The sequence below is a fragment of the Massilia eburnea genome (assembly GCF_009720745.1).
In the GTDB taxonomy this organism is placed as follows: domain Bacteria; phylum Pseudomonadota; class Gammaproteobacteria; order Burkholderiales; family Burkholderiaceae_D; genus Rugamonas; species Rugamonas eburnea.
The window spans coordinates 170,290-225,598 of the sequence record NZ_WNKX01000004.1 but is presented as its reverse complement, the minus strand read 5'-3'; the positions used below and the strand labels follow the sequence as shown (position 1 = coordinate 225,598).

Sequence of the window (55,309 nt, the reverse complement as noted above, 5' to 3'; positions counted from 1 at the left end):
GCCGACAGGGCGATCAAGTTACGCATGTTAAATCCGGAGGAGAGACTGTTTCTCCGGTTAACGGTTGCGCAGGGGGAAAACTTGAGAGCGGCCTAACGCTTCAGCATGCGGCGGACGAGTTTCCATGCCCCGCCCAGCGCGATCGGCACCACTGCCACGCCCACACCGAACAGCACAATGGCGCTCAGGTGGTCGCGCACGAAAGGCGTATTGCCGAAGATATAACCAGCCACGCACAGCGACACCACCCAGGCCACGGCCCCGGTGACGTTGAACATCTGGAAGCGCGTATGGGTCATGTCCGACACGCCGGCCACGAACGGGGCGAAGGTACGCACCACCGGTACGAAACGCGCCAGGATGATGGTTTTGCCGCCATGCTTCTCGAAGAATTCGTGAGTGCGGCTGAGGGCTTCCTTGTTGATCCAGCGGTAGTCGTGGGTGAACACGCGCTGTCCGATCGCTTCGCCAATCCAGTAATTGGTGGTGTTGCCCAAGATTGCGGCAGTCGACAGCAGGAACATCAGCAGGCCGAGATTCATTTCGCCGGTAGCGCAGAATGCACCGCCGATGAACAGCAAGGTATCGCCGGGGAAGAAGAACAGTACTACCAGGCCGGTTTCGCAGAACACGATGGCAAACAGCAGTGCATAGACATACATACCGTACTGGGCAAGCAAAGTACCCATCGCACGGTCCACGTGGACCAACATGTCCAGCAATTGAACGAAATCCATTATTTATCCCAAAAGGTTGCGGCGGGAATCATACCAAACTGTCTATCTTACAGGCTAAAATTGCCCGGCAACTTAGAACCTGCTTAGAAACCCCACGAAGGAGACATCAGTGAAGTCCTATTTGCCCGCCGCACTTGCGCTGGCCCTACCCCTGGCCACCATGGCAGCGCCCCTCAAGGAATTGCCGCCCAAGCCCACCGTCAGCGACATCATCAAGTCGTCCAAGCCTGCCGAGTGGCGCCAGCTGGACCCGGCCAACACCCTCTACATGGACTTGCCTGCCGGCCGCGTGATCATCGAACTGGCGCCTGCCTTTGCGCCGAACCACATCGCCAATATCCGCACCATGGCCACGGAAGGCTACTGGGATGGCCTGTGGATCTACCGCTCGCAGGACAACTGGGTAGTGCAATGGGGCGATCCGAACGAGGAAAAGCCAAAATCGCTGGGCACCGCCAAGGCCAAGCTGGAACAGGAATTCACGGTGCCGATGAAGAACGACACCCAGTTCACCCGCATGCCGGACAAGGATGGCTATGCGCCGCAGGTTGGCCACTCGAATGGCTTCCCCGCCGCACGCGATCCCAAGACCGGCCAGACCTGGCTGGCGCACTGCTACGGCATGGTGGGCGTGGCACGCGGCAATGAGTCCGACAGCGGCAACGGCGGCACCCTGTACGCCGTGATTGGCAATTCGCCACGCCACCTGGACCGCAATATCACCGTCGTGGGACGCGTTGTGAGCGGCATGCCGCTGCTGTCCGTGCTGCCGCGCGGCCCCGCGCCGATGGGCATGTTCGAGAAGGAAGAGAACTGGGTGCCGATCAAGTCGGTCAAACTGGCCGCCGACGTGCCGGAAGCGGAACGCTCGAAATTTGAAGTGATGCGCACCGACTCGGCCAGCTTCAAGGCCGTGACCGAAGCCCAGCGCAACCGCGGCGGGCCATGGACCAAGTACGCCGCAGGCCATGTCGACCTGTGCAACGTGCCGATCCCGGTACGCGAAACTAAATAACTTATTGGGGTCAGCACCCGACATGCGACACGCGCAGCGTGTTGCGTGTTGGGGCCTGACACCACTGACTAACTGGGGTCAGTACCCGACATGTGACACGCGCAGCGTGTTGCGTGTTGGGGCCTGGCACCACTGGCTACCGTTATAATCCTGCCCATGAACGCGCCAAACCCGCCTCGCCCGATCAGGGCCCTCCCCGACCAACTGATTTCCCAGATCGCCGCCGGCGAGGTAGTGGAACGTCCATCCGCAGTCGTCAAGGAGCTGCTGGAAAACGCCCTGGACGCCGGTTCCACCCAGATCACCGTGCGGCTGGAAGAAGGCGGCGTCAAACGCATTTGCATTACTGACAACGGCCGCGGCATCCCGCCCGACCAGATGCCCCTGGCCCTGGCGCGCCACGCCACGTCCAAGATCGCCTCGCTGGACGACCTGGAAAACGTCGGCACCCTCGGCTTCCGCGGCGAAGCGCTGGCCTCGATCGCCTCCGTCGCCGCCGTCACCCTGACCTCGCGCACCGCCGACGGCGCCCACGCCTGGGAGCTGGAAGGCTCGCACGAAGGCACAGTCGTGCCCTCCTCCGGCGCCCCCGGCACCACCATCGACGTGCGCGACCTGTATTTCAACACCCCCGCGCGCCGCAAATTCCTGAAATCCGAACAGACCGAGTTCGGCCACTGCGCGGAAGTGGTGCGCCGCATCGCCCTGGCGCGTCCCGACGTATCGTTCACCCTGAGCCACAACGGCAAGACCGTCGACCACTGGATGGTCAGCGACATGGCCAAGCGCAGCGCCCAGATCCTGGGCAGCGCCTTCGAAGAAGCGCGCCTGGCGCTGGACGAAGGCTCGGGCGTGCTGCGCATCCACGGTTTTGCCGGCCTGCCGACCGCATCGAAGGGCCGCGCCGACAGCCAGTACTTCTACGTCAACGGCCGCTTCGTACGCGACAAGCTGCTGGTGCATGCTGTGCGCGCCGCGTATGAAGACGTATTGCATGGGGACCGTTATCCATCCTATGTGCTGGCGCTCGACCTCGACCCGGCGCTGGTGGACGTGAACGTGCACCCTTCGAAAATCGAAGTGCGTTTCCGCGACGGCCGCGCGGTGCACCAGTTCGTGTTCCATGCCGTGCAGCGCGCGCTGGCCGCCACATCGGCCACTTCACACGGCAGCGTGCCTTCGCCGCTGCCGGCGGCTGAAAGCCTGCAGGCTACCGGCCCGGTATGGCGCCCGCAGCAACAGACCAGCTTCGGCTCCATCCTGAACCCCGAATACCGCCCGACGTTTTCGCCATCGCCATTCGGCGGCGCCGGCAATGGCGGCGGTGTCGCCCAGAGCACGGAACGCTACGGCGCCCTGTGGTCCAACGACTCGCGCGACAGCTTGGTCCCCGGCGCCAATGCGGCGGAAGGCGGCAACGGTTTCCGCGCGACGTCCGACTACGCGCTGCCGCAAGCGGCGCCGATTGCCGCATCGTCAGCGCAAATGGCCGGTGAAGAATTCCCGCTCGGTTTCGCACTCGCGCAGCTGCATGGCATCTACATCCTGGCCCAGAACAGCAAAGGCCTGGTGCTGGTGGATATGCATGCCGCCCATGAGCGCATCCTGTATGAACAGTTGAAGAACGCGCTGGATGCCCAGATCGACGGCACCGAAATGTCGGTGCAGAACCTGCTGATCCCCGTCACTTTCTACGCCGACGCGGTGGAAGTGGGTACGGTGCAGGAACATGGCGATACGCTGAAAACCCTGGGCTTCGACATCGCCGTGATGTCGCCAACAACGCTTGCCGTGCGCGCCGTCCCGGCCTTGCTGAAGAACGCCGACGCCCAGACCCTCGCGCGCGACGTGATCCGCGACGTGCGTGAATACGGCGGTTCGCGCGTCTTGATCGAGCGCCGCAACGAGCTGCTCGGCACCCTGGCCTGCCACACCGCCGTGCGCGCCAACCGTATCCTGGCGGTGCCGGAAATGAATGCCCTGCTGCGCCATATGGAAGCGACCGAACGCGCCGACCAGTGCAACCACGGCCGCCCAACCTGGGTGCAGATCGACATCAACGCGCTGGATAAACTCTTCCTGCGCGGGCAGTAAGCGAATGAACGAGCAGTCCGACAAGCGCCCGCTGGCGGTCGCCATCATGGGGCCGACCGCGTCCGGCAAGACCGCCGCCGCTCTGGCCATCGCCCAGCAAGTACCTTGCGAAATCATCTCCGTCGATTCCGCCCTGGTTTATCGCGGGATGGATATCGGCACCGCCAAGCCTTCGAAAGAAGAGCTGGCCGCCGTACCGCACCACCTGATCGACATCATCGATCCGCTGGATTCGTATTCGGTGGCCCAGTTCCGCACCGATACGCTGCGCCTGGTCGCTGAGATCAGCGCGCGTGGCAAGGTCCCGCTGCTGGTCGGCGGCACCATGCTGTACTACAAGGGATTGTCCGACGGCCTGGACGACCTGCCGGGCGCCGACGCCGCCCTGCGCGCCCAGCTCGACCAAGAAGCATCGCGCATCGGCTGGCCCGCCATGCACGCGCGCCTGGCGCAGGTTGATCCCCAAACCGCCGCCCGCCTCAAGCCCGCGGACGCCCAACGCATCCAGCGTGCACTGGAAATTTACGCCCTGTCCGGCAAACCGATGTCCGAACTATTGGCCCAGCGCGAAAAGGAGGAGTTGCCGTTCGACCTGGCGTCCTTCGCCTTGGAACCATCCGACCGCGCCTGGCTGCACGAACGCATCGCGCGCCGCTTCGACATCATGCTCGATGCCGGCTTCCTGGACGAAGTGAAAACCCTGCGCGCGCGCGGCGACCTGCACCTTGGCTTGCCGTCGATCCGCTGCGTCGGATATCGCCAGGCCTGGGAATACCTGGATGGCACGATCGACTACACCGCCATGCGCGAAACCGGCATCATCGCCACCCGCCAACTATGTAAGCGCCAGCTAACCTGGCTGCGCGCCATGCCGGAAAGAATCGTGGTCGATTGCTGCGCCGCCGACGCTGCGCAACAATTGCAGGTCCAGGTGCTTGCAAAAATCGCTACAGCGTAATCAGTCCTTGACATACCGGCGGCCAGCACCGATAATGCTGGCCTTGCGGTGATATAGCTCAGTTGGTTAGAGCATAGCATTCATAATGCTAGGGTCGGTGGTTCAAGTCCACCTATCACCACCAAAGGATTCAGCGAAAACCCGCATTGCACACCATGGCACTGCGGGTTTTTCGTTTACAACCTGTCAGGAGAAGCCATGCTCCGTCTCGCAGCAACCGCCCTATTGACCCTGATTCTCGCCGAGCCAGCCTGCGCTGCGCCGGTGCAGTTCGACTTCCACAGCAACTTCCTGCTCAACCTGCACTCCTTCCTGTACAACGCGGCACAGCGGCCGGATGGTTTGCAGCGAAGCGCATGGGAGACCCAGCCTACGCCGCAGGAAATGCAGCAACTGCAATCCGCCGTGGAGTATTACCGCGCAACCTACGCCAAGCGCCATCCGGTTTTCGACGATGAATTGGGATATATCACCGATACATTGGCGGCTGACGACCAGCGGCGCGATGCGGAAGGCTTGGCCCTTCCACAAGCCTTGGCCCACACCCTGCACAGCGCCGCAGCCGCTTATGCACGCACGGCATGGCCGGCCCAGGACCAGATGAACCGCGAATGGATCGCCAAAGTCCGCGAATTGAACCTGCGCTACGGACCCGAGATCCAGGCCCGCGCCAGCGTATGGTTCGGCCAGGATTACCCGCCTTCGATCCGTGTCGACGTGGTACCGCAGACCGGAACGCGCCAGGGCGCCTACACCTTTGACCAGCCACCGCATTCCATCATCCCGAGCGGAAGCGCGGAATACCAGGGCTTTGCGGCCCTGGAGATGCTGTACCACGAAGCATCCCATGCAGGCGCCGTCCAGCCGCTAATGGATGCGCTGGACAAGGCAGCCCAGGCACAAGGGCGCGACGCGGGTGACCTGTGGCATGTGCTGCAGTTTTTCACCGTCGGTGAGGCCACGCGGCAGGTGCTGGCAGCGCACGGCATCGCCTACACGCCATACGCCGACAAGAAAAACCTGTACGCGATCGCCTGGCCCCAGTACGTGAAGCCAATCAACGCAATCTGGCAGCCTTACCTGGCCGGTAAAATGAAGTACGGTGAGGCCGTGGCCGAATTGGTCAAGCACCTTCCGCCAAGCGCCTCAGTCCAGCCCGGACCCCAGGAGAATCGCCAGTAACCACGGGCCGGCTGCAGCCATGGATTGCAAAATTGTCAATGGTTGACAGTATAGGCGAAGTACCGCATAATGCGTGGCTCTGGTGATATAGCTCAGTTGGTTAGAGCATAGCATTCATAATGCTAGGGTCGGTGGTTCAAGTCCACCTATCACCACCAAAGATTCACCAGGAATGGCCTGAACCGGCAACGGTCCAGGCCATTTTTGTTTTCAATCCGGTCCGGCAGCTGCAAATCCCTCACCAGGCCGAAGTGCTCCAGCACTCGCAACGCCCACCAGCCCGGATCCCATTCGCCGTCCGCCAGGCCAAGCCGTGCCGAATGCGGGAAAGCGTGGTGATTGTTGTGCCAGCTCTCGCCCATTGTCAGGAGCGACGTCCAGCGGATGTTGCGCCCCTGGACGGCGGCATCCTGGACTTCACATGCCAGCTCGCCATGGTTGTGTGCGAAATAGCCGATCAGCCAATGGCCAGTCACACCGGCTGCAATGCGGGCGCAGACGCCCCAGCAAACGAAGGCCCAACCGCCCCACAGGTAGAACAGTATCGCCAGCGGCAGTTGCTGAAGCATCCAGGTGCGCTCCAGGAATCGATAGAACGCGTCATCGGCAATTCGCCGCTCGATGCGGATTGCGGGCGGGTGCTCGAGCACCAGCTCGCAGTGCAGCTGCCACCATGCGTCGCCTAAAAATCCGGAGCCGTGCCTCAGGTAAGGATGGCAGTCGCGTTGGCGCTGCGCATAGTCGCGCAGCTCATGCTGGCGCAGCAAGCCGATCGGCCCGGCCAAGCCGACCTGCACACCCAGCCACACCAGCAAATACTCAAGCCATTTGGGGCAGGCAAAGCTGTTATGAATCAGCTTGCGGTGGCTGCCCAGGGAATGTCCGAACAACAGGACAACAGCCGTCGCCCCGGCAAACAACACCATCGCGGGAAGCAGCGGATACACAAGCACGCCATATGCGGCGCCTGCATACATCCCAAGCAGCCAAAGCGATTTCGCTGGCGCGTAACGCACCTGGCCAACGCATACCGATGCCAGGTCCTGGCTGTCGACGCGATGATTCCTGATGACATTACGAATCTTCTTCATGCCGGACTCCCTTCTTTTTTGCGGCCATCGCCCGCGACTCGCGTTTCAGGGGCCGCGATACCGGGCACACCTCGAACGCGTAGCCAGTCAAGGTGTTGACCAGGTTATCGCCGTTCAGTTTGTAGAACACAAACTGCCCTCGCCTTTCGCTGCTCACCAGGCCAGCGTTTTCCAGCACGGATAAGTGCCTGGAAATCGCGGGGGCGCTGATGCCGAATTTCTCTGCCAGGTCGGAGGTCGAAAGCTCCACCTCCGACAGGTAAGCGAGGATCAGGCGTCGTGGTTTGGACGCAAGTGCGTCAAAGACTTTATCGAGTTCCATCATTGCACAATTAACTAATTCGTTAATAGTTAAATCCTTTTGCGGGCGAAAGTCAAGCCTGAAAAAAAATGCCCGCTGATGCGGGCGTTCGACTTGGAACGGATTCAGTCCCTGGGCAGACCAGAAGCATTCCGCCGCAGGCTGGCCAGGCAGCCGGCCAGTCCAATCGCCAGCAGCGCGATGCTCGATGGCTCCGGAACATCCTCGGCCTGCCCCGGTTCCGCGTAGAGGAAATCATCCATCACCACCACGTCGTCGTTCGGATTGCCAAGCACGCCATTGGCCGTGATCGTATTCAAGCCTGATGTGATCCGGACCCGGGCGATCCTCTCGCCTGCATTGGCGAAGCCGCCCAGGAAACTCAGGCCCTGGTTGCCGGCGACCAGGACGTCATGGGAATAGATCAGCACATTATTCTCATCGAAGAACTGGATCCGCGACACGCCGGCAGCTTCAACGTCGACAAAGACCGCCCCGAAGGCGCTCGTGGTGGCTGCGGTATTCGTGCCCGGATTGAAGAAAGTCACATCCGTGGTATTGCTGTTGATGGCGGTGAACAGGCGCTGTGCGCTGAATGCCTGGAAGTCGGACGGGAAGCCGAATAAAGTGGGCGTGCTCCCTCCCGCGTTGGCGCTCACCATAAAACCGGTTCCGGGAGTGCTGAACACGACGCCGCGCGGCGAATTGACGTTGAAGAAGTTGGCCGGCAGGGCATTCGGGTCGGCGAAAGCATCGGGCACGCCGTCCCAGTTGATTTCGCGGCGCAGTCCACCGAAGGAGCCATTTGCACCGGCGACCGTCCCGCCACCGATCGCGCCACGGAAGGCATCGCGAGTTGCGGTAATTGCAGCGGCGTTTGGGCCTGCAGACTCGAACGTTATGAAGGCAGCCGAGGCCGCCTGAGACGCCAGTGCGCCAGCCAGGAATACGGATGCAATAGGCAGTTTCATGAACCCTCCACGCATGAGCAGGAAATCCCCTGTCCATGCGTGGCAGCATCAACTATGCCAGCGCTTAAAGGCCGCGATAAGAAGATGAATTTATTGCTGTTTTTTCAGAGTGCCGAGCAAACAGCAAGTCGAATGTAAAATTCTTCGACATCAATAGTTCACCGCATAGTCTTTGGGGAAGGGCTGGTTGCTGAAGGCTTTCTTCTGGGTCCAGTCCAGCGATGGGGTGGTCCAGAAGGTGTCCGTAGCGGGCAAGCCAAGCGCCAGCAGGCCATTGGAGGCGATGTACATGCTGCCGCTGTTCGAGTACACGTCCGCGATTTGCGGATTGTGGCCGGCGAAACCCAGCGTCAGGAAACCTTCCTTGGTGAAGTTGCTCGGGTTGGTCCAGATAGCCTTGTGCACGGCGTGCAGCGCTGCCCTCACCTGCCCTTCCGGCAGCGATTCCGGCAGCTTTTTGCGCCAGGCCAGCAAAGCCAAGGGCTGGAAGGCTGCGGTGCGGTAGGTCAGCGAGCGGCCAATGGCGGGATAGCTGCCTTCCGGCGACACCATGCGTTCCAGGTGTTCGCAATAGCGCTGCGTGCGTTTCAGCGTTTGCGCCAGCAGTCCTTCCGGCTTCTCATAGAACACGGCCACCGAGGCTTTTTCCGCCTGTTCCAGGATCTCCAGCAGCATCGGCCACATCACGTAGGAGTTGTAGTAGTCGTAGTGGAAGGCATCGCCGTCCTTGATCCAGCCGTCGCCCGCATACCATTCGTTCGCCTTGCGCACGCCCGCATTCAGGCGCAGGACGTCGCCCTGCTCGCCGATCGAGAACAGCCAGGCTTCATTCATCGCGGCGAACAACAGCCAATTGTTGTACGGCAGCGAGTAGCGGCGCACGCCCTTGATCTCTTCGATGATACGCTGCCGGGTCACGGCGTCGAGCGGTTCCCACAAGGCCTTGGGCGCGCGCATCAAGGCATTGGTGTAGTAGGCCGAATCGACCAGTGTCTGGTTGGTCGAGCGCCAAGCCAGGTAATCCGGACTGGCCGGATCGACGGAGTTGGCAAAGCTTTGCAGCGCCAGTTCGCGCACGTGCCGGCGCGCCTTGCCCTCCGCGCTGTCATCGTCCGGCAGCGCCAGCCAGGGCGCGATACCCGACATCAGGCGGCCGAAGCATTCGAGATAGCTGACGCGCGGGTCCAGCCCTTCGGCCCAGCGCGGGCTCAGTTCGAGCACGAAGGTTTTTTTGAGCTGGCCCTTGGACATCGCCTCCAGCACCGGCAGCGCCATCTTCAGCAGCAAATCGACCAGGTAGGCGCGCTGGCTGCCGTCCTGCTTGAACAGCGGCGCGGCCCGCACGGCGCCGCTGGCGCCCACCAGCCCTGCCACAGTGGCGATCACGCCCATGAAATCCCTACGTTTCATCTTCTTCTCCAAAATGAAAAAACCTGCCGCCCTCGTGAGGCGGCAGGAACCAAGCCCTACGGGTTTCAGGCTTAGAAATTAAAGTCGGCGCGCATCGCGACGTAGCGCTGGTAGTCACGCGCCGGAGTCCAGGTGGTCTGGTTCACAGCCAGCGGCGTATTCGGCGCTTTCACGCTCCAGACGCCAGCAACCGAGTTGCCCAGGCCTGCCGCATAGGATTTATTGAACACATTGTTCACGGTGATGGTGAACTTGAACTTGTCCTGCTTGTCCTTGATGCCCGCGCCGAGATTCAGGATGCCATAGCCGCCCTGGATCGTCATTGGATCCTGGTTCAGGCTGAACTGCGTCGCGCTCTGGTAGCGGTAGGCGCCGGTCACGAAGGCGTTGTACGAGTAGTCGGTTGGGATATCGTACTGGCCGCCCAGGTTCAGCTTGAACTTGGGCGCATTCGGCATGGTGGCGCCATCGAGGTTGGCGACAGGGTTGTTGCCGAATTTTGGATTCGGTGCGCAATTGCCACCATTCATGGCATCGGTACCAGCCGCATTAGGCACCTTGTAGCATGGGCCGTTTTCGAAGTCGGTGATCACGGCCTTGGTGTAGGCGAAAGCACCGTTCAGCGTCAGCTGGCGGGACACACGCCAGTTCAGGTCTGCTTCGAAGCCGCTGGTGCGCAGGCCGCCAACGGAATGCAGGATTGTGCGGAAGATACCGTCAGGATCGATCTGGCCAGCCGATTGCTGGAAGCCCGTGAAGTCGGTCTTGAAAGCAGCCAGGTCGAGAGACATTTTGCCATCCAACAGGCCCAGTTTCAGGCCGGCTTCCACGCTGTGCGCATTTTCGCCCGGCACCGGCTGGGTCTTGGCGATCGCGCCGTTGAAGCTGGAGGTCAGGTCATACGCCAGGCCTTTGTGGCCGGTCGAATAGGTCAGGTAAGCCATCGCGTCAGGATTCAGGCGATGCTCCAGGCCCAGGCGGCCGGTCTTGTCGGTGCTGCCGTTGTTACCTTCAAGGTACTCGGTCACGCTGCGAGGGTTGGCTGGCGGCGGGGTGTAGCGGGTGTAGGTATAACCCACGTCTTCCCGGTTCACGCGCAGGCCTGCCACCACGCTGGTGGCCGGGGTCAGCTCGTACGATGCCTGGCCAAAAATCGCATAGTTGGTGTTGTATGCAGTCGCCGCGTAATCGGTCACGTAGCTGGTGACCGGTGCGCGCGTCAGTGCACGCTCCAGGTCATTCTTCGCGTACCACAGGCCGCCCACGTATTTCAGGGCGCCCTTGTCCGGAGAAGTCAAACGCAGTTCGGCGGTGCGCGCGGTCACATCGAAAGTGCCGTACTGGTACAAGCCGCCATGGAAGCCGGTTGGCTGGCCGCCCACCAGCATGGATCCGAGGACGTCGTAGTCGGTAGCGTCGCCATCCTGCGCATCAGCCATGTGGTAGTTCGACCAGGACGTGATCAGGCTCAGCGTGTGCTTGGCCAGCAGGCCGCCGTCGTCGAAAGCATAGTTGACCTTCAGGCCGGCGCCCTTGTCACGGGCCACGCCGCCGATCGGATAATCCATGCGGACGCTGACATTGTCAGGGCTTGGATTGATACCCCTCAACAGGGTCGAAGCCGGCAATGCGGTGTTGTTCTGATACAGGCCGCCCGGCGTCATGCTGGTCAATGGCGAAACGCAGCAAGCCACATTGGAGCGGCTGGCGTGCGGGCTGAGGGTCACCTGCCAGTTATCGTCCGGCGCCCATTCGAACTTGCCCACGAAGTCGGTGCTGGTGCTGCCGTTCATGCGGTTGCCATCGGCCAGGTTCTTCACCACACCGTCAAAGGACGACTTGCTGACAGCCATGCGCATGCGCAGGGTATCGCTCAGCGGACCGGAGACCGAGCCCGAAGCGCGCCATTCGCCATCATTGGTCAGGTAGGTGCTGACGCGGTTTTTCCACACGCCGTCGATCGGCTTGGTGGTGATGTTGATCGCACCGGCGATGGAGCTCTTGCCCAGCAGGGTGCTCTGCGGGCCTTTCAACACTTCGATGCGGAAGGCATCGGCCAGGTCCTTGAAGGCATTCGCCTGGAGGGCGTAAGGAATATCGTCGACGATCACCGACACGTCCGATTCAACGCCGATGCCGAACGAGAAGGTGCCAATGCCACGCATATTGATGCTGTTATTGGCCTGCTGGGTCGATACCGAAACAGTCACCGCCGGCGACAGATTAGGCAGGTCGCCCACGTCGCGCACGTTGTTACGCTGCAGTACAGCGTCGTTCAGGACCGTGATCGCGGCCGGAACGTCTTGCAGGTTCTGGGCACGTTTGTTGGCGGTCACCACCACCTGCTCAAGCTTGGCGTTGTCGGCGGCAGGTGCTGCATCCGTTGCCTGCTGTGCGTGGGCCAGGCTAGACAGGGCGATAGCCACGGCTGCGGCCAGGGGGCGTGCGACCGGAACCGCGCGCGGGTTTTGCTGGGTACTCACTAACTTTTCTCCTCATTGTGCGAACGTTATCATGCCCGCTTTTAAAAAAATGCCGTTGTTTTCGGCTTTTTGTCTTTCTCAATGAGTTAACGTTATCAATATGGGAATACAAAAGCAACAAGTGCTTTCGATTATCTTGCAAGTGACGCGTGCGAGCAACAGCTTCGAAAGAAGGTCAGGCGCCCGCAATCTGGGCGAAGCCTTCACGCAGCTCGTCGGCGTCTTCCGGCCGGACCACGCGCGCTACTTCTTTGCCGTCTTTCAGGAAGATTACGGTGGGCCACAGCTTGACGCGGAAAGCACGGCCCAGCACGCGGCCAGGGCCATCTTCCACCTTGAAGTGAGGGATGTTGGCGTACTCGCTGTACGCCTCGGCGATGACAGGCTGGGCGCCGCGGCAGTAACCGCACCAGTTGGTGCCGAATTCCAGCACCGCCGGTCCGGTGAGCCCGTCGATGTCGGCGCGGGTGGGCTGCTCTTGCTGGTACACGGTTTCCATCATGCGGCCCACCTTATCACGTTGGCGAGGGCTTATGCGCCCGGCTGGATCTTGCCATCCACTACGCGCGGCACGTTCTGCGGGTTGGCGTTGGCCAGGGTCGACGGCAGCGCCCACTCCGGCGCGTCCTGGTAGCACACCGGACGCAGGAAGCGGTCGATCGCGGTCGCGCCAACCGACGTGCTGCGCGGGTCCGAGGTCGACGGGAACGGGCCGCCGTGCACCATGGCGTGCGCCACTTCGACGCCGGTCGGGAAACCGTTGAACAGGATGCGGCCAGCCTTGCGCTCCAGCGTTGGCAGCAGGCCGGAAGCGATCTCGCGGTCGTCGGCGTTGGCGTGCACGGTGGAGGTCAGTTGGCCTTCCAGATGCTCGGCGATGCGGCGCATATCGGCCGCGTCGCGGCAGCGCACCAGCACCGAGCTTGGGCCGAAGTTTTCGTCTTCCAGCGCAGGCGTGGAGAGGAAGGTCTCCACGTCCGTGCTGTACAGGTGCGGCTGCGCCGCGCAAGCGGTGCTGCCAGCGCCGCCTTGGGCCAGCAATTCCACTTTATCCAGCGCGGACAACTTTCCTACACCGGCTTCGTAGGACTTGTGGATGCCGGGAGTCAGCATCGTGGTCGATGGCTTGGCTTGCACCGCAGCCGCCGCAGCAGCCGCGAATTCATTCAGCTCAGGTCCTTCCAGCGCGATCAGCAGGCCCGGATTGGTGCAGAACTGGCCGGAGCCCATGGTCAGCGAATCGGCAAAGCCTTGCGCGATACGGGCAGCGCCAGCCTTCAGTGCGCCCGGCAGCAGGAATACGGGGTTGATGGACGCCATTTCGGCATACACGGGAATCGGCTCCTTGCGCGCCTGGGCGATGCGCACCAGGGCCAGGCCACCGCCACGCGAACCGGTGAAGCCAACCGCCTTGATGGCAGGATGCGCCACCAGGTCGCCGCCGATCTGCACGTCGCCGATCACCAGTGAGAACACGCCTTCATGCAGGCCGCAGTCGGCCACGGCTTTCTGGATCGCCTTGCCCACCAGTTCGGAAGTGCCGGGGTGCGCCGGGTGCGCCTTCACCACCACCGGGCAGCCGGCGGCCAGTGCGGAAGCGGTATCGCCGCCAGCCACTGAGAACGCCAGCGGGAAGTTGGAAGCGCCAAACACGGCGACAGGGCCGACGCCGATCTTGCGCATGCGCAGGTCTGAGCGCGGCGGCACGCGTTCCGGCAACGCGGAATCCAGTGTCGCGCCCAGGAACAGGCCATCGCGCACCACTTTGGCGAACAGGCGCAATTGGTTCACGGTGCGGCCGCGCTCACCTTCCAGGCGGGCTTGCGGCAGGCCGGATTCCTGCATGGCGCGCTCGATCAGCTGCGGACCGATATCGATGATGTTCTGCGCAATCTGCTCCAGGAACTGGGCGCGCTTTTCCAACGTGGTTTCGCGGTAGGAGTCGAATGCCTGCGCTGCGAGTTCGCAAGCGCGCTGCAGGTCGGCCGGCGTCGCCATGCCAAACGCTGGCTCGATTTCGATATTGCGGGCCGGGTCGGTGGCCTTCATCTGGCCTGCACTGCCCTTAAAGGCGGCTTGTCCGATCAGCATTTCACCTGCGATGTGCATTCTTTACTCCTTGAATTGGGGAACGGCAGGGCCGAAAGTTTACTTTAAATTGCGACAAGGGTCTGTGCGCTTTTGCACCGGAACCTTGCGGATTTCGTCATAGCTGCCCACCACGCCATCGGGCTCGATAAAACCTATGGTGCGGACATTCAGCCGGGGTTCAATAGCATTCAGCCATCGCGGCACGCCGATATCCTTGCGCACATGGCCATTGCCAGCGATGAGCACTACGTCGCGCGGCTGCTGTTCGCGAATCAGCTTGGCCATCCAGATGTCACGCGCCACCTGGGCATTGACCATGCCGGGCAACATGATTTCGGAGACCATATTGCAGTGGCCTTCCTGGATGGCTTTTTCCTGGCCGCGCCGCAGGTCGGGTGGCAGCGGGTCTTTCAGTTTGTAGGCTGCTACGGTGGCGGCGTCGAAACTCATGGTCAGGCCATCGCGCACCACTTTCGACGCATCGGCGCGCGACAGGTTGGCCGCGACAATCGGCAGCTTGTTGGACAGCGCCAGGTCGATCACCGGGTAGTAGAGCTGCCAATCCCAGCCCTTCTTGTCCATCGCCTTGATCAGGCAGTAGGCATCCAGGCAGCCCTTTTGGGCTTCATCCAGCATGGCCTGCGAGTCGCGGTCGAACTGCTCCATGGCGATGACGGGGCGCCAGCCGGCTTCCACGCGCTGGCGCAGGTCGTCATAGCGCAGCTTATGGCCTTCCTTGTTGTCATGGACTTCCCCAAGCAGCAACACTTGCGGGTTGGAGATGGTGGCAGCGGGTGCCGTGTAGGTGATGGGTTGTTTGCTGCTGCAGCCGGCCAGCGCCAGGCTGGCCAGCAGCAATGCGACGGTGTGTAGCTTCATCGATGCTCTGTCAGGCTATCCTCGAAAGCGTCTAGTCTAACAGGGCGTGGATGGCTTTGCCGATCTCCTCTGCATGGGTTTCCAGCGCAAAGTGACCGGTATCGAGCAGTTGCACGATCGCTTTCGGGTTGTCGCGGCGATAGGCCTCGGCGCCCGGCGGCGTGAAGAATGGATCGTTTTTGCCCCAGATGGCCAAGGTCGGCACCCGCGCTTTGCGGAAGAACTCCTGGAATACCGGATACAGCTCGAGGTTTTTGCGGTAGTCGTAGAACAGCTCCAGCTGGATGTCGATATTGCCCGGGCGCGCCATCAGGGCCGAATCCAGCGTGTAGGACTCCGGATCGACTTGCGACGGATCGGCCACGCCATGCGTGTATTGCCATTTGGTCGCCTCGGGCGTCAGGAAGCCGCGCATCACATTGGTGTTTTCTTCGTTGGGATCGGCCCAGTGTTTGCGCATCGGGCTCCAGCCGTCGCTCAGGCCTTCCAGGTAGGCATTGCCGTTTTGCGAGACCAGCGCTGTGATGCGTTCCGGTTTGGCAGCGGCCAGGCGCAGGCCGACCGGGGCGCCGTAATCAAACACGTACATGGCGAATTTATCCAGCTTGATCGCCTGCAGGAAGGCTTCCATGGTGCGCGCCAGGTTGTCGAAGGTGTATTCGTAGTTGCGTTCCGCTGGTACTTCTGTGAAGCCGAAACCTGGCAGGTCCGGTGCGATCACGCGGTACTTGGTCGCCAGCAGCGGAATCAGTTTGCGGAACATGTGGGAACTGGTGGGGAAACCATGCATCAGGAGGATGGCCGGTGCGTCCGGAGCGCCTGCTTCGCGGTAGAAGATGTTGACGCCGTCTGCCTGGATCGTGCGATTCATGACTAACTCCATAAAGTTTGTTTTGATGGTTACAGGATCACCCGAGCCGAGTAACTTGTCAAGCATTATTTTGATGGTTACAATGAAAAACAGGAGGACAACGAGATGACCGAGTTTTATGGCGACCACCCGGCGCTTGATCTGATGAATACTGTAGTGCAGGGTGAAGAAACGTGGCATACGGATGCCGATGTGATGGCCTGGCTGGCCGAGGCCGGCGAGCGCGGCGCCGCCACCGCCCCGGGAAAACCAGGCGAGCTGCTGGCGGCTGCGCGCGCGCTGCGCGAAACCATCCGCGCGGCGGTATCGGCACGCAAGGCGGGCACAAAAATCGACGTGAAGGCGCTGAACGCGGCGCTGGAGCATGCCCGCAGGCATATGGTACTGGTGGAAGAAAGTGGGGACGGCCTATCGCTGCAAGCACAATACGCAGCCGATACGCCGCAGCAGCTGCTCGCGCCGCTGGCCGAAGCAGCCGCCCACTTGCTCGCGACCGCCGACTTCACTTTGGTGCGCAAGTGCGAAGACCACGCTTGCACCCTGTGGTTCCTGGACCGCACCAAGTCGCACCGCCGCCGCTGGTGCAGCATGGCCTTGTGCGGCAACCGCAACAAGGTGGCGGCCTTCCGCCAGCGCCAGCAGGACGCTTAAGGCAGCAGGAAATCCACCAGGCTGCGCACCCGCAGCGGCAGATGGCGCGCGTGCGGGTAAATCAGGAAGAACGGCCGCGTGCAGCCGCCGTACTGCGGCAGCAGCTCGACCAACTCCCCGCTGGCCAGTTCGCGCTCCACGCTGAAACGATAGGTATGTGCAATGCCACCGCCATGCAGCGCCATCGTATTAATGCCCAGGAAGTCTTCCGCGCAAACCACGGCATCGCTGCCTGCCAGTTCCACCTTCTCGCCATCGCGCATGAAGGTCCAGGGCACCATGCGGCCCGTACTTGGCAGCACGAACTGAATGCAGTCATGCCCCGCCAGGTCTTCCAGCGACTTCGGTTTGCCGCGCCGTTTCAGGTAGGCGGGCGAAGCCACCAGCACCAGTGCAGCATCTTCCAGCTTGCGCGCGACCAGAGTTGAATCCTGCGGTAAGCGGCCGCGCACGGCCAGGTCATAGCCCTCATCCGCGAAATCGATATTGCGGTTGCTGATGTGGACTTCGACCTGCACTTCCGGATACAGCAGGCGGAATGCCGCCAGCCGTTCCAGCAGGCGGGAGTGCGCATACGGCGTCGGTGCACTGATACGCAGCTTGCCGGCCGGCGCGGCCTGCTGCCCTGTCACTTCGCGCTCGGCCTCTACCAGTTGCGACAAGGCTTCACGGCACTGCTCGAAGTACGCCTGGCCGCCATCGGTGAGCCGGATCTGGCGCGTGGTGCGCACGAACAGCCGCACGCCCAAGCGCTCTTCCAGCCGTGAAATTGAACGGCTCACCGCCGCCGGCGTCACGCCTGCGACCGCCGCCGCCGCAGTGAAACTGCCCTGCTCACCCGCCAGCACGAACAGCTCGATGCTGCCCAGCTGCACATCGTCGAAATTACGCTGCATTCATTACTCCATGTATCAAGTTATTTGCACGGAACCATATTTATCACCATCTGCGTCATAAGTATAGTGGACTCACCTTAACCCAACCATGGAGTATCAAATGACTAAAACTGCAATCGTCACCGGCGCCTCGAGCGGCCTCGGCTTTGCCATCGCCAAGGCTTACCTGGCACGCGGCTACAACGTGGTCGGCAATGCCCGCACCATGGATCGCCTGCAAACCGCAGCGGCCCAGCTGGGCAACCCGGCCAACTTCCTGCCAGTTGCAGGTGACATCGCCGCACCGGAAACGGCCAAGGCCCTGTTCGAGCAGGCAGCCGCCCGCTTCGGCAAAGTGGATATTCTGGTCAATAACGCGGGCATTTTCATCGCCAAACCCGCTGTCGACTACACCGAGGATGATACCGACGCCATCGTGGCGACCAACCTGAAGGGTTTCCTGTTCCCGGCGCAGGAAGCGATCCGCCACATGGAGGCGAACGGCGGCGGCCACATCGTGAACATCACCGCCAGCCTGGGCGTAACGCCGGCCAAAGCCACCGCCCTGCTGCCGGTGCTGATCAAGGGCGGCCTGAACATGGCGACGCGCGCTCTGGCACTTGAACTGGCGGGCAAGAACATCAAAGTGAATGCGGTGGCGCCTGGCATCATCAGCACGCCATTGCACGGCACCGACACGGCGACGCAGGAATTCCTGAAGGGACTGGTGCCGACCCACCGCCTGGGCACGGCGCAGGATATCGCCGATGCTGTGCTTTACCTGACCGATTCCACCTTCATCTCCGGCCACATCCTGACCGTGGACGATGGCGGCTCAGCCGGTAACTGGTAAGGCAGGCTTATAGACCGCACACGCTGTGAATATTGGTGAAGGCGACTCCACTGGCAATAGCGCGCCCAATGCACGTGACTTTTTGCCAGCCATTGTCGGCAATCGCAAAGCCGCCAATTACCAGGGCCAATACCACGGCGCCAAGGATCAGGGCGCCGCGCAGCGTGTCATTCATCTTCATTACAGGTCTGACAAAATTGTGAACAACCGATTCTAGACGCTGGGAACTGGAACCGCCAAGGCAGGAGCAACACTTAGTAGCGAAATCGCAACTAAATTATGAATTTGCCATCGAGTTGAGTTTGCTGATGGTGCTCCAGTTGCGCGAAGTAACACCATCACCCAAGGCTTTGCCCATCGCTGCGGCGGCGCGGCTCGCCAGCACTCCGTCCGGGCACCAGATATAGGCTGCGTGGTGGCCCAGTGCGAAAGCTTCCGGCTGCCAGCTCTGGCGCGCCAGCGGCTCCAGCTTGCCGCGGTCTTCTTTCGGTTTGTTGAGCACCGCCACCAGCAGGCGCGAATTGTCGTCGGCCACGCCCTGCAAACTGTTTTCCTTGACGATTTCCGCCAACTGTTCTGCTTCGATCACGGTGACCTTGGCCGGCACGCCCAGTTTCAGCACCAGGGCTTCTTCAATGCGTGCGGCGCAATTGGCGGCATCAGCGGAATTGCAATCGAAGACCACGTTGCCACTGTTGAGCAGCGTACGCACATCGTCGTATCCCATATCGCTCAGCACCTTGCGCAAGTCAGCCATCGCAACGCGTTTTGCACGTCCGACATTTATGCCGCGCAGCAAGGCAACCAGGCGCTGCTTTCTCATGACATTCCTCCCTGCATGGAAGCAGTATGCGGCAGATGCTGCAAGGAGGGCGCTCAGCTCGCGTTTTTTGCGTGGAGGGGTGCGTCGGGATGACCGATGTTCAGGCCAAGGCCGGTACCACCCTGTCCACGCCGCGCGGTGACGAAGGGGTCGAAGACCTTGTCCAGCATATCGTGAGACAGTACTTGAGCCAGTACTGAGCCAGTACCATGAGCCAGTACCTGAGCCAGTACCAGGTCTGTCATTCGGACAGGCGAACCGACTCTTTAACAAAATCTCAATTCAAAACGACCGATTTTCGACCTAGTTGGGTAGTTTGTCCTTCGCCTGTTTAGCCAGCTCCGTCAAATCGCCGTAGATTTCGGGATGAGTACAGAATCGGTCACTATTCGACATGATGGAGTCCAACGCATCATTTACTTCATTTAATGCAGACGCAAGTGCCCAAGGAGCAGAATCAGCGCGATCTTGAACGACACTGATGAAACTATTTGCGATATCTGGCGCGTCACCGCTGTAGCTGCCAAACAGGACGAAGTCAGCCAACCCTTTTATGTAATAAGAAAATGGTCGACTCGGCATGAACCTAAGATCCTGCGCTCGCATCAAGGCGTCTTTTGAGAACTCAGGTTGCATTTCACGGTTTGACTTGCCGAAGAAGTTTCGGAATGCATCTGCAGCATCGAAATCGCCTGCAAAGTCCCCCCAATCTTCGCGAGACGGGATGCGGCTGTGGTCACCTCCTAAGGAAAAGTCTTCTTCTTGCATTCTTTATTTGCCTACATTGGGTAATCAGGATGCTGCGCCATTGGCGCGGCCTAGCCTGTGCGTAGGGAGCACGACAGACATTAAGCAGCGCTCGCTCAGCTCGCGTTTTTTGCGTGGAGGGGTGCGTCGGGATGACCCTCGGCTTCCTCGCCCGGGGTGATGCGAGGGATGCGCAGTACGAAGCTGGCGCCTTTGCCCAGCGTGCTGCTGACGGAGATATTGCCGCCGAATTGTTTGACGATCAGGTTGAACACGATGTTCAGGCCAAGGCCGGTGCCACCCTGCCCGCGCCGCGTGGTGACGAAGGGGTCGAAGACCTTGTCCAGCATATCGGGGGCAATGCCCTTGCCGTTGTCGACCACCTGCATCTCGATCATCTCGCCATCGGGAATCACGTTGATGTTGATATTGCCAGCGCCGTCGGGTTCAAAGGCGTGCTCGACGCAGTTCAGCGTGAGGTTGGTGATGACCTGGGCCAGTGCACCCGGATAGCTGTCGAGCACAATATCGTCCGGGCAGTTGATCTCGACGACGATGCGGGTTTTCTTCAGCTTGGGCTGCAGGCTTGATACTACTTCGCCGATGTACTCCTTCAACTCGAAGCGGCGGCGCGCTTCGCTGACCTGGTCCACCGCGATTTGCTTGAAGCTGTGGATCAGGTGTGCGGCGCGGTAGGCGTTGTTCATGATCAGGCGCGCGCTTTCACCGGCCGTCTCAATGTATTTCTGGATTTCGGACTTCTTCACCTGGCCCGATTTCATGGACTCGTTAACGGTGGTGGTGGCGTCCATCAGTACTGAGGCGCTGGTGAGCGCGATACCAACCGGGGTATTGATTTCGTGCGCGACGCCGGCGACCAGCGAGCCTAGCGATGCCAGGCGTTCAGCCTGCAGCAGCGATTCCTGCGTGCGCTGCAGGTCGTCCAGCGCCTGCGCAGTTTCCTGCGCCGAACGGCGTGCAAGATCCTCCGCTTCGCGCGTGCGCTTGATGATCGACTTCACCTTGCGCTGGATGGCGTTGAAGCCGCGGATCACGTCGCCCAGTTCATCGCTGCGTTTTTCCGGCAGCTCTTCCACTTCATCCGAGCCGCGCGTGGCCAGCTCAAACAAGCCGTCGCGCAGCTTCTTCAGCGGGTCGAACACGATGCGCAGGGATAGCGCCAAAGCCACCACCAGGATCAGGTCCAGCGTCAGGACTTCAACCACTTTGCGGCGCACTTCGGCCGCCAGCGTGGCATCGATCTGGGCACGGCTGAAATTGACCACCACGCGGCCGACGATGACGGGTTTGAGCGCACTGCCAGCGGCGCCGGCATCTCGGTAGGCCAGGTCGGCAACGACGGGTGCACCCAGCACAGTGGTTTCGGATTCGATGGGGACGATGCTGCCGTCTTCCTTGCGGCGTTTGCCGGAGAACAGTCCGACCGAGGTGTCGTAGACACGGATTGCCACCAGCTCGGGCGGCAGCATTTCGGCAGCGACGATATTGTCGACCTTGGCCTTATCGAGGTCCCACAGGGCGGACGGCAGGCTGGTTTGCAGGCGGGTCAGCACACCTTCACGCAGGCGCTGGTTGGCCACTTCCAGTTCATGGCCAAGGCTGTATTGCGCGTAAGTGCCGGAAATGCCCAGCACAACGGTGACGATCACCACGAACAGTGCAGTCAGCCGGCCTTGGATACCAAACATTCACTCCCTCCCCGAATTCCCACCAATGTAAGGGATGGAGTGTCGCTTGGCAAGATTTTAAGGGTGATGACTTGGCGGCACTGAGGTAAGATCAGCATTGCTTACCTGGGAGAACATAATGACGGGGTCTTACCGCCACCTGCCCCTGGCCGAAGTCCAGCCGGGCATGGTCTTGTCCGATGAACTGCTCGACAAGCAGGGCCAGGTCCTGCTGCCGGCCGGCGCTGTGCTGACGGAGAAGATGTTGGAGCGCATGCCCGGCCACGGCATCGAATCGCTGGCCGTGGTGGACGATTCTCCGCCCGACCCCGTGCAGACCGCTGCCGAACGCGAAGCCGCATTGGCGCGCATCGCCGTGCTGTTCCGCCGCCAGGATCCAGACAACGCGGAAGACTGGGCGACCCAAGCCTTGCGCAATCTGGTGACCGAGTTCCGCGTCGGCAAGGAGAACGCATGAGCCTTCCGCTGACATATGACGATGTGGTGAACAACCTGGAAGACCTGCCCTCGCTGCCCGCGGTGGTGATGGAACTGTTGAACAGCATCGACCAGGAAGAAACCGATATCACGGTGCTGGCTAAAAAGGTGTCGCACGACCAGGCGCTGACCGCCAAGACGCTGCGCCTTGCCAACTCTTCGTTGTTCGGACTTCAAGTCAAGGTCACCACAATCCAGCAGGCGATCAGCTTTCTCGGTTTCCAGAGCACGCGCAACCTGATCACGGCGGCATCAGTCACCGGCTGCTTTACCGACAAGCGGTGCCCGGGCTTCGACCACAGCATGTTCTGGCGCCATTCGATCGCCACTGCGGCTTGCGCCAAGGTACTGGCGCGCCACGTGCGCTTCAACCAGGATTACGCATTCACTGCAGGCCTGCTGCACGATATCGGCCGCCTGGTGCTGGTGTCGAGTTTTCCGCAGGAATATGCGCAGGTGATCGCCTACCAGCAGGCCAACGATTGCTATTCGCTTGACGCGGAACGCGCGGTACTCGGCATCGATCACGTCGAAGCCGGACTGGCTTTGGCTGAGCACTGGAATTTTTCAGACACCATGCAGCTGGCAATCGCCGGCCACCATGACCCGGGTAAGGTTGGCGCCGGCTTCCTCGCCGCGATCATCCATGTGGCCGATGCCGTGGTGCATGCGCTGGACCTGGCGCAGAAGCCGGACGACATGGTGCCGTCCGTTTCTCCCGTGGCCTGGAAAGCGCTCAACCTGAGCGAAGAAACCTGCCTGCACCTTTTCCGCGAAACGGAACTTCAATTCGAGGAAATCGCGATGGTGCTGATGGCAGCTTAGTGTGCGCTGGCCTGCGGCATGCCACCCTGCGTCGAAGCGCCGAGCGGTTTTTCCTCTGGTTTCGGGCGGCCTTGCGCGTCCGACAGGCGGTACTTGGTGCGGCGGTCGCCCATCAGGTCACGCAGTTCGCGGATACTCATGCCGGTCACTTCGTGCATGCGGATCAGCAGCGAGGCGCCGACCGGCAAGCGGTGGTGGCGGATCTTGCTGATGACGGGCGGCGCGACTTCCAGCATGCGCGACAGCGCAGCGTCGTTCTTCAATTGCATTTTGCCGAGCAGGATGTCGAGCAGGTGGTTCGGGTTGTAGCTTTCCTGCGAAGCGAGAGCGTGGTGTGCCATGATGATCCTCTCTTGACAGTGGAGTGTTGAGGAAGGCCCTGCTGCATTAGCAAATTCTCATGCCATACAGCGAAGCGAACCTTGTTCAACATCAAGACCTGGCGATGATTTGCCGAAAATCTTGACAACAATGCCATTTCAACACAGTCACTTTTACTGTGTCGCACGAAAGAACCACAGGAAATTATGTTGCAAGGATATTTCAGGCTGTCACAGAAATAATGCTGCCGGGCGCAGGCGTGCCCGGCGTCGGCCGGCTGGCCTGGGCGTTTTGCGCTAGCAGTTGCTGCCTGGTAAGGAAGTCCTGCTGCTCGGCTGCCCGCGATTGTTCGGTACGGCGCGTTTCGGCGGCTTGGGTATTGGCGCGCTCGGTGCGTGCTTGCTGCTCTTCGCGCACGCGCTGCTCGTCGACGCGCTGCTGACGCTGCTCTTCCAGGCGGCGCTCGGCGGCGGCATTGTCAACTTGCTGGAAATTCGGCGAAGTCGCCCCTACTCCACTGATAGCCATGACGCTCTCCCGGCAAAACATGCTTTTTTAACTCTAGAGCTCGCGGGGCCTGATTTCAAGGGCAGGATGGCGATTTACGGTAAACTTGCGGGTATGCAGAAAAAAGTATTCATCAAAACCTTCGGTTGCCAGATGAACGAGTACGACTCGGACAAGATGGCAGACTTGCTCGGCGCGTCCGAGGGACTGGTACGCACCGAATCCCCGGAAGACGCCGACGTTATCCTCCTCAACACCTGCTCCGTGCGCGAAAAAGCACAGGAAAAGGTGTTTTCGGACCTTGGCACCTTCAAGAAGCTCAAACAAGCCAAGCCTGAACTGGTGATCGGCGTCGGCGGCTGCGTTGCCTCGCAGGAGGGCGAAGCCATCGTCAAGCGCGCGCCGCTGGTGGACGTGGTATTCGGCCCGCAGACCCTGCACCGCTTGCCGAAGATGATCGAACTGCGCCGCCACACCGGCAAGCCGCAAATCGACATCAGCTTCCCCGAGATCGAGAAGTTCGACCACCTGCCGCCGGCACGCGTGGAGGGCGCCTTCGCCTATGTATCGATCATGGAAGGATGCTCCAAGTATTGCTCCTACTGCGTGGTGCCATACACCCGCGGCGAGGAAGTGTCGCGCCGCTTCGAGGACGTGCTGACCGAGGTCGCCGGTCTCGCAGCGCAAGGCGTGAAGGAAGTCATGCTGCTCGGCCAGAACGTGAATGCCTTCCGTGGCGAGACCGCGGATGGCAGCGTCGCCGATTTCGCCATGCTGATTGAATATGTGGCTGAGATCCCTGGCATTGAGCGCATCCGCTTCGTCACCAGCCACCCGAAGGAATTCACGCAGCGCCTGATCGACTGCTACGCCCGCATCCCCAAGCTGGCCGACCAGCTCTATCTGCCGGCCCAGCATGGTTCGGACAAGATCCTGGGCGCCATGAAGCGCGGCTACACGGCGCTGGAATATAAATCCATCATCCGCAAGGTGCGCGCAGTGCGCCCGAACGTGGTGATCTCCTCCGACTTCATCGTCGGCTTTCCCGGTGAGACGGACGAGGATTTCGAAGCGATGGTCAAGCTGGTGCAGGACGTCGGCTTCGACAACAGCTTCAGCTTCATCTTCAGCAAGCGTCCCGGAACGCCGGCCGCCAACCTGGCGGACGACACGCCGGCCGAAGTGAAATCGGCCCGCTTGCAGCGCCTGCAAGCCTTGTTCGACGAGAACACCAAGCGCCACAGCGCCACCATGGTCGGCATGACCATGCAGGTGCTGGTGGAAGGCCCATCCAAACGCGGCGGCAATGAAATGCAGGGCCGCGCCAGCAATACCCGCACCGTGCACTTCGACGGCGGCGCCAATGCGCAGGCACTGATCGGCCAGATGGTCAGCGTGCGCATCACTGAAAGCCTGGATTACTCCCTGCGCGGAGAAGCGATACTTTGAAAACAAAAACTCCGGTGCAACCGCACTATTTCGTTCCAGAGCCACTGGACAACACGCGCCTGGCCCACTTGTGCGGCCCGCTCGATGAAAACCTGCGCCAGATTTCCGCAGCGCTGGACGTGACGATTTTCCGCCGTGGCGAGAAGTTCATCGTGAGCGGCACCAATGCCGAACGCGCCGTGGCCATCCTTGAACGCTTCTACGAAGTCGCCGACAAGGTGGTGCCGGTGGAAGAGGTACAACTGGCCCTGGTCGAACAGCGCGCCAGCGAGGCGCCTGACGATTTCGCCCCTGCCGGTGAAGAGCCGCCATTCCACGAGCCGGACATCACCAGTCCGGTGCTGAAGACGCGCCGCAACGACTTGCGCGGCCGCACGCCGCACCAGATCCGCTACCTGCGCAATATCCTCGACCATGACATCAGCTTTGGCGTCGGCCCTGCCGGCACCGGCAAGACCTACCTGGCCGTGGCCTGCGCCGTGGATGCGCTGGAGCGCGATGCCGTCAAGCGCATCATCCTGACCCGTCCTGCGGTGGAAGCGGGCGAGCGCCTGGGCTTCCTGCCGGGCGACCTGGCCCAGAAAGTCGATCCTTACCTGCGTCCGCTGTACGACGCACTGTACGACCTGCTCGGCTTCGACCGCACCCAGAAGATGTTCGAGAAACAGGTGATCGAGATCGCGCCGCTGGCCTATATGCGCGGCCGTACACTGAACCACGCTTTCGTCATCCTGGACGAAGCGCAGAACACCACCGTCGAACAGATGAAGATGTTCCTGACCCGCATCGGCTTTGGCAGCAAGGCCGTGGTGACGGGCGACGTGACCCAGATCGACCTGGCCAAGCACCAGAAATCCGGCCTGGTCGACGCCATGCACGTGCTGCGCAATGTGCGCGGCATCGCCTTCAGCCAGTTCTCCAGCGCCGACGTGGTACGCCATCCGCTGGTGGCGCGCATTGTCGACGCCTATGAAAGCTCGCAGGAAGCCAGCGCCGAAATCGCGCCCCTGCTGCAAACCGTCAAACCTGCTGTGAAAGCTGTACGCAATGTCCGAAAAAAATAAGCTGGCCCTGTCCGTCCAATACGCCGACCCGCGCCTGCAGGAAGAAATCACCCGCCCGATGATCCGCAAATGGGTCAAGGCCGCGCTGTTCGCGCCGGCCGAGCTGACCATCCGCTTCGTCGATGCGGAAGAAGGCCAGGAACTGAACCGCGACTACCGCGGCAAGGACTACGCTACCAATGTGCTGACCTTCGCCTACAACGAAGGCGAGGAAGTGGCCGAAGACGAGCCGACGCGCGCCGACATCATCCTGTGCACTGACGTGCTGCAGCGCGAAGCGGCAGAGCAGAAAAAAACGGTGGAAGAACACACCGCCCACCTGATCGTGCACGGCGTATTGCACGCCCAGGGCTATGACCACGAAGACGACGAGGAAGCCGCCGAAATGGAAGGCATCGAGACCGAGATTGTCACCGGCCTCGGTTACGCCGACCCGTATTAATCGTCCGGCTGCCGGAACAGCCAGGCGCCCGCAACGACGGTGAACAGCGCCACAATGCCGGCGATGATCCAGAAGCCGGCCTTATCTTCCGCCAGCGGAACGCCGCCGACATTCATGCCCAGCAGGCCTGCAATGATATTGATCGGCAGCGCCAGCACGGTCACGATGGTCAGCACATAGAGGCTGCGGTTATTGGCTTCGTTGACCAGGGCCGCAATTTCTTCCTGCAGCAATTTGATGCGCTCCTGCAGCGCGGCCATATCGTTCAGCACCACGGCAAATTCCTCGGTCGACTCGCGCAGCTCCTGGCGATCGGCTTCGCTGGCCCAGGAGGGCGGGCGCTGCAGCAAGCGGAAGAGCGCCGCCGGTTCCGGCGCCAGCAGGCGTTGCAGGCGCACCAGTACGCGACGCAGGGCGCCCAGGTCGGCGCGCTTGTATTTCAGTTTGCCCGACAGGAGGTTGTCCTCGATGCGGTCCACCTTGGCCGTGGCGTCGCGCACGATGCGGGTCAGCACGTCGGCCTGGTCGCGCAGCAGGTGGGTCAGCAGGACGACGCTGGAGACCAGGTTCTCGCCGCCTCGCACCGCCTGGCGCAGCCGTTCAACCGCCTGCAGGGGCTTGCGGCGCGCGCTGACCACCAGGCGCCGCTCCACGCTCAGGCAGACGCTGGAAATATCCGACGGTTCAAAGCTGAAGTCCCGCAGCACATCGTTGACCACGGCCACCAGGGTATCGTCCGCCTGCTCGATGCGGGTCGAGCGCGCGCCCTCCTCATGCAGGCTGTCGTAATATTCATTGGCCAGCGTGGCATGTTCGCGCATCCATTTTTCGCTGGCGGTGTTGGCAAGGTTGAAATGCAGCCAGATGAATTCACCCGCCGGCTTGGCCGGTTCGCGCAGCCATTGCTCGGCCTCGGATGCTTCGATCGGCACCGGCTGGGGGCCGCGCCCGAACAGGTATCCGCATACGAGGCCGCACTGGTCAGAGCCATAGGTGACTGCACTGATCTGCATGAAGTTTCCAATAAGTTAATTCGGCCGGGACTCGGCTGTTTAGTGTATGCTATAGCACTTCGGAACAACGGCTTTAATGCCAATTATGCAAGAGCACTCTAGTAGCGTCAGGAATGACGCTAAACCACACCGGTCGCTGTTCGAGCGACTCACCGCCCTGATTTCCCCTGAGCCCGAGAGCCGCTCGGAGCTGCTTGAAGTCCTGCACGACGCCCATGAACGCAACCTGATCGACGCCGATGCGCTGTCGATGATTGAAGGCGTGTTCCAGGTGTCGGACCTGTCGGCGCGCGACATCATGATCCCGCGCTCGCAGATGGACGTCATCGACATCACCAAACCGATCGAGGAATGGATTCCGCTGGTGCTGGAAACGGCCCACTCGCGCTTCCCTGCCATCGAGGGTGAACGCGACAAGGTGGTCGGCATCCTGCTGGCCAAGGACCTGCTGCGCTACTACGCGGAAGAATCGTTCGACGTGCGCGATATGCTGCGCCCGGCGATCTTCATCCCCGAGTCGAAACGCCTGAACGTTCTGCTGCGCGACTTCCGCGCCAACCATAACCATATGGCCATCGTGGTCGATGAGTACTCCGGCGTGGCCGGCCTGATCACCATCGAAGACGTGCTGGAGCAGATCGTCGGCGACATCGAAGACGAATACGATTTCGACGAAGAAGAAGACAATATCCTGTCGATCAAGGAAGGCAAGATCGGCCCGCGCTGGCGCGTCAAGGCGCTGACCGAGCTGGAACAGTTCAACGAAGAACTGGACACCGGCCTGCTCGACGAGGATGTCGACACCATCGGCGGCCTGGTGGCCAAGCACCTGGGCCGCATGCCGCACAAGGGCGACACTTTCGACATCGCCAACCTGCGCTTTGAAGTGCTGCGCGCCGATGCGCGCCAGGTCCATGTGCTGACGGTTGAAAAGCTGCCGGCCGCCGTGGACGAGCAGGACTGATGCGCTGGCGGAAAACCAAGGCAGGCGAAGCGCCTGCCGCGCCCCGCTCTACCCGTAGCCGCATGCTGATCGCCGCCATCGCCGGCGCGACTGGCGTGTTCGCGTTTGCGCCGTTTGGCTGGTGGCCGCTGCAGATTCTTTCGCTGGCTGTGCTGGTGTACCAGGCCTTGCGTGCTGATGGCGTACGCGCCTCCGCCCTGGTTGGATGGGCTTTCGGCTTTGGCTGGTGCATGGCTGGTTTCCACTGGCTGTACATCGCCATCCATAACTTCGGCGGCATGCCGGCGCCGCTGGCCGCCATTTCCATCGCCCTGCTGGCTGCAGCGATGGCGCTGTATGCGTCTGGCGCCATGGCCGCTACCGCCTGGCTGCGCAAGCGCTGGCCGCTGCCCTTGCCGGCCGCCACCTTGCTGGTGCTCCCGGCTTGCTGGGCCTTCTTCGAATTCCTGCGCGGCTGGCTGTTCACCGGTTTCCCATGGGTGACGGCGGGCTATGCCCACAATATTTCGCCACTGGCCGGTTATGCGCCCGTGCTTGGCGTATATGGCATCAGCTGGCTCGCCGCCATTAGCGCTGGCGCACTGCCGCTGTTGATGCATCCGTTCCGCTACAAGGCGATTGCCCTGGTTGCCGCCATCTGGATTGGCGGCTTTGCACTGGGCCGTGTGGAATGGACCGCACCAACTGGCCAGCCGCTGTCGGTACGCCTGGTGCAGGGCAATGTCCCGCTGGAAAACAAGTTCGATGCCAATCACCTCGGCGATATCTTGCGCATGTACCAGCAGACAGTGACCGCCGCGCCGGCCGACCTGATTGCCATTCCGGAAACCGGCGTTCCGCTGTTTGCGTCGCAACTGCCGCCCGGCTACCTGGATTCCTATGGCCAGTTTGCGCGCCGCACCGGCAGCCATATCGTGCTGGGCATCCCGATGACCAATGGCGTGGAATACTCGAACAGCGTGCTTGGGCTGCCTCCATCGCTTTCGAGCAGCACCTACCGCTACGACAAGCACCATCTGGTGCCGTTCGGCGAGTTCATTCCAACCGGCTTCCGCTGGTTCACCACCCTGATGCAAATTCCGCTGGGCGACCAGACGCGCGGTGCGGTGATCCAGGCGCCGTTTCCGGTAAAAGACCAGAAAGTGCTGCCGAATATCTGCTACGAGAATGTGTTTGGCGAAGAGATTGCGGAACAGATTTCGCTGACTGGTGCGACCGTGATGCTGAACGTGTCCGAACTGGCATGGTATGGCGAATCGATCGCCATCCCGCAGCATTTGCAGATGTCGCAAATGCGTGCGCTGGAGACCGGCCGCCCGATGCTGAGCGCAACCAACAGCGGCGCGACGGTCGTGATCTCTCCGCACGGCGAAGTGCTGAATTCACTGCCCTATCGCAAGCCGGGCGTCCTGAGCGCAACGGTGCAAGGCATGTCGGGTGACACCCCTTACATCAAGCTGCAGAACAAGCTGTTCCTCGCCCTCGCCGCCCTGTCAATTGGCGTGGCCTGGCTCTGGACCCGATTGCGCCGCAGCTGAAACACAGGCCCTGCTTGCCATCGCGGGAGCATTTTGCGCGTTCCATGACGCTTGGAGCGCCCAACGGGGCTGCGGTGCAAGCGACGCGTGTGAACTTTGATATGGATCAAACACCCTGCGGATCAGGGGAAACTCTACAGGCTCGCCGCAAAACCCGCTAAAATGAGCCGTTTTAGCGAACCGATAACGCTCGCGCCCAGGGCGCCACCAACGACCACGATGCTGACATTTCAACAAATTATCCTGACCCTGCAAACCTACTGGGACAAGCAGGGCTGTGCACTGCTCCAGCCGTACGACATGGAAGTCGGCGCCGGCACCTTCCATACCGGCACTTTCCTGCGTGCAATCGGCCCTGAGCCATGGCGCGCCGCCTATGTCCAGCCTTCGCGCCGCCCGAAAGACGGCCGCTATGGCGAAAACCCGAACCGCCTGCAGCACTATTACCAGTACCAGGTCGTGCTGAAGCCAGCCCCGGAAAATATCCTCGACCTGTATCTGGGTTCCCTCGCTGCGCTGGGCCTGGACCTGAAGCAGAACGACGTGCGCTTCGTGGAAGATGACTGGGAAAGCCCGACCCTGGGCGCCTGGGGCCTGGGCTGGGAAGTCTGGCTGAACGGCATGGAAGTGACCCAGTTCACCTACTTCCAGCAGGTCGGCGGCCTCGATTGCAAGCCTGTGCTGGGGGAAATCACCTACGGCGTCGAGCGCCTGGCCATGTACCTGCAAGGCGTGGAAAACGTCTACGACCTGGTCTGGACCGAGTGGGAAGAAAATGGACAGAAGAAGCAGCTGAAATACGGCGACGTCTTCCACCAGAACGAAGTGGAGCAATCGACCTACAACTTCGAGCACGCCAACACTGACCTGCTGTTCGCCCAATTCGCCAACCACGAATCCGAAGCCAAGCGCCTGATCGAGCTGCAACTGGTGCTGCCAGCCTATGAGCAGATCATGAAAGCCTCGCACAGCTTCAATATGCTGGACGCCCGCGGCGCCATTTCCGTGACCGAGCGCGCCGCCTACATCGGCCGCGTGCGCACCCTGTCGCGCATGGTCGCCCAGGCCTACTACGAGTCCCGCGAACGCCTCGGCTTCCCGATGGTCGCCAAATAAAAGAATACCGAACATGAATCAGACCCTGCTCATCGAACTGCTGACCGAAGAACTGCCGCCGAAAGCCCTGTCCAAGCTGGGCGCCGCTTTCGCCTCCGGCATCGTCAACGGCCTGAAATCGCGCGACTTCCTGGAAGAAGACAGCGTCGCCACCACCTATGCCACTCCGCGCCGCCTGGCCGTGGCGATCACCAAAGTGCGCGCCACCTCGCCGGACAAGCAAGTGCGAGAAAAGATCCTGCCGGTCGCCATCGCGCTGGATGCCGACGGCAACCCGACCGCGCCCCTGACCAAGAAGCTGGCCGCCATGGGCCTGGCCCATATCGCCGTGGCCGACATGGAACGCGCCCAGGACGGCAAGGCCGAAAGCTTCTTCTACACCAAGCTGGCCGCCGGCTCCGCCCTGCAGGTGGGCGCGCAAGCAGCGCTGGAAGAAACCATCGCCAAGCTGCCAATTCCGAAGGTCATGAGCTACCAGCGCCCGGACGGCGAGACCGTGCAATTCGTGCGTCCAGCCCACGCCCTGATCGCACTGCATGGCGCCACCGTGCTGCCACTGACCCTGCTGGGCCTGACCGCATCGAACAAGACCGAAGGCCACCGTTTCCTGACTGCACCGGGCAAGCGTGAAGTGACCGTCGCAAACGCCGAAGCGTATGCCGCTACCCTGGCCGACGCCGGCAAGGTCGTCGCAGGCTTCGATGCACGTAAAGACGCGATCCGCGCGGCCCTGCTGCAAAAAGCGGGCGCCGACCAGGTGCTGATGCCGGAAGCGCTGCTGGAAGAAGTGTCGTCCCTGGTCGAATGGCCGGTCGTGTACGAATGCCATTTCGAGGAGGAATTCCTGGCCGTGCCGCAGGAATGCCTGATCCTCACCATGCAGACCAACCAGAAATACTTCGCCCTGACCGATACGAACGGCAAGCTGCGCTCACGTTTCCTGATCGTGTCGAACATCGCGACCGATACGCCGGCAGCCATCATCGGCGGCAATGAGCGCGTGGTGCGCCCGCGCCTGTCGGACGCCAAGTTCTTCTTCGAGCAGGACAAGAAGAAATCGCTGGAATCGCGCCTGCCGCTGCTGAAAAACGTCGTGTACCACAACAAGCTGGGCACCCAGGCCGAACGCTCCGAGCGCGTCACCTCGCTGGCAGCGGCCATCGCCGGCCGCCTGGGCGGCGACAAGGCGCTGGCCGAACGCGCCGCACGTCTGTCCAAGGCCGACCTGCTGACCGATATGGTCGGCGAATTCCCCGAGCTGCAGGGCATCATGGGCACCTACTACGCCCGCCACGATGGCGAGCACGAAGAAGTCGCGCTGGCCGCTTCCGAGCACTACCAGCCGCGCTTCGCCGGCGACAACCTGCCGTCTACCGCCACCGGCACCGCCGTCGCGCTGGCCGACAAGGTGGAAACCCTGGTCGGCATCTGGGCCATCGGCCTGCAGCCGACCGGCGACAAGGATCCGTTTGCACTGCGCCGCCACGCCCTGGGCGTGCTGCGCATGCTGGTGGAAAAGCGCCTGCCGCTGTCCCTCTCCGCGCTGCTGGGCGACGCTGCCGAGCAGTTCGTGGCTGTGCCGAACTTCAAGACCCCGGCCGCCGAAGTCACCGCCTTCATGATGGACCGCCTGCGCGGCATGCTGCGCGAGCGCGGCTTCAGCGTGAACGAAATCGAAGCCGTGGTGGCCCAGAATCCTGACCGCCTGGACGACATCGTGCAGCGCCTGGAGGCCGTGCAAGCCTTCGCCGCCCTGCCGGAGTCGGTCTCGCTGGCCGGCGCCAACAAGCGCATCACCAACATCCTGAAGAAGAACGAGGAAGCGCTGGCGCAGGCGACCACCGTCAAGGCCGAACTGCTGCAGGATGCCGCAGAAAAGGCCCTGCACGCCGCCATGGCCCGCGTGGCGCCGGAAGTGGACGCAGCATGGGCCAAGGGCGACTTCACCGCCACCCTGAAGACCCTGGCGCAGCTGAAGGAAGAAGTCGACGCCTTCTTCAACGACGTGATGGTCATGGCCGAAGACATCGCCCTGCGCAACAACCGCCTGGCGCTGCTGTCTTCCCTGCACGGCATGATGAACCGCGTGGCCGACATTTCGAAGCTGGCGGCCTGATATGCCACAGACCCAGCCGACCAAGCTGATCATCCTGGACCGCGATGGTGTGATCAACCACGACTCGCCCGACTTCATCAAGTCGCCGGACGAGTGGATTCCCATCCCGGGTTCGCTGGAAGCGATCGCCCGCCTGAACCAGGCCGGTTACCGCGTGGTGATCGCATCGAACCAGTCCGGCATCGCCCGCCAGTACTTCGACATCAACACACTGAACGCGATCCACCAGAAGATGCACCGCCTGGCGCAGCAGGTTGGCGCCGATATCGACGCCATCTTCTTCTGCCCGCACGCGGCGGCCGACAACTGCGACTGCCGCAAGCCAAAACCTGGCATGTTCACGGAGATCTCGAAGCGCTTCGAAATCAGCCTGAAAGGCGTGCCGACCGTCGGCGATTCTCTGCGCGACCTGCAGGCGGGCTTCATCAGCGGCTGCGTGCCCTTCCTGGTGCTGACCGGTAAGGGCGAGAAGACCCATGCCACCGGCGGCCTGCCGCCCGGCACGCAGGTCTTCCCGGACCTCGCCGCCACTGTTGATCACATTCTCAAAGCTGAATAAAACTGGAGACCGTCGTTGCGTAATTTCGTCTTGTTCTTGCGTTCCACCCTGTTCATGATCCTGATGGTGGTTGCCACCGTCATCTGGTCCGGAGTCTGCATGCTGGCAGCGCCGCTGCCTTACAACAAACGCTATTTCGTCACTTCTCGCTGGAACGTCTTCATCGTCTGGTGCGCCAAATGGATCTGCGGCATTAACTACCAGTTCAAGGGCTATGAAAACTTCCCGGACAGCCCGGCCATCATCCTGTCCAAGCACCAGTCGGCGTGGGAGACCATCTTCCTGCTGGCGAACCTGCCACGCCCGCTGGTGTTCGTATTCAAGAAAGAAATCCTGTACATTCCGTTCTTCGGCTGGGGCATCGCGCTGCTGCGCATGATCCCGATCGACCGCAAGCAAGGCAAGAATGCGTTCAAATCCGTTGTCGCGCATGGCAAGCGTCGACTCAAAGACGGACAATGGATTATCATGTTCCCGGAAGGGACCCGGATTCCGGTCGGCCAGGCTGGCAAATATAAGAGCGGTGGTACCCGCCTGGCGATCGAGACCGGCGCCGTGGTGGTGCCGATCGCGCTGAACTCGGGCGAATGCTGGCCAAAGAATTCCTTTATCAAGAAACCGGGCACCGTCACGGTGTCGGTAGGCAAACCGATTTCGTCGGAAGGCAAGACTCCCGACGAATTGATGGAGCAGGTGGAACAGTGGATCGAATCAGAAATGCGCGTCATTTCGCCCCACGCCTACAGCGCTGGCTAGCCGAAAAGGCTGAAGCGCAACAGGAGGCGCCGCCGGCAGCGGCCGCGTCTTCTTCCCCGTTTCCCGTCCCCGCTCCCGCGGCAGTGAACCTGCTGCGCCCTCCGGTGCAACTGCGCCGTCCCGAACCTACCGCCCCGCAACTCACCGGGGACCAGGACAAGCGCCAGCTTCTTGTCGGCGAATACATCCTCGAATATGTCTTGAAGCGCTCGACGCGCCGCTCGATCGGCTTCACGGTCGACGACACCGGCCTGTATGTGACAGCGCCCAAGCGCTGCTCGCTGGCCGACATCGATAACGCCATCCGCGCCAAACAGCACTGGATCCTGTCCAAGCTTGATGAACGCCGCCAGCGCCGCGCCGCACGGCTGGAAAAGCCGCCCATCGTGTGGGACGATGGCGCCCGCCTGCCCTACCTCGGCGAGGAAATCACGCTGCGCTTGTACCAGGCGCCACGCAACCGTACCGAGTTCGATCCGGTGGCGATGGAGCTCTCGATGGGCCTGGTGCAGGGCGCGACCGAGCAGCTGCTCAAGGAGCGCGTCAAGAACTGGTACAAGGCGCAGGCGGAAGGCCTGTTCCAGCAGCGCCTGGACCTGTACGCGGCGCGCCTGGGCGTGCAATACGCCGGCTTTTCGCTATCGTCGGCCGACACCCGCTGGGGCTCCTGCACCGCGCAGCGCACCATCCGCCTGAACTGGAAGCTGATGCATTTCTCGCTGCCATTGGTGGATTACGTGGTGGCGCACGAACTGGCCCACATCCTGGAAATGAACCACAGCGCCCGCTTCTGGGCCAATGTCGGCCGCATCTACCCGCAATACGAGGAAGCCAAGCAGCTGCTGCGCAAACGCGCCGCCGAGCTGCCGCCCCTGTTCACCTAAAGCCAGCCGGCCTCGCGGGCCAGGCGGAAGGCTTCGACGCGGTTGCCGGCATTGAGTTTGCTGATTGCTTCCGACAGGTAGTTGCGCACCGTGCCTTCAGAGAGGCTCAATTGTTTGGCGATGTCGGCGCCAGTGCGGCCTTCGCCCGCCAGGCGCAGCACCTGGCGTTCGCGTTCGCTTAATGGATCTTCGCCGCCGCTCCAGCTCTCCAGCGCAAGCTCGGGAGCGATGGCGCGGCCGCCGGCATGCACGCTGCGGATGGCGGCGGCCAGCGATTCGGAAGGTGCGTCCTTCAGCAGGTAGCCGCGCACACCGGCCGCCATGGCGCGGCGCAGGTAGCCGGAACGGGCGAAGGTGGTGACGATGATGACGCGCGCCGCGGCGCCGCGTTCGGCCAGCACGGCGGCCAGCTCGAGGCCCGTCATCAAGGGCATTTCGATATCGGTCAGCACGATGTCGGGCTGCAGCTGCTCGCACAGGGCCAGCGCTTCCTGCCCATTGCGTGCCTGGCCGACCACGTCCAGGTCGTGCTCCAGTTTCAGCAGCGCGGCAAGGGCGCCCAGCACCAGCGACTGGTCCTCGGCAATCAATACGCGGATCATGCGACAGCTCCCAGCGGTAAATGTAGTTCCAGCGCCAGGCCGCTGCCCGGCGCGCCCTGGCCCGCCTGCAAGACCAGGCGGCCGCCGGCGGCGGCAACCCGCTCGCGCATGCCGCGCAGCCCATTGCCGCGTGCCAGCGCTTCGCGGTCGACCGGCGCAGCGCCATCGTCGCTGATATGGCAGACAATTTGCCCGCATTCCTGCCGCACGCTGACCAGGCAGCGCGTAGCCTTGGCGTGACGCAGGATATTGGTCACCGCTTCGCGCAACGACAACGCCAGCACGTTCTCCGCCGTGGCGGTCATGGCGAACGGCTGCACCTCCGCCTGCAGCTCCACATCGGCTGCGGCCAGCGCGGCGCGCGCTTGCGCCAGCTCCTGCGCAAAGCCGCTCTGGCGGTAGCCGCTGACGGCGCTGCGCACTTCGGCCAGGGCGTGGCGCGCCGTGGTTTCGATATCCTTGATTTCCTTCGCTGTGGCAGCGCTGTCGCGTTCCAGCAGGCGTCCCGCCAATTCGGCCTTGATGGCAATCAGCGACAAGGTGTGGCCCAGCAAATCGTGCAGGTCGCGCGAGATGCGTTCGCGCTCGGCGATGCGGGCGATGTGTTCGACTTCTTCCTGCTTGCGCAGCAATTGCTGCCCGGAGCGGCGCACGCGGGCGTCCATCACGCTGGCGACACCGACCGGCGCACCGACTGCCAGCGTCGGCAGCAGGAAACTCAGCGGCAGTTCAACCGTCATCCCCACCAGCGCGGCGGAGCCGAGGATCAGGCAGATCCCGAGGTAGGCCTGGCGCGGCTGCTCCAGCGCCGCGCACATCGAGCAGGCAAAGATGAAGAAGGTGCAGGCGCCGAAATTGAAGGGCGCCCAGGCCATCCCCAAAGCCACTGTCGCCAGCAGCAGCGGCACCGCGCGCCGGTTGCGCAGCCAGTAGCTGGCGAAATAGATCGGCACGAATACCGCAATCGACAGCGCCAGCATGCCCAGCTCCAGCGGCGTTGGACTGATGTAGAAGTACTTCCAGAAGAAGAAGTTCAGCGACAACAGCCACAGGTACGGCGCCTTGCCGAGGTGCCGCGGCACCCAGGGACCTTCCAGCCAGCGCCTGACCTGCATCATGCTCATTTTCCTTACTGGTTAGTCAGGCGCACGTCGGCGATCTGGAACTGGTAATCGCCAGTCTTGGGGCCGGCGTTGAACATGATCAGCGTAATCGCGCTGGTATCAACCCCGGCGAAGCTGGCCATCGGCAGCGCCACTTCCTGCCATTCCGCACCCGCTGCAAACGGCTGGTAGACCGGAATGCGTGCGCTGCCATGCATGATCCCGACCTGGTAGCCCTGGCCGTCGCCCTTGACGCGGAAGCGCAAGGTTTTGGCGGCGCTCAGGTTGGCCGGCTGGAACGCCTGGCTGCCAGGCACGAACGCGATGCCGGCCCAGGGGAAGGCAAAGCCCGGCTGCACGCTGGCCTTCACGTTGACCGAATTCTCGCCTGCGTATTCCAGGTTCACGGTGGATTTACCACCCAGGAAAGCGTCGTTCGAAGGCACCCAGCCGGTACCGAAAGGGCTGGCCAGTTTTTCTTTGCTGAACAGGCTGATCATGCCGTCGGCTGGCAGCACCAGTGGCGCGGCTTTGGGCGCGCTCAGTTCCTTCGCCACCAGCTCCTGCTGTGCCTTGCGGCGCTCCGACACGGTCGCTCCATCCTTCCAGACTTCGACGATATTGCGGCTGGCCTTGATGTCCTGGCTTGGGTCGCCATCGACCAGCACCAGGTCGGCCTTGGCGCCTTTGGCGATCACGCCGCGCTCGGCCAGGTGGAACGCTTTGGCTGGCACCGACGTGGCGGAACGCAGCGCTTCCAGCGGCGTCAGGCCGGCCTGGGTCAGGGACAGCAACTCGTGGTGCAGGCTGGCGCCGGCCTGGGTGCCGCCATTGCCGGCATCGGTGCCCGCCAGCAGCGGCACGCCGGCATTGCGCAGCGCTGCCACCACTTCCCTGGTGGCGTTCATGCGCTGCGCCATTTCCGTTTTTCCGTAGGGTGAATTGAGCGGTACGATCTGGTCGCTCGTCAGCAGTGCCATCATCTTCTTATCTTCCAGCACGTCCTTTTCCTTCAGGCCGGCCACGCTTTCCAGCACGCTGAAGGTCGGAATGATGAAGGCTTTGCGATCATGCGCCAGCTTGACGAAGGACTTGAGGTCCGTCCCCGAAATCGACTCGCCGCTGAACAGGTGCACCAGGCCATCTGCGCCTTCTTCCAGTGCGGCGCGGGCATCCGCTGGATTGGAGATGTGCACCACCGCCATCTTGCCGCGCTTGTGGGCGGCCGCAACCAGCGCTTTCACCGTAGCGCGGTCCAGCGAGGGCATCGGGTGGCCCGGCCAGCCGGGTTCCATCACGATCTTGATGAAGTGCGAGCCTTCTGCAATGCGGGCGTCGACCCAGGGCTGCGCCTCTTCCGGCTTGGTCAGGGTCGGGATGGCCATGCCGTATTCGGTGCCATGTCCGCCTGGCACCGTGGCGAGGATGCCGGCCGAAATGATGTCAGGCCGGTCCCGGTTTTCGCCGCGCTGCATGCGGCCGTTCATTTCCTGCAGAAGCGGCACGGCGGTAAACATATCCAGTTCGCTGGTCACGCCAAACACCAGGGGCAGCTCGAAATGCTGGAAGCTGTGGGTATGGGAGTCGATCAGGCCCGGCATCAGGGTGCGGCCGGCGCCGTCGACCACTTGCGCGCCGTCGGGCGCCTTGCCTTTGAAGTCGGCGCTGGCGATCTTGCCGCCTTCCAGCAGCACGCTGCGCTTGGCGTACACCTGCTGCCCGTCGAAGACGCGGACATCCTTGATCAGGGTGGCTTCAACAGCCATGGCAGGCAGGGCGCAGGCCAGGCTGGCGGCGACTAACAGTTTCAGCATTGCGGTTCTCCTTGTGGTCAGGTGAACGCAGTATCCGGATTGCCGCCCAAGGGCACCAGATTGAAATGCCACGACTTCGTCATGACATTTGTCACTTCAAGTCTGGAAGCAATGCGATGGTGCGGGCCGTGGCGCCGCGGTGGCTATTGGCAAAGGTGAGGGCATGGGCGCCCATGGCGTCGCGCGCCTCGCTGTCAGCCAGCAGGCGCGCCACTTGCTGCATCAGGGCGTCGCTGTTTGCCACGCGCACCGCGCCGCCCTGCTGTATGCAGTCTTCCGTCGCTTGCGCAAAATTGAAGGTGTGCTCTCCGACAATCACCGGCTTGCCCAGCGCGGCCGGCTCGATCAGGTTCTGCCCGCCCAGCGGCTGCAGGCTGCCGCCGATGAAGGCCAGGTCGCAAGCGGAATAGTAGGCGAACATTTCGCCCATCGAGTCGCCCAGCACCACTTCGGTCCCTGGCGCGACGCTGGCGCCGGCCTCCTTCAAGGCGGAACGCAGCTGCACCGACAGTCCGCGCTCCTCCACCATGGCGGCCACCTCGCTGAAGCGTTGCGGATGGCGCGGCACGATCAGCAGCAGCACATTGGCCGGCAGCGAGGCGCGAGCAGACCGGAAAGCGTCCAGGATCATGCCCTCCTCGCCTTCGCGCGTACTGGCGCACAGGAACACCGGGCGCTGGCCGAACTGCCGGCGCAATTGCGCGCCGGCCGCCAGGGCAGCCGGCGGAATCGCCACGTCGAACTTGATGCTGCCGGTGACGCTCACATGCGAAGCGCCCAGCGTGCGGATGCGCTGCGCATCGGCTTCGGTCTGCGCAGCCACCAGCGAGATGCCCTGCGCCGCATCGCGAATCGCCTTGCCGAAGCGCAGCGCCTTGCCCAGCGAACGTTCGCTCAGGCGGGCGTTGGCCAGCACTACCGGTACTTGGTCGCGGCCGCATTGCAGGATCAGGTTCGGCCACACCTCGGTCTCCATCAGGATGCAGATGCGCGGTTCGAAATGGCGGATGAAGCGCGCCACCAGCAGCGGCATGTCGTAAGGCAGGTAAGACTGCACCAGACGCGCACCGTGCTTGGCGAACAGGCTTTTGCCGGTGGCCCGGCCGGTCGGCGTCATGCAGGTCAGTACGATGCGCGCCTGCGGGTATTTCGCCAGCAGAGCGTCGACCAGCGGTTCGGCGGCGCGCGTTTCGCCCACCGACACCGCATGCACCCAGATGGTAGCCGGTTCATCGTTGGCGGCGCGGGCGCCATAAAAGCCCAGGCGCTCGCCCCAATACTGGCGGTAGCCCGGTTCCTTGCGGCCGCGCCACCACAGGCGGCCCAGCACCAGGGGCAAGGCCAGCCACCACATCAAGGTGTAAAAGATGCGCATGCTCAGAGCAGGCTCTTGGCGGCGGCCAGCACTTCGGCCACGCCGGGCGGCGAACCCGCGTCGCCCAGGTTGACGATGCGCGGCGACCAGTTGCCTTCCGTCTTCCAGCGCGGCGAATCGGTATAGATTTCCACAACGGGACGCGAGAAGGCAGCCGCGATATGGGTCAGGCCGGTGTCCACGCCCACCGCCAGGGCGGCGCGGCGCGCCAGCATGACGGCATCGGCCATCGGCAGTTTCGGCAGTACGCGCGCGTTCGGAATGGCGGCGGCCAGCGCTTCGGCTTCCGCTTTTTCCTTGAGCGAGCCCCATGGCAGCAGCACCGGCATTGGCGCCAGTGCCCTGCCCAGTTCGATCCAGCTGGCCGCAGCCCACTTCTTGGCGTCGCGCGCCGTGCCGTGGAAGAACACTGCGTACGGCGCTTCGCCCATCCACTCCGGGCGCGGCTCGCTGGCCGGTATTTCCGGCAGGCCGAAGTCGGCCGGGGTGTCCGCCCTGAAGCCCAGCGCCTCGGCCACGATCACGCGGCCGCGCGCCACTGCGTGCGTACGGCGCTCGATCGGTATGCTCCTGCTGTGGAAAATGCGCGATAAACCCTCGTAGCCCGAACCTTCGGTGCCGTTGGCCATGCCGATCTTGTGCTTGCCGCGCGCGGCGCCCATCAGGATGCCGGTCTTCAGCAAGCCCTGGGTGTCGAAGACATAGTCGTACTCTACTGCGCGCAGGTCGCGGAAAAAGGCGCTGATCTCGGCGCGCGTTTCCTTCTTGCCCAGGCTCTTGCGCCAGCGGCGCAGGCCCCACGGCAGGATCTTGCGCACCATGGGGTTCAGGCGCACCAGGCTGACATACCCCTCCTCCACCACCCAGTCGACGTTCGCATCGGGAAAATGGCGCTTGATGTCGGCCACGATGGGCATATTGTGCAGCACGTCGCCCATCGAGGAAACGCGCACCAGGAGGATATTCATTTAGAACGGCAACTGTGCGTCAGGCTTGGCAGCCAGGATCACTTCGCGGAACTGGCCCTGGATGCGCGCCAGCGCCGCCGGGCTCTCCGCCTCGAAACGCATCACGATCACCGGCGTGGTGTTGGAGGAACGCGCCAGGCCAAAGCCGTCGGCGTATTCCACGCGCAGGCCGTCGATGTCGATCACGCGCTCATTTCCCGGGAATTTCGCCTCGGCCACGAGCTTGGCCATCAGCGAGTAATTCTCGCCTTCGTTCAGGTGCAGGTGCAGTTCCGGCGTGCTGTCCGATTTGGGCAGCGCGTTCAGCAGGGCCGACGGATCGGCGTGGCGGGTCAGGATTTCCAGCATGCGCGCGCCGGCGTACAAGCCGTCGTCAAAGCCGTACCAGCGGTCCTTGAAGAAGATATGGCCGCTCATTTCGCCGCCCAGCGGGGCGCCGGTTTCCTTCAGCTTGGCCTTCACCAGGGAGTGGCCGGTCTTGTACATCAGCGGCTTGCCGCCTGCCTTCTCGATGTAGGGCGCCAGGTGGCGCGTGCATTTCACGTCATACAGGATCTGCTCGCCCGGATGGCGGGTCAGCACGTCCTCGGCGAACAGCATCATCTGGCGGTCCGGGAAGATGATCTGGCCGTCCTTGGTAACGATGCCCAGGCGGTCGCCGTCGCCGTCAAAAGCCAGGCCGATCTCGGCATCGGTCTCCTGCAGCGCCTTGATCAGGTCCTGCAGGTTTTCCGGGTGCGCCGGATCCGGGTGGTGGTTGGGGAAGGTGCCGTCCACTTCGCAGAACAGCTCGATCACTTCGCAGCCCATGCCGCGATACAGGTCGCCCGCGAAAGCGCCGGCCACGCCGTTGCCGCAATCGACCGCGATCTTGATCGGGCGCGCAATCTTGACGTCGCCGATGATGCGCTGCAGGTACTGCTCGCGGATATCGTAAGTGCCGTACTTGCCGGCGGCAGCTGCCGGCTGCAGGCCGGCGGCAATGGCGTCGTACAGGCCGCTGATGGCTTCGCCGTGGATCGCCTCGCCCTTCAGCACCATCTTGAAGCCGTTGTAGTCGGGCGGATTATGGCTTCCGGTGACCATCATGCCGGAACGCGTATCGAGCACCTGGGTGCCGTAGTACACCATCGGGGTGGCCACAACGCCCAGGTCGATCACGTCAACGCCGGCAGCCTGCAGCCCTTGCGCCAGGGCGGCGATCAGGCCCGGGCCGGACAAGCGGCCGTCGCGGCCAATGACCACGCTGCGCTCTCCCTTGGCGGCAGCGGCCAGGCCGAACGCATGGCCGATGGACCGGGCCACGCCTTCGTCCAGTGTTTTACCGATAATTCCACGGATATCGTAGGCCTTGAAGATGGATTTGGAGAGAGCAACCATAGAAAACTTGAAGTTTGAAAAAATGAGTTCAGATGCGCAGTCCGTCGATCGACTTTCCGCTGTCGACCCAGTCGCGCACCCACTTCGGCTGGCGGCCGCGGCCAGTCCACTGTTCGTTGGCATTGCCCGGATTGCGATAGCGCGCCTCGACCTTCCCGCCCTTGTTGCGGCTGCCCGGGAAGCCGGCCAGCAATTCTTTCAGCGGCACGCCGGATTGCTGGGCGATGGCGAAAATCTGTTCGCGCGCCTTTTGCTTATCCATGCCTTCGCGCTGTTTTAACTCACGCTTAATCTGCTCTTGCAGGTTGCGTAATTCAGGGGACGACAATTTCGACAGGTCCATCTTCCTATCCTCTATTGAATTTCGGTCACTGAAGTATACACGAGTACCTTATCGGATTTTCTTATGGCGAATCATCCAGCGTGGTGCTTTAAATCGCACAATGCGCACATAAAGCCAGACATAACTAGCAATAAATAAGAGGCAAAACAGCATCAGCACCCATGAATAGCGCCAGAATACCGTGGCGGGAATCACGGCCATCAGCGAAAACATCCACAGGTAAGGCGAAGTCAGTGAATTGCGGCGCACCAGAGCCCGCGCATCCCTGGCCCCGACGGCCCATTGCACCACGCGGCGGAAAATCAGGCTGTGCAAATGAATGCCGTCCGGCATCGCAGGCGAAGTGCCGCGGATGAACAGGCGCCGATAAGCGCTGAACAGGGTTTCAAATGCGGGATAAATCAATAGCAATACTGCGTACCAGGTAGAAACCTGAGGATTGCGCATTACCAGCAGCAGGGCCAATTCCCCCAGCATAAAGCCAATAAAATAGGCGCCGCCATCGCCCAGGAATATCAGTCCGACCGGATAATTCCAGATCAGGAAACCGGCCGTGGCCCCCGCCACAATCAATGCCGTCACCAGGACGAAAGTATCGTTGACCTGCAAAGCGACATAACCCAGCGACAGCAACATGCAAATAGTCACCACGCTGGCCAGGCCATTAAAGCCGTCGATGATATTAATGGCGTTGGCGATGCCGGCCACGGCCAGTACGGTGAGCGGCAAGGTCAGCCACAAATAAGGCAGGGGCAAGGCTGAAACGCCCCAGTCAATGCGATCGATGCGGGCGTCCAGCAGGAAATAGCCAAGCAAGGCGGCAAACATGGTCAGCAGCAGCCGCCGCCGCGCGCTGACCTTGCCGGTATAGTCTTCCACGATGCCGCCGGCAAAGGCGAAAAACGCGCACATCATCAGCGACAGCATCCAGCTGGTCATCACCGGCACGCGCCAGACGGAAATACAGGCGCTCAGCGCGACAGCCAGGAAAATCGACAAGCCGCCGATACGGGCGACGTGATGGGAGTGCACTTTTTGCACGCCATCGAAATCGGTGTCCAGCGCGGGGCCATGCAGCCGCACTTCCTTGATGACCCACAGGGTCAGCAGTGCGGAAGCAAAAAAGCTCACGAGGAATGAAAACATTCGTTCTTATCAGTATAGTATCGCTGCGCGGAAGAAAGCTTGCCAACGCGCTAAGCGGCGATTGTACCGGATTCACCCCGGCAGACGCGAATTTTAGCCGAGGGCGCTGCCCGCGGCGCGTTTACTTACCAATTGATACTTCGCTGGCGGATGCCACGCCCCAGTGGCATGGGTTATCCTGTTCGCTATGAAAACTTATGTAGTGGGCGACCTGCAGGGTTGCCATGGCGAAACTGTCACCCTGGTCGAAAACATCCTGGAAACCGAGCATGCGGCCGGCCGTGAGCCGCCGGCCATCCTGTTTTGCGGCGACCTGATCAATCGCGGCCCCGATTCCCTGTCCACGCTGCGCTATGTGCAGGCCTTGAGCCAGGGCAGCGACGGCCGGATCGACGCTGTGCTGGGCAACCACGACCTACACCTGCTGGCGGTGGCCAACGGCATCCGTCCCGAATCAAGTTCCGACACCATCGAACATATCCTGGCGGCGGCCGACCGCGACGCCCTGCTGCATTGGCTGCGGCTGCGCCCCATGGCCATCATGCGCGGCGAGCACCTGCTGGTGCATGGCGGCGTGCTGCCGCAATGGACCGCGCAGCAAGCGCTGGCGCTCGCTGCTGAAGTGGAGCATGCGCTGCGCGGCGATGACTGGGTTGGCTTCCTGCGCGAGATGTACGGCAACCAGCCGGACCGCTGGGACGACGCCCTGACCGGCGCCGCCCGCCTGCGCTGCATCGTCAACGCGCTGACGCGCATGCGCTTCTGCAGCGCCGAAGGAGTCATGGATTTCAAGATGAAGGAATCGGCGCACGCCGATCCGTCGACCGGCCTGATGCCCTGGTTCGACGTGCCGGGGCGCCGCACCAGCGACATCACCGTAGTCTTCGGCCACTGGTCGGCCCTGGGACTGCGCATCATGCCGCGCCTGATTGCGCTCGATAGCGGCTGCGTCTGGGGCGGCAAGCTGTCGGCCGTCTGCCTTGACGACCGCAGCCTGCTGCAGGTGGATTGCCCGGAGTACCGGAGCGTTTAATGCTTCTGTGGAGCCTCGGCCGGCGCCGCGGCCTGCGCCTGTGCCGGGTTGGCGGCCTGGCCCTCGGCCTTGGCCGCGTCGCCGGCGCCTTCCGCCGCAGCGGGCGCGCCCCCTTCAGCCGGCGCAGCCGCAGCCGGCGCAGCCGCAGCCGGCGCGAAGGTTGCCGCCATCAATTCCTTGTAAGCCTCCGACTTGCGCAGCGGCTCCAGGTTGGGGCTGCCCTTGATCGCCTCTTCGTCGGTGAAACCGTTCACGATGGCGTTTTCCAGCGAAGCCATGGCGGCGTTCTTGCGGCCCAATTGCGCCTGCGCCTGCGCCAGCAGGAAATAAGACTCCGCTTCCTTCGGCGCCTTCAGCGTCGCCGCATACGCCTTGTCCGCTGCGATGCCGAAGTTTTTCTGCGCCAGGCTTTCCGTGGCCTGCGTGCGCAGGGTTTTGGAATTGGCAAAGGTATCGCCGCCGCAGGCTGCCAACAGCAGGCAGGCTGCCAGCACACTGATCCTGCTCATGCTGATTGCTCCTGTAAAGTTTCCGCCTCCGGCACAATGTCCAGTGCCTTGCCGATCGCCCGGTGGGCGGCTTCGGCCAAGTCGCGGCGATGGGCGCCCTCGCCCGGTATCGCCTCCAGCAAGGCCAGGTGCGCGCGTACCGGCTTGCCATCGAGGATATTAACCACGCTTTGCGCGAAAGTCATGTCGCCGATGAAGTCCACCGATGGATGCGGCTGGCCCGCCGCGTCGACATAGGACAGCGCGAACGGCTGCACCATGACCTTGCCGTCGACCGCCGCCTCGAACAGGTTGGCGTGGAAAGGCAGCAGCGTGCCCTGCGCGGCGGTGGTTCCTTCCGGGAAGAAGGCCACGCGCTGGCCCTCCTGCAGCACCTGCACCAGGCCCTTGAAGATGTTGCGCAATTCGCGCTTGTTGCCGCGCGCGATGAACACGGTGCCCGCCTGCGCCACCAGCCAGCCTGCCAGCGGCCAGGCGCGGATTTCCGCCTTGGCCACGAAGCGGCACGGGTACAGCGCATTGATGACGAAGATGTCCAGCCACGAAATGTGGTTGCAGACCACCATGCCATGCTCGAGCGCCGCAGCACTGCCCGGCGCCACCTGCACGGCGACATTGCAGATCGCCAGCAGCTGGCGCGACCAGCGGCGGATATGGCCGTTGCGCCTTTCCGTCCCGATAAAGGGGAACACAATGGCGCAGGTGGCCATCCCGGCCAGCAAGTGAAGCACCATGCGCCCGATGCGCAGCATCAGGCGCCAGTCCAGGTTGCGCTTGGCGGGCTGTTCGGCCGGCTGCTTAGCGTCCATTGCGTTCGTAGGCCACTTTGCCGGCGACGATGGTCGCCTGCACCTGGCCTGCCAGCTCATAGCCGAGGAATGGCGTGTGCTTGCCCTGGCTCGCGAGCGCGCTGCCGGTGACGGTCCAGCGCGCCGCCGGATCGAACACCACTACGTCGGCCACGCTGCCCACGCCCAGCTGGCCGGCTTGCGCCAGGCCGGCCACGCGCGCGGCTTCGCTGGTGACGCGTGCCAGTGCACGGGACAGTGCGTCATCCTGGCCATGCGCGCCGGCATAGTCGTCGGCCCATTTGACGGCCAGCGACAGCAGCAATTCCAGGCCGGTGGCGCCAGGCGAGGCTTCGCCGAACGGCAGCAGCTTTTCATCGTCGTCGCACGGCGTGTGGTCGGAGCACATGGCGTCGATGGTGCCGTCCAGCAGGCCCGCGCGGATCGCTTCGCGGTCGCGCTGGGTGCGCAACGGCGGGTCGATGCGCGCGTTGGAATCGAAGAAATTGATGTCGGTATCGGTCAGGTGCACGTGGTGCGCGCCCACGTCGCAAGTGATCGGCAGGCCTTCGGCCTTGGCGGCGCGCACCAGTTCCAGGCCGGCGGCGGACGACATGCGGCACAGGTGGACCTTGGCGCCGGTCGAGCGCATCAGCTCGAAGATGGTGTGCAGGGCAATGGTCTCGGCCATCACCGGCACGCCCGACAGGCCCAGGCGCGACGCCAGGGGGCCGCTATTGGCCACGCCGCCGCGGCCGATCCAGGCATCCTGCGGACGCAGCCAGATGGTGAAGCCGAAGGTGGCGGCATACTGCATGCAGCGCTGCAGTACGGTGGTGTCCTTGATCGGCGTTTCGGCTTGCGAGAAGCCGATGCAGCCGGCGCCGGTCAGTTCCACCAGTTCGGTCAGCGCTTCGCCTTTCAGGCCGTGGGTCAGTGCGCCCAGCGGATGCACGTGGGCCTGGTTCAGCGCATTGGCGCGGTGCTTCAGCATTTCGACCAGGCCCGGCTCGTCGAGTACGGGGTCGGTGTCGGGCGGACAGACCAGGGAGGTCACGCCGCCCTGCACTGCCGCCTGCATTTCCGATTTCAGCGTGGCCTTGTATTCAAAGCCCGGCTCGCGCAGGCGCGCCGACAGGTCCACCAGGCCCGGCGCCACCACCTTGCCGGCGGCGTCGATGGTGCGCTCGGCCTTGAAGCCGGCCGGTGCGCTGCCGATGGCGGCAACCTTGCCGTCCACGATGTACAGGTCTTGTTTGGAATCGATCTTGTTGGCCGGATCGATCAGTCGGCCGTTTTGGATAAGTACGTTCATGTTTATGCTTGCGTGCCTGCCAGGATGCTCATCACCGCCATGCGGACTGCGATACCGAAGGTGACCTGCGACAGGATCACCGCCTGCGGGCCGTCGGCCACGGCGGAATCGATCTCCACGCCGCGGTTCATCGGGCCCGGGTGCATCACGATGGCGTCCGGCTTGGCCAGCGCCAGGCGCTCCGGTGTCAGGCCGTAGGCGCGGAAGTACTCGCCGGCGGACGGCAGCAGCGCGCCGCTCATGCGCTCGTTCTGCAGGCGCAGCATGATGATCACGTCGACGTCCTTCAGGCCTTCATCCATATTGGTGAAGGTGCGCACGCCCAGCTGCTCCAGGCCGCCCGGCAGCAGGGTGTGCGGGCCGATGGCGCGGATTTCCGGCACGCCCAGCGTAGTCAGGGCGTGGATGTCGGAACGGGCCACGCGGCTGTGCAGGATGTCGCCCACGATTGCCACGCGCAGGTTGGTGAAATCCTTCTTGTAGTGGCGGATGGTGTACATGTCCAGCAGGCCCTGCGTCGGGTGCGCATGGCGGCCGTCGCCCGCATTCACCACGTGCACGTGGTTCTGCTTCGTGTCGTGCAGGTGCTTGGCGATCAGGTAGGGCGCGCCCGATTGCGAGTGGCGCACTACGAACATATCGGCGTGCATGGCCGACAGGTTGTCGATGGTGTCGAGCAGTGATTCGCCCTTGCTGGCGGAAGACGCCGCGATATTCAGGTTGATCACGTCGGCCGACAGGCGCTTGGCCGCGATCTCGAAGGTGGTGCGGGTACGGGTGGAATTCTCGAAGAACAGGTTGAACACGCTCTTGCCGCGCATCAGCGGGACCTTCTTCACTTCGCGGTCCGACACGGACACGAACGAGGAGGCGGTATCGAGGATCTGGTTGATGATGGCCTTGGGCAGGCCCTCGGTCGTCAGCAGGTGCTGAAGCTCGCCGTGTTTGTTGAGTTGCGGATTAAGCATGGTTCTGTTCAATAGTCAGGGAAAACTTTCCGTCGCCGGCCTGCTGCAGGCGCAGGGCCTGGCCTTGCGCGCAGCGGGTGTGGGCCGCCACGAAATCGGCAGCTACCGGCAATTGGCGTTCGCCGCGGTCCACCAGCGAGGCGAGCATGATGCGCGCCGGGCGGCCGTAGTCGAACAGTTCGTTGATGGCGGCGCGCGTTGTGCGGCCGGTATAGAGCACGTCGTCCACCAGCACGATGGTGGCGCCGTTCACGTCGAAGCCGATATGGGTCGGCTTCACTTCGTGCGGCAGGCCTTTCTTCGCGTAATCGTCGCGGTAGAAAGACACGTCCAGTACGCCCAGGCGCGCGCTGAGGTTCAGGTCCTTGGCCAGGCGCTCGGCGATCCAGGCGCCGCCGGAGTGAATGCCGACGATGGCGGGGTCGTTGGCGCCGGCGATGCCGGCCTTGACCTGCTCGAGCAGGCTGGCATACAGCGCTTCGGCATCCAGCTGTTGGGGATCAATGTGGGACATATTCGTCAAAGTATTGTTGGAGGATGATGGCGGCGGCGCGGTCGTCAATGAGTTCGCCGCGTTTGGCGGGAATCATCGCCGACGAGTAGCGCTCGTCGACCATCACCACGGGAAGATTGAATCGGCCGTTCAACTGGTTGGCGAACTTGCGGCAGCGCGCCGTCATGTCGTGCTCTGCCCCGTCCGGATGGAAAGGCAGGCCCACCACCAGTTTCGTCGGCCCCCATTTGTCGATCAGGGCCTTGATCTCGGCGAAGCGTGCATCGTTGACTGTGGATTGAATGACGGCCAGGGGGGTGGCCTGGCCGATCATCGTGTTTCCCATTGCGACACCAACGCGTTTGATGCCGAAGTCGAAGCCTAAAACAGTTTCCGGACTATGCATGACCCGCTTCAGAGTTAAGCATCAGGGGGTCGAAGCCCAGCAGCTTGATGGCGGCCTGGTAGCGGTCTTCGATCGGCACATCGAACACGATGCGCGGATCGGCGGCCACGGTCAGCCAGCCATTGCGTGCCAGTTCGTCTTCCAGCTGGCCGGGACTCCAGCCCGCGTAGCCGATCGACACCATCATGCGTTCCGGCCCCTGGCCGCGGGCCACCGCTTCCAGCACGTCGATCGAGGTGGTGAAGGCCACGTCGTTGGTCACCGTCAGCGAAGACGAATAGTGCGCGCCCGGCGTGTGCAGCACGAAGCCGCGGTCATCCTGCACCGGGCCGCCGAACATGATCGGTTCCGACTCCATGTGGCGGTCGGCGGCGGACGATACTTCGATATCGATCCGGTCGAACAGCACTTCCATGGTCATGTCGGTCGGTTTGTTGATCACGACGCCCAGCACGCCGTTCTCGTTGTGTTCGCATACATACACGACCGTACCGCCGAAAATCGGGTCTTGCATGGATGGCATGGCAATCAGAAAATGATTTGCCAGGTTGAGCGCAGGGGCAGTCATAGGCGCCTTTAGCTCCTTCAGTTCACTAGTTTCCGGTAACAATCCCGGCACAGGCATGCTTCTGGTCAATTTGACTTTTTTCATGATTGCCCTCAATGCAGGGATGTTAAGAGTTCTTTACTGTAATATCCGCGCTGCAACTGTCGGATATACCCACAGTTTACTATGAATTGCTGATCCAGCCATGAAAAACGCCCTCGTCTGGTTGCGCCGTGACCTAAGGCTCTTCGACCACGCCGCCTTGCACCACGCCCTTGCCTCTGCCGAGACAGTGTACTGTGCCTTTATTTTCGACCGCGCCATCCTGGATGCCCTGCCCAGCGCGGACCGGCGCGTCGAGTTCATTCATGACAGCCTGACAAGTCTTGCGGCTGAGCTCGAGGCAGCCGGCGGGCACTTGATCGTTCTGCATAACATTGCCGAGAAGGCAATTCCCGAGCTCGCCGCTGAACTCGGCGTTGAAGCGGTGTTCGCCAACCATGACTACGAGCCCGCGGCCATCGCCCGCGACGCGGCGGTCGGCGCGGCCTTGCGTGCGGCAGGCCGGCAGCTGCACACCTTCAAGGACCAGGTCATATTCGAGCGCGACCAAGTCCTGACGCAGGGCGGCCAGCCGTTCTCGGTCTTCACGCCGTACAAGAACGCCTGGCTGCGCAAGCTGGAGGCAGAACCTTCGGTGCTGTCGCCGTGGACGGTGGAGCCAGGAAGCGCGCACCAGCGCGGCCGCTTCGCGCCAGGGCGCAGCACGCTGCCCGCGCTCGAGGCGCTGGGCTTTGAACGCACCAGGCTGCGCGAACTCGGCATCGGCAATGGCCCGGCGCTATTCGAGGACTTCCTGGGCCGCATCGCCGACTATGGCGTGGCGCGCGACTACCCTGCGCTGAAAGGGCCGTCCTACCTGTCGATGCACTTGCGCTTCGGCACGGTGTCGATCCGCCACCTGGTGCGCACCGTGATGACCATGTCGGCGCGCGGCGCGGCCGGCGAAGGCGGCGCGGTTTGGCTGTCGGAGCTGATCTGGCGCGAGTTCTACATGCAGATCCTGTACCACCATCCGCATGTGGTGGACAGCGCCTTCAAGCCCGCTTACGACCGGATCGAATGGGAATCCGGTGCGGAGGCCGATGAGCTGTTTGCCGCCTGGTGCGAAGGCCGTACCGGTTATCCGCTGGTGGATGCGGCCATGCTGCAGCTGAACCGCACCGGATATATGCACAACCGCCTGCGCATGGTCGTGGCCTCCTTCCTGTGCAAGGACCTCGGCATCGACTGGCGCCGCGGCGAAGCTTATTTCGCGCTGCACCTCAATGATTTCGAGCTGTCGTCCAACAATGGCGGCTGGCAGTGGGCATCGTCTTCAGGCTGCGACGCACAGCCTTACTTCCGGATCTTCAATCCGGTGACGCAGTCACAGAAGTTCGACCCGGAGGGGAAGTTCATCAAGCGCTACCTGCCGCAGTTGGCGGGCCTGTCGCCGAAGGAAATACACCTACCGCGCGATCCAATCGTCGATCACGATCAAGCGCGCAAGCGCACGCTCGAGCGCTACGAAGTCGTGAAGAAGTAGGAAATCAAACCGACGACTTCCCTCGCAATCGAGTACAGGTCGCGCATCTCCACAAATCGTGCGTGGGCATGGCCCGCCACATGCACGCCTGCGCGCTCGAGCGCGAACCGGGTGCGCGGCACGTGGAAGTATTGTGTCGCCACCAGGGCGGAACGCAGCCCATTCGCGCGCATATAGGCTGCCGCGTTGCGGGCCGTGGCCTGCGTATCGAGGCCCCGGCTGTCAACGACGATGACTGCCGCGGGAACGCCGTTCGCCTTCAGGTAGTCGGCCATGACCACCGCTTCGTCAAAGCCCTCCTTGCCGATGCCGCCGCTGACAAAAATGCGTCGGGCGCCAAAGTCGCGATAGACCTTCAGCGCGACGTCGAGCCGCGCCCGCAGCCTTGGGCTGGGCGTACCGTCCGGCGCCACGGTGTTTCCCGGCACAACGATCAGATCCGCCGGCACCAGTTTGTCGGCGCATCCGGCGGCAGCGAGCAGGCCCGCGCAAGCCAGGAACAAGCCGGCAACAATCAATGCAAGGAATTTGAACGCGCGCATAGGGAGAACATAAAAAAGGCAGGCGCGAACGCCTGCCTTTGTGTCTGGCATCGCAAACCTCAGCGGCTTTGCGGCAGCAGCCCTGCGATAGCGCCCAAGAGGATGTCTTCCTGGAACGGCTTACCGAAGTAGGCGTTCACGCCCAGCTGCAGCGCGTAGTTGCGGTGCTTGTCCGCCGAACGCGAGGTGATCATGATGATCGGGATCTCTTTGGTGCGTTCGTCGCCGCGTACGTTGCGGGTCAAGTCGAAGCCGTCCATGCGCGGCATCTCGATGTCGACCAGCATCAGTTCCGGCAGGCGGTCCTGCATCTGCTCCAGCGCATCCACGCCGTCCTTGGCCAGCATGACGGTGTAGCCTTCGCGCTCCAGCAGGCGCTGGGTCACCTTGCGCACGGTGAGCGAATCGTCCACCACCATGACCACGCCATGGGCGCGCGTCGGTGCGATCGGTTCGACCACGCCGCCAGCCGGCGCCGGCGCCGGAGTGGCCGCCGTGCGCGGCGCCAGTTCCGGATGCTGCGCCACATGCAGCTGCAGCGCCACCGGATTGAGGATCAGGACGATCTCGCCCGAACCCAGCACGGTTGCGCCGGCAATGCCGGCCATGCGCGACAGCTGCGGGCCAATGTTCTTGATAACCACCTCGCGGTTGCCGAGGATCTCGTCGACGTGCAGCGCCACGCGGTCAGCGCCGTTACGCAGCATCATCACGGGCGAGGAACGCTGCAGCAGCGGGCGCGCTTCGCTGTCGCCCAGCAGGGTCGCCAGGTAGCGCAGCGGGACGTGCTGGCCATGGTGCACCACGGCGCCCTTGGCGGTGGCATCGGCCAGCGCACCTTCTTTCATCTGCAGGACCTGTTCCACCATCAGCGCCGGCACGGCATAGGTGCGGCCACCGGCGGAGATCAGCACCACCTGGGTCACAGCCAGCGTCAGCGGCAGGCGGATGGTAAAGCGGGTGCCCTTGCCGGCTTCGGTGAAGGTTTCCACGCGGCCGCCCAGGGCTTGCGCCTCGGACAGCACAATGTCCATGCCCACGCCGCGGCCGGCCAGTTCGGTCAGCGCATCAGCGGTGGAGAAGCCCGGCTGGAAGATCAGGTTGGATGCCTCGGCATCGCTGACTTCCTGGTCTTCCGCCAGCAAGCCGACGCTGCGCGCCTTGGCGCGGATGCGTTGCAGGTCCAGGCCGGCGCCGTCGTCGCTGAACTCCAGCACCACTTCGTTACCCTGCTGGCTGACCTGCACCAGCAGTTCGCCGGTCTCGCCCTTGCCGTGCTCAACGCGGCGCTCGCGCGACTCGATGCCGTGCACGATGGAGTTACGCAGCAGGTGCTCGAACGGCGCGGCCATGCGTTCCAGAACGCTACGGTCCATTTCAACGCCGCCGCCGCGGATGTCGAGGTTGACGCGCTTGTCGGTTTCTTTCGCGCCCTGGCGCGCCACGCGGAACAGACGCTCGGAGACGCTGTTGAACGGCACCATGCGCACGCGCATCAGGTCGCGCTGCAGGTCGCGCGTCATACGCGCTTGCTGGTTCAAGTCGCCGGAGGCGCTGTCGATGGAACGGAACAAGCCTTCGTGGAAGGAGGCCACGTCGTTCACCGACTCGGCCATCATGCGGGTCAGTTCCTGCAGGCGCGTAAAGCGGTCGAACTCCAGCGGGTCGAATTCGCGTTCGCCGGCAATCGACATACGCGAGGCGATCTGCGATTCCGCCTGCATTTCGACTTCGCGCAGCTGGCGCCGCAGGCGGTTCAAGTTTTCCTGGAAGTCGGACAGCGAGGTACGCAGCGATCCAACTTCGTTTTCCAGGCGCGAACGGGTGATCGACACTTCACCGGCCTGGTTCACCAGGCGGTCCAAGATGTCGGCGCGCACACGCACCAGCGGCGAGGCCTTGGCGGCGGCGTCGGGTTCCTCGGCACGGGCCATTGGCGCGTGCACCGAGGCCAGGCGCGCAGCCAGGGTGCTGAGCGAAGGCGCGGCGCCATCGGCGGCAGGCGCTGCAGCGGCAGATTCGCCAGCCGGGGAGGCGGCAGCGGCGGCGGCAGCTTGCGCGGCGGCCATCGCGGCGGCATAGGCTTCCGGATTCTGCAGCTGCTCGAACAGCAGCAGCGCGTGGTCATAGTGCGCCATCAGCTCGTCGAACGAGTGCTGGGAGGCACTGCCTGCGTGCACCATGTTTTCAATGTGCGTCTCGATTTCGTGCGCGTGCTGGCCCAGGCGCATCGCGCCGGCCATGCGTGCGCTGCCCTTCACGGTGTGCAGCACGCGCTGCAGGCTGTGGGCGTGGCTGAAATCGGCTGGATTGGCGTGCCAGGCGCGCAGCGATTCGCCGATCTGCGGCAGCAGGTCGGTGCCCTCTTCCAGGAATACCGGCAGCAGGTCCGGGTCAAGCTCGTCGTGGATGTCGGTGGCGCTGGCGCCCAGCAGGTGCTGGCCTTCTTCCAGTTCCACTACCTGCACTTCGCCCGGCTTGGCGTGGTCCAGGTCGACCGCGTCTTCTTCGACCGCCTCGCCGGCCGACAGGGCGGTGGCGTCGATGGCGTCCACTTCGATGGCTGCTTCGGCGGTCGCGGCGTCGGCTTCTGCCAGCAGTGCTGCGACTTCTGCTT

Annotated in this window: 56 protein-coding genes and 2 tRNA genes (2 of these 58 running past the window's edge); 22 read left to right on the top strand and 36 right to left on the bottom strand. The window is 62.7% G+C overall.

The genetic code is table 11. The annotated features are described in order from the left end of the window. Positions 1-26: the beginning of a carbonic anhydrase gene (locus GM658_RS07180; RefSeq protein ID WP_155453324.1), read on the bottom strand. The gene continues 1,051 nt to the left of window position 1, outside the view; 26 of the gene's 1,077 nt are visible here — the first part of the coding sequence; the start codon lies at positions 24-26; its stop codon lies beyond the left edge, outside the window. 66 nt (positions 27-92) lie between these two features. Next, on the bottom strand, positions 93-737 hold the full coding sequence (locus GM658_RS07175; protein ID WP_155453323.1) for a VTT domain-containing protein: 645 nt from the start codon (positions 735-737) through the stop codon (positions 93-95). A gap of 160 nt (positions 738-897) precedes the next feature. Between GM658_RS07175 and GM658_RS07170 the strand changes: the two genes are divergently transcribed. From GM658_RS07170 to GM658_RS07145, 6 genes are all read left to right on the top strand, one after another. After that, on the top strand, positions 898-1,752 hold the full coding sequence (locus GM658_RS07170; RefSeq protein ID WP_155453444.1) for a peptidylprolyl isomerase: 855 nt from the start codon (positions 898-900) through the stop codon (positions 1,750-1,752). Between the two features lie 156 nt (positions 1,753-1,908). Further along, positions 1,909-3,846 carry a DNA mismatch repair endonuclease MutL gene (mutL, locus tag GM658_RS07165; protein WP_155453322.1) on the top strand — a complete coding sequence of 646 codons (1,938 nt, stop codon included), beginning with the start codon at positions 1,909-1,911 and terminating at the stop codon, positions 3,844-3,846. A gap of 4 nt (positions 3,847-3,850) precedes the next feature. After that, positions 3,851-4,804 carry a tRNA (adenosine(37)-N6)-dimethylallyltransferase MiaA gene (miaA, locus tag GM658_RS07160; RefSeq protein ID WP_155453321.1) on the top strand — a complete coding sequence of 318 codons (954 nt, stop codon included), beginning with the start codon at positions 3,851-3,853 and terminating at the stop codon, positions 4,802-4,804. Between the two features lie 47 nt (positions 4,805-4,851). Next, a tRNA-Met gene (locus tag GM658_RS07155) sits at positions 4,852-4,928 on the top strand. A gap of 74 nt (positions 4,929-5,002) precedes the next feature. Continuing rightward, positions 5,003-5,986: a hypothetical protein gene (locus tag GM658_RS07150; protein WP_155453320.1), complete on the top strand. Its 984-nt coding sequence runs from the start codon at positions 5,003-5,005 to the stop codon at positions 5,984-5,986. 81 nt (positions 5,987-6,067) lie between these two features. After that, a tRNA-Met gene (locus GM658_RS07145) sits at positions 6,068-6,144 on the top strand. On the opposite strand, the gene GM658_RS07140 is transcribed toward GM658_RS07145, so the two are convergent. The 9 genes from GM658_RS07140 to GM658_RS07100 all read right to left on the bottom strand — a co-directional run bounded on the left by GM658_RS07140 (position 6,136) and on the right by GM658_RS07100 (position 16,083). Further along, positions 6,136-7,077 (bottom strand): acyl-CoA desaturase, encoded by a 942-nt coding sequence (locus tag GM658_RS07140; RefSeq protein WP_155453319.1) that lies wholly within the window; start codon positions 7,075-7,077, stop codon positions 6,136-6,138. The genes GM658_RS07145 and GM658_RS07140 overlap by 9 nt on opposite strands. Continuing rightward, positions 7,061-7,402: an ArsR/SmtB family transcription factor gene (locus GM658_RS07135; protein WP_229416796.1), complete on the bottom strand. Its 342-nt coding sequence runs from the start codon at positions 7,400-7,402 to the stop codon at positions 7,061-7,063. The genes GM658_RS07140 and GM658_RS07135 overlap by 17 nt, the downstream gene beginning before the upstream one ends. Before the next feature lie 101 nt (positions 7,403-7,503). Then, on the bottom strand, positions 7,504-8,349 hold the full coding sequence (locus tag GM658_RS07130; protein ID WP_155453318.1) for a PEP-CTERM sorting domain-containing protein: 846 nt from the start codon (positions 8,347-8,349) through the stop codon (positions 7,504-7,506). Positions 8,350-8,499: 150 nt separating this feature from the next. Beyond that, positions 8,500-9,759 (bottom strand): DUF2264 domain-containing protein, encoded by a 1,260-nt coding sequence (locus GM658_RS07125; RefSeq protein WP_155453317.1) that lies wholly within the window; start codon positions 9,757-9,759, stop codon positions 8,500-8,502. A 71-nt stretch (positions 9,760-9,830) separates the two neighbouring features. Further along, positions 9,831-12,242, bottom strand: coding sequence for a TonB-dependent receptor (locus tag GM658_RS07120; RefSeq protein ID WP_155453316.1), 2,412 nt, complete (start codon positions 12,240-12,242; stop codon positions 9,831-9,833). A 175-nt stretch (positions 12,243-12,417) separates the two neighbouring features. Beyond that, entirely contained in the window at positions 12,418-12,741 is a 324-nt protein-coding gene (locus GM658_RS07115) for a thioredoxin family protein (protein ID WP_155453442.1), read from the bottom strand. A 32-nt stretch (positions 12,742-12,773) separates the two neighbouring features. Then, positions 12,774-14,351 carry an aldehyde dehydrogenase (NADP(+)) gene (locus GM658_RS07110; RefSeq protein ID WP_155453315.1) on the bottom strand — a complete coding sequence of 526 codons (1,578 nt, stop codon included), beginning with the start codon at positions 14,349-14,351 and terminating at the stop codon, positions 12,774-12,776. 39 nt (positions 14,352-14,390) lie between these two features. Then, positions 14,391-15,212, bottom strand: coding sequence for a ChaN family lipoprotein (locus tag GM658_RS07105; RefSeq protein WP_155453314.1), 822 nt, complete (start codon positions 15,210-15,212; stop codon positions 14,391-14,393). Between the two features lie 31 nt (positions 15,213-15,243). Then, the gene (locus GM658_RS07100; RefSeq protein WP_308612935.1) at positions 15,244-16,083 is read right to left on the bottom strand and encodes an alpha/beta fold hydrolase; all 840 of its coding nucleotides are present in this window, start codon (positions 16,081-16,083) and stop codon (positions 15,244-15,246) included. Positions 16,084-16,188: 105 nt separating this feature from the next. Between GM658_RS07100 and GM658_RS07095 the strand changes: the two genes are divergently transcribed. After that, positions 16,189-16,734 (top strand): CGNR zinc finger domain-containing protein, encoded by a 546-nt coding sequence (locus GM658_RS07095; RefSeq protein ID WP_155453312.1) that lies wholly within the window; start codon positions 16,189-16,191, stop codon positions 16,732-16,734. Here the strand turns inward: GM658_RS07095 and GM658_RS07090 are convergent. Continuing rightward, a complete protein-coding gene (locus GM658_RS07090; protein WP_155453311.1) occupies positions 16,731-17,630 on the bottom strand; it encodes a LysR family transcriptional regulator in 900 nt (299 codons plus the stop codon). The genes GM658_RS07095 and GM658_RS07090 overlap by 4 nt on opposite strands. A 100-nt stretch (positions 17,631-17,730) precedes the next feature. On the opposite strand from GM658_RS07090, the gene GM658_RS07085 reads away from it, so the two are divergent. After that, entirely contained in the window at positions 17,731-18,462 is a 732-nt protein-coding gene (locus tag GM658_RS07085) for an SDR family NAD(P)-dependent oxidoreductase (RefSeq protein WP_155453310.1), read from the top strand. A gap of 7 nt (positions 18,463-18,469) precedes the next feature. On the opposite strand, the gene GM658_RS07080 is transcribed toward GM658_RS07085, so the two are convergent. The 4 genes from GM658_RS07080 to GM658_RS07065 form a co-directional block, all read right to left on the bottom strand. Further along, complete coding sequence (locus tag GM658_RS07080) at positions 18,470-18,643, bottom strand: hypothetical protein (protein ID WP_155453309.1); 174 nt, start codon at positions 18,641-18,643, stop codon at positions 18,470-18,472. A 96-nt stretch (positions 18,644-18,739) separates the two neighbouring features. After that, positions 18,740-19,285, bottom strand: a complete 546-nt coding sequence (locus GM658_RS07075; RefSeq protein WP_155453308.1) for a DUF1697 domain-containing protein — start codon at positions 19,283-19,285, stop codon at positions 18,740-18,742. Between the two features lie 303 nt (positions 19,286-19,588). Beyond that, a complete protein-coding gene (locus GM658_RS07070) occupies positions 19,589-20,053 on the bottom strand; it encodes a hypothetical protein (RefSeq protein WP_155453307.1) in 465 nt (154 codons plus the stop codon). Positions 20,054-20,148: 95 nt separating this feature from the next. After that, complete coding sequence (locus GM658_RS07065) at positions 20,149-21,741, bottom strand: sensor histidine kinase (RefSeq protein ID WP_155453306.1); 1,593 nt, start codon at positions 21,739-21,741, stop codon at positions 20,149-20,151. Positions 21,742-21,859: 118 nt separating this feature from the next. On the opposite strand from GM658_RS07065, the gene GM658_RS07060 reads away from it, so the two are divergent. Continuing rightward, positions 21,860-22,198, top strand: a complete 339-nt coding sequence (locus tag GM658_RS07060; RefSeq protein WP_155453305.1) for a hypothetical protein — start codon at positions 21,860-21,862, stop codon at positions 22,196-22,198. Beyond that, positions 22,195-23,043, top strand: coding sequence for an HDOD domain-containing protein (locus GM658_RS07055; protein WP_155453304.1), 849 nt, complete (start codon positions 22,195-22,197; stop codon positions 23,041-23,043). The genes GM658_RS07060 and GM658_RS07055 overlap by 4 nt, the downstream gene beginning before the upstream one ends. Here the strand turns inward: GM658_RS07055 and GM658_RS07050 are convergent. Continuing rightward, the gene (locus tag GM658_RS07050) at positions 23,040-23,384 is read right to left on the bottom strand and encodes a hypothetical protein (protein ID WP_155453303.1); all 345 of its coding nucleotides are present in this window, start codon (positions 23,382-23,384) and stop codon (positions 23,040-23,042) included. The genes GM658_RS07055 and GM658_RS07050 overlap by 4 nt on opposite strands. 202 nt (positions 23,385-23,586) lie before the next feature. Beyond that, positions 23,587-23,892 (bottom strand): hypothetical protein, encoded by a 306-nt coding sequence (locus GM658_RS07045; RefSeq protein WP_155453302.1) that lies wholly within the window; start codon positions 23,890-23,892, stop codon positions 23,587-23,589. A 93-nt stretch (positions 23,893-23,985) separates the two neighbouring features. On the opposite strand from GM658_RS07045, the gene miaB reads away from it, so the two are divergent. From miaB to ybeY, 3 genes are read left to right on the top strand one after another with little or no spacing between them, the layout of a single operon-like run. Next, positions 23,986-25,320: a tRNA (N6-isopentenyl adenosine(37)-C2)-methylthiotransferase MiaB gene (miaB, locus tag GM658_RS07040; protein WP_155453301.1), complete on the top strand. Its 1,335-nt coding sequence runs from the start codon at positions 23,986-23,988 to the stop codon at positions 25,318-25,320. Then, positions 25,317-26,384, top strand: a complete 1,068-nt coding sequence (locus GM658_RS07035) for a PhoH family protein (RefSeq protein ID WP_155453300.1) — start codon at positions 25,317-25,319, stop codon at positions 26,382-26,384. The genes miaB and GM658_RS07035 overlap by 4 nt, the downstream gene beginning before the upstream one ends. Continuing rightward, positions 26,368-26,826, top strand: a complete 459-nt coding sequence (gene ybeY / locus GM658_RS07030) for an rRNA maturation RNase YbeY (RefSeq protein ID WP_155453299.1) — start codon at positions 26,368-26,370, stop codon at positions 26,824-26,826. Before GM658_RS07035 ends, ybeY begins: the two co-directional genes overlap by 17 nt. On the opposite strand, the gene GM658_RS07025 is transcribed toward ybeY, so the two are convergent. Continuing rightward, complete coding sequence (locus tag GM658_RS07025; protein ID WP_155453298.1) at positions 26,823-27,839, bottom strand: transporter; 1,017 nt, start codon at positions 27,837-27,839, stop codon at positions 26,823-26,825. The genes ybeY and GM658_RS07025 overlap by 4 nt on opposite strands. 85 nt (positions 27,840-27,924) lie before the next feature. On the opposite strand from GM658_RS07025, the gene GM658_RS07020 reads away from it, so the two are divergent. From GM658_RS07020 to GM658_RS06990, 7 genes are all read left to right on the top strand, one after another. Continuing rightward, positions 27,925-28,803: a CorC family transporter gene (locus GM658_RS07020; RefSeq protein WP_155453441.1), complete on the top strand. Its 879-nt coding sequence runs from the start codon at positions 27,925-27,927 to the stop codon at positions 28,801-28,803. After that, complete coding sequence (gene lnt / locus GM658_RS07015) at positions 28,803-30,341, top strand: apolipoprotein N-acyltransferase (protein WP_155453297.1); 1,539 nt, start codon at positions 28,803-28,805, stop codon at positions 30,339-30,341. The genes GM658_RS07020 and lnt overlap by 1 nt, the downstream gene beginning before the upstream one ends. 219 nt (positions 30,342-30,560) lie before the next feature. Continuing rightward, positions 30,561-31,457: a glycine--tRNA ligase subunit alpha gene (gene glyQ, locus GM658_RS07010; protein WP_155453296.1), complete on the top strand. Its 897-nt coding sequence runs from the start codon at positions 30,561-30,563 to the stop codon at positions 31,455-31,457. Between the two features lie 13 nt (positions 31,458-31,470). Next, the gene (gene glyS / locus GM658_RS07005; RefSeq protein WP_155453295.1) at positions 31,471-33,573 is read left to right on the top strand and encodes a glycine--tRNA ligase subunit beta; all 2,103 of its coding nucleotides are present in this window, start codon (positions 31,471-31,473) and stop codon (positions 33,571-33,573) included. Position 33,574: 1 nt separating this feature from the next. After that, on the top strand, positions 33,575-34,132 hold the full coding sequence (gene gmhB / locus GM658_RS07000) for a D-glycero-beta-D-manno-heptose 1,7-bisphosphate 7-phosphatase (RefSeq protein WP_155453294.1): 558 nt from the start codon (positions 33,575-33,577) through the stop codon (positions 34,130-34,132). Positions 34,133-34,147: 15 nt separating this feature from the next. Continuing rightward, entirely contained in the window at positions 34,148-34,888 is a 741-nt protein-coding gene (locus GM658_RS06995) for a lysophospholipid acyltransferase family protein (RefSeq protein WP_155453293.1), read from the top strand. Continuing rightward, positions 34,834-35,772: a M48 family metallopeptidase gene (locus GM658_RS06990; RefSeq protein ID WP_371865052.1), complete on the top strand. Its 939-nt coding sequence runs from the start codon at positions 34,834-34,836 to the stop codon at positions 35,770-35,772. The genes GM658_RS06995 and GM658_RS06990 overlap by 55 nt, the downstream gene beginning before the upstream one ends. On the opposite strand, the gene GM658_RS06985 is transcribed toward GM658_RS06990, so the two are convergent. The 8 genes from GM658_RS06985 to GM658_RS06950 all read right to left on the bottom strand — a co-directional run bounded on the left by GM658_RS06985 (position 35,769) and on the right by GM658_RS06950 (position 44,503). Then, complete coding sequence (locus GM658_RS06985; RefSeq protein ID WP_155453292.1) at positions 35,769-36,374, bottom strand: response regulator transcription factor; 606 nt, start codon at positions 36,372-36,374, stop codon at positions 35,769-35,771. The two genes, GM658_RS06990 and GM658_RS06985, sit on opposite strands and share 4 nt — an antisense overlap. Beyond that, positions 36,371-37,492, bottom strand: coding sequence for a sensor histidine kinase (locus tag GM658_RS06980; protein WP_155453291.1), 1,122 nt, complete (start codon positions 37,490-37,492; stop codon positions 36,371-36,373). Before GM658_RS06980 ends, GM658_RS06985 begins: the two co-directional genes overlap by 4 nt. A gap of 11 nt (positions 37,493-37,503) precedes the next feature. After that, positions 37,504-39,291, bottom strand: coding sequence for a CIA30 family protein (locus tag GM658_RS06975; protein WP_155453290.1), 1,788 nt, complete (start codon positions 39,289-39,291; stop codon positions 37,504-37,506). A 91-nt stretch (positions 39,292-39,382) separates the two neighbouring features. After that, positions 39,383-40,666 (bottom strand): lipid IV(A) 3-deoxy-D-manno-octulosonic acid transferase, encoded by a 1,284-nt coding sequence (gene waaA / locus GM658_RS06970; protein ID WP_155453289.1) that lies wholly within the window; start codon positions 40,664-40,666, stop codon positions 39,383-39,385. A 2-nt stretch (positions 40,667-40,668) separates the two neighbouring features. Then, on the bottom strand, positions 40,669-41,634 hold the full coding sequence (gene waaC / locus GM658_RS06965; RefSeq protein ID WP_155453288.1) for a lipopolysaccharide heptosyltransferase I: 966 nt from the start codon (positions 41,632-41,634) through the stop codon (positions 40,669-40,671). After that, complete coding sequence (locus tag GM658_RS06960) at positions 41,635-43,014, bottom strand: phosphomannomutase/phosphoglucomutase (RefSeq protein WP_155453287.1); 1,380 nt, start codon at positions 43,012-43,014, stop codon at positions 41,635-41,637. A 28-nt stretch (positions 43,015-43,042) separates the two neighbouring features. Next, positions 43,043-43,357, bottom strand: coding sequence for an H-NS histone family protein (locus GM658_RS06955; RefSeq protein WP_155453286.1), 315 nt, complete (start codon positions 43,355-43,357; stop codon positions 43,043-43,045). Between the two features lie 48 nt (positions 43,358-43,405). Continuing rightward, positions 43,406-44,503 (bottom strand): MraY family glycosyltransferase, encoded by a 1,098-nt coding sequence (locus tag GM658_RS06950; protein ID WP_155453285.1) that lies wholly within the window; start codon positions 44,501-44,503, stop codon positions 43,406-43,408. Between the two features lie 187 nt (positions 44,504-44,690). On the opposite strand from GM658_RS06950, the gene GM658_RS06945 reads away from it, so the two are divergent. Continuing rightward, positions 44,691-45,536, top strand: coding sequence for a symmetrical bis(5'-nucleosyl)-tetraphosphatase (locus tag GM658_RS06945; protein WP_155453284.1), 846 nt, complete (start codon positions 44,691-44,693; stop codon positions 45,534-45,536). Here GM658_RS06945 and GM658_RS06940 read toward each other — a convergent pair. Genes GM658_RS06940 through GM658_RS06910 form a run of 7 tightly spaced genes read right to left on the bottom strand, consistent with a single transcriptional unit; the run spans position 45,533 to position 50,583 of the window. Then, entirely contained in the window at positions 45,533-46,045 is a 513-nt protein-coding gene (locus GM658_RS06940) for a TPR end-of-group domain-containing protein (protein WP_155453283.1), read from the bottom strand. The genes GM658_RS06945 and GM658_RS06940 overlap by 4 nt on opposite strands. Beyond that, positions 46,042-46,854, bottom strand: coding sequence for a lysophospholipid acyltransferase family protein (locus GM658_RS06935; protein ID WP_229416795.1), 813 nt, complete (start codon positions 46,852-46,854; stop codon positions 46,042-46,044). Before GM658_RS06935 ends, GM658_RS06940 begins: the two co-directional genes overlap by 4 nt. Then, on the bottom strand, positions 46,844-48,148 hold the full coding sequence (locus tag GM658_RS06930; protein ID WP_155453282.1) for a dihydroorotase: 1,305 nt from the start codon (positions 48,146-48,148) through the stop codon (positions 46,844-46,846). Before GM658_RS06930 ends, GM658_RS06935 begins: the two co-directional genes overlap by 11 nt. A gap of 2 nt (positions 48,149-48,150) precedes the next feature. Then, on the bottom strand, positions 48,151-49,116 hold the full coding sequence (locus tag GM658_RS06925; RefSeq protein WP_155453281.1) for an aspartate carbamoyltransferase catalytic subunit: 966 nt from the start codon (positions 49,114-49,116) through the stop codon (positions 48,151-48,153). Then, a complete protein-coding gene (gene pyrR, locus GM658_RS06920) occupies positions 49,109-49,630 on the bottom strand; it encodes a bifunctional pyr operon transcriptional regulator/uracil phosphoribosyltransferase PyrR (protein WP_155453280.1) in 522 nt (173 codons plus the stop codon). The genes GM658_RS06925 and pyrR overlap by 8 nt, the downstream gene beginning before the upstream one ends. After that, positions 49,617-50,015: a Holliday junction resolvase RuvX gene (ruvX, locus tag GM658_RS06915; RefSeq protein WP_155453279.1), complete on the bottom strand. Its 399-nt coding sequence runs from the start codon at positions 50,013-50,015 to the stop codon at positions 49,617-49,619. The genes pyrR and ruvX overlap by 14 nt, the downstream gene beginning before the upstream one ends. Next, positions 50,008-50,583: a YqgE/AlgH family protein gene (locus GM658_RS06910; protein ID WP_229416794.1), complete on the bottom strand. Its 576-nt coding sequence runs from the start codon at positions 50,581-50,583 to the stop codon at positions 50,008-50,010. The genes ruvX and GM658_RS06910 overlap by 8 nt, the downstream gene beginning before the upstream one ends. Positions 50,584-50,767: 184 nt before the next feature. Between GM658_RS06910 and GM658_RS06905 the strand changes: the two genes are divergently transcribed. After that, positions 50,768-52,150, top strand: coding sequence for a cryptochrome/photolyase family protein (locus GM658_RS06905; RefSeq protein ID WP_155453277.1), 1,383 nt, complete (start codon positions 50,768-50,770; stop codon positions 52,148-52,150). Here the strand turns inward: GM658_RS06905 and GM658_RS06900 are convergent. After that, entirely contained in the window at positions 52,129-52,692 is a 564-nt protein-coding gene (locus GM658_RS06900; RefSeq protein WP_155453276.1) for a YdcF family protein, read from the bottom strand. The two genes, GM658_RS06905 and GM658_RS06900, sit on opposite strands and share 22 nt — an antisense overlap. Positions 52,693-52,751: 59 nt before the next feature. Beyond that, on the bottom strand, positions 52,752-55,309 hold the 3' end of the coding sequence (locus GM658_RS06895; protein WP_229416793.1) for a hybrid sensor histidine kinase/response regulator. 3,559 nt of this gene lie beyond the right edge of the window; only the last 2,558 of its 6,117 coding nucleotides appear in the window; the start codon falls outside the window, past its right edge; it ends in the stop codon at positions 52,752-52,754.

What these genes read in the sequence shown, in the direction of transcription:
- GM658_RS06985 (WP_155453292.1), bottom strand. Translation starts at nt 36,374, where the DNA reads ATGATCCGCGTATTGATTGCCGAGGACCAGTCGCTGGTGCTGGGCGCC.
- GM658_RS07095 (WP_155453312.1), top strand. Translation starts at nt 16,189, where the DNA reads ATGACCGAGTTTTATGGCGACCACCCGGCGCTTGATCTGATGAATACT.
- GM658_RS07085 (WP_155453310.1), top strand. Translation starts at nt 17,731, where the DNA reads ATGACTAAAACTGCAATCGTCACCGGCGCCTCGAGCGGCCTCGGCTTT.
- pyrR (WP_155453280.1), bottom strand. Translation starts at nt 49,630, where the DNA reads ATGTCCCACATTGATCCCCAACAGCTGGATGCCGAAGCGCTGTATGCC.
- GM658_RS07140 (WP_155453319.1), bottom strand. Translation starts at nt 7,077, where the DNA reads ATGAAGAAGATTCGTAATGTCATCAGGAATCATCGCGTCGACAGCCAG.
- GM658_RS06975 (WP_155453290.1), bottom strand. Translation starts at nt 39,291, where the DNA reads ATGCTGAAACTGTTAGTCGCCGCCAGCCTGGCCTGCGCCCTGCCTGCC.
- GM658_RS06905 (WP_155453277.1), top strand. Translation starts at nt 50,768, where the DNA reads ATGAAAAACGCCCTCGTCTGGTTGCGCCGTGACCTAAGGCTCTTCGAC.
- GM658_RS06930 (WP_155453282.1), bottom strand. Translation starts at nt 48,148, where the DNA reads ATGAACGTACTTATCCAAAACGGCCGACTGATCGATCCGGCCAACAAG.
- GM658_RS07100 (WP_308612935.1), bottom strand. Translation starts at nt 16,083, where the DNA reads ATGAATCGCACGATCCAGGCAGACGGCGTCAACATCTTCTACCGCGAA.
- GM658_RS07130 (WP_155453318.1), bottom strand. Translation starts at nt 8,349, where the DNA reads ATGAAACTGCCTATTGCATCCGTATTCCTGGCTGGCGCACTGGCGTCT.
- gmhB (WP_155453294.1), top strand. Translation starts at nt 33,575, where the DNA reads ATGCCACAGACCCAGCCGACCAAGCTGATCATCCTGGACCGCGATGGT.
- miaA (WP_155453321.1), top strand. Translation starts at nt 3,851, where the DNA reads ATGAACGAGCAGTCCGACAAGCGCCCGCTGGCGGTCGCCATCATGGGG.
- GM658_RS07090 (WP_155453311.1), bottom strand. Translation starts at nt 17,630, where the DNA reads ATGCAGCGTAATTTCGACGATGTGCAGCTGGGCAGCATCGAGCTGTTC.
- GM658_RS07075 (WP_155453308.1), bottom strand. Translation starts at nt 19,285, where the DNA reads ATGAGAAAGCAGCGCCTGGTTGCCTTGCTGCGCGGCATAAATGTCGGA.
- GM658_RS07115 (WP_155453442.1), bottom strand. Translation starts at nt 12,741, where the DNA reads ATGGAAACCGTGTACCAGCAAGAGCAGCCCACCCGCGCCGACATCGAC.
- GM658_RS06950 (WP_155453285.1), bottom strand. Translation starts at nt 44,503, where the DNA reads ATGTTTTCATTCCTCGTGAGCTTTTTTGCTTCCGCACTGCTGACCCTG.
- miaB (WP_155453301.1), top strand. Translation starts at nt 23,986, where the DNA reads ATGCAGAAAAAAGTATTCATCAAAACCTTCGGTTGCCAGATGAACGAG.
- GM658_RS07050 (WP_155453303.1), bottom strand. Translation starts at nt 23,384, where the DNA reads ATGGCACACCACGCTCTCGCTTCGCAGGAAAGCTACAACCCGAACCAC.
- lnt (WP_155453297.1), top strand. Translation starts at nt 28,803, where the DNA reads ATGCGCTGGCGGAAAACCAAGGCAGGCGAAGCGCCTGCCGCGCCCCGC.
- GM658_RS07025 (WP_155453298.1), bottom strand. Translation starts at nt 27,839, where the DNA reads ATGCAGATCAGTGCAGTCACCTATGGCTCTGACCAGTGCGGCCTCGTA.
- waaC (WP_155453288.1), bottom strand. Translation starts at nt 41,634, where the DNA reads ATGAATATCCTCCTGGTGCGCGTTTCCTCGATGGGCGACGTGCTGCAC.
- GM658_RS07175 (WP_155453323.1), bottom strand. Translation starts at nt 737, where the DNA reads ATGGATTTCGTTCAATTGCTGGACATGTTGGTCCACGTGGACCGTGCG.
- GM658_RS07055 (WP_155453304.1), top strand. Translation starts at nt 22,195, where the DNA reads ATGAGCCTTCCGCTGACATATGACGATGTGGTGAACAACCTGGAAGAC.
- ruvX (WP_155453279.1), bottom strand. Translation starts at nt 50,015, where the DNA reads ATGCATAGTCCGGAAACTGTTTTAGGCTTCGACTTCGGCATCAAACGC.
- glyQ (WP_155453296.1), top strand. Translation starts at nt 30,561, where the DNA reads ATGCTGACATTTCAACAAATTATCCTGACCCTGCAAACCTACTGGGAC.
- GM658_RS07125 (WP_155453317.1), bottom strand. Translation starts at nt 9,759, where the DNA reads ATGAAACGTAGGGATTTCATGGGCGTGATCGCCACTGTGGCAGGGCTG.
- GM658_RS07135 (WP_229416796.1), bottom strand. Translation starts at nt 7,402, where the DNA reads ATGATGGAACTCGATAAAGTCTTTGACGCACTTGCGTCCAAACCACGA.
- GM658_RS06910 (WP_229416794.1), bottom strand. Translation starts at nt 50,583, where the DNA reads ATGACTGCCCCTGCGCTCAACCTGGCAAATCATTTTCTGATTGCCATG.
- GM658_RS07060 (WP_155453305.1), top strand. Translation starts at nt 21,860, where the DNA reads ATGACGGGGTCTTACCGCCACCTGCCCCTGGCCGAAGTCCAGCCGGGC.
- GM658_RS07170 (WP_155453444.1), top strand. Translation starts at nt 898, where the DNA reads ATGGCAGCGCCCCTCAAGGAATTGCCGCCCAAGCCCACCGTCAGCGAC.
- GM658_RS06940 (WP_155453283.1), bottom strand. Translation starts at nt 46,045, where the DNA reads ATGAGCAGGATCAGTGTGCTGGCAGCCTGCCTGCTGTTGGCAGCCTGC.
- glyS (WP_155453295.1), top strand. Translation starts at nt 31,471, where the DNA reads ATGAATCAGACCCTGCTCATCGAACTGCTGACCGAAGAACTGCCGCCG.
- GM658_RS07080 (WP_155453309.1), bottom strand. Translation starts at nt 18,643, where the DNA reads ATGAAGATGAATGACACGCTGCGCGGCGCCCTGATCCTTGGCGCCGTG.
- GM658_RS06980 (WP_155453291.1), bottom strand. Translation starts at nt 37,492, where the DNA reads ATGATGCAGGTCAGGCGCTGGCTGGAAGGTCCCTGGGTGCCGCGGCAC.
- GM658_RS06960 (WP_155453287.1), bottom strand. Translation starts at nt 43,014, where the DNA reads ATGGTTGCTCTCTCCAAATCCATCTTCAAGGCCTACGATATCCGTGGA.
- GM658_RS06955 (WP_155453286.1), bottom strand. Translation starts at nt 43,357, where the DNA reads ATGGACCTGTCGAAATTGTCGTCCCCTGAATTACGCAACCTGCAAGAG.
- GM658_RS07150 (WP_155453320.1), top strand. Translation starts at nt 5,003, where the DNA reads ATGCTCCGTCTCGCAGCAACCGCCCTATTGACCCTGATTCTCGCCGAG.
- GM658_RS07070 (WP_155453307.1), bottom strand. Translation starts at nt 20,053, where the DNA reads ATGCAAGAAGAAGACTTTTCCTTAGGAGGTGACCACAGCCGCATCCCG.
- mutL (WP_155453322.1), top strand. Translation starts at nt 1,909, where the DNA reads ATGAACGCGCCAAACCCGCCTCGCCCGATCAGGGCCCTCCCCGACCAA.
- waaA (WP_155453289.1), bottom strand. Translation starts at nt 40,666, where the DNA reads ATGCGCATCTTTTACACCTTGATGTGGTGGCTGGCCTTGCCCCTGGTG.
- GM658_RS07045 (WP_155453302.1), bottom strand. Translation starts at nt 23,892, where the DNA reads ATGGCTATCAGTGGAGTAGGGGCGACTTCGCCGAATTTCCAGCAAGTT.
- GM658_RS06900 (WP_155453276.1), bottom strand. Translation starts at nt 52,692, where the DNA reads ATGCGCGCGTTCAAATTCCTTGCATTGATTGTTGCCGGCTTGTTCCTG.
- GM658_RS06945 (WP_155453284.1), top strand. Translation starts at nt 44,691, where the DNA reads ATGAAAACTTATGTAGTGGGCGACCTGCAGGGTTGCCATGGCGAAACT.
- GM658_RS07105 (WP_155453314.1), bottom strand. Translation starts at nt 15,212, where the DNA reads ATGAAGCTACACACCGTCGCATTGCTGCTGGCCAGCCTGGCGCTGGCC.
- GM658_RS06925 (WP_155453281.1), bottom strand. Translation starts at nt 49,116, where the DNA reads ATGCTTAATCCGCAACTCAACAAACACGGCGAGCTTCAGCACCTGCTG.
- GM658_RS06935 (WP_229416795.1), bottom strand. Translation starts at nt 46,854, where the DNA reads ATGGACGCTAAGCAGCCGGCCGAACAGCCCGCCAAGCGCAACCTGGAC.
- GM658_RS07065 (WP_155453306.1), bottom strand. Translation starts at nt 21,741, where the DNA reads ATGTTTGGTATCCAAGGCCGGCTGACTGCACTGTTCGTGGTGATCGTC.
- GM658_RS07110 (WP_155453315.1), bottom strand. Translation starts at nt 14,351, where the DNA reads ATGCACATCGCAGGTGAAATGCTGATCGGACAAGCCGCCTTTAAGGGC.
- ybeY (WP_155453299.1), top strand. Translation starts at nt 26,368, where the DNA reads ATGTCCGAAAAAAATAAGCTGGCCCTGTCCGTCCAATACGCCGACCCG.
- GM658_RS07020 (WP_155453441.1), top strand. Translation starts at nt 27,925, where the DNA reads ATGCAAGAGCACTCTAGTAGCGTCAGGAATGACGCTAAACCACACCGG.